Raw genomic sequence first — 56,774 nt, forward strand, 5'->3', positions numbered from 1 at the left:
CGCTTTTCCACAGGTCCGGCCATGGCGCGCCCCCCTGCTCACCGAGGCAATATGAAGAGAACGATCTGGGCGACGGTCGTCGCCGCGACGACGGCCGTGACCCTCGGCGCCGCGATACCGGCCCACGCCGTCACACCCGCGAGCACCGCGACAGCGGCCGCAACCGCGAGCGACCCGGTCGACCCGCCGCTCTACGACGAGACCGCGGGCGGCGGCAAGGTCCGCGTCAACGTCGTCACCGAGACGCTCGCGGACGTCGCCGACGCGGCGACCGCCGGCGAGAAGAAGCAGGAATTCGAGACCGTGCCGGTGGTCACCCTCAAGGTGGACCGGGCCGGCCTCGACCAACTCGCTGCCAAGCCGGGCGTGGTCAGCGTCACCGAGGACAAGGTGGAGCGGCCGACCCTGGACGAGAGCGTCCCGCTCATCGGCGGTGACGAAGCCGCCAGGGCGGGCAAGACCGGTGCGGGCCAGACGGTCGCCGTCCTGGACACCGGCGTCGAGACCGGCCACCCGTTCCTGAAGAACCGGGTCGTGGCCGAGGCATGCTTCTCGCCGAGCGATGCCGAGAGCGGCGTCGTCAGCCTGTGCCCGAACGGCGCCGACACGCAGGAGGGCACCGGTGCCGCCAACACCGCGGCCGGTCCCTGCGCGACCATGACCGCCTGCGACCACGGCACCCATGTGGCCGGTATCGCCGCGGGCAACGGCAGCGGCATCACCGGCGCTCCCAAGCAGGGTGTCGCGCCCGGTGCCAACATCGTCGCCGTCCAGGTCTTCAGCCAGTTCACCACCGAGGAGTTCTGCGGCGGCGCCGCCCCCTGCGTGGGCAGCTACCAGAGTGCCCAGCTCAAGGGCCTGGAGCACGTGCTGAAGCTCAAGCAGGCCGGTACGCCGATCGTCGCGGCCAACCTCAGCCTCGGCAACGGCCGTTACACCACCGCCTGCGACAGCGATCTGCGCAAGCCCGTCGTGGACAGCCTGCTGAGCGCCGGCGTGGCCACCGTGATCGCGGCCGGCAACAACGGCCACACCGACGCGGTGAGCATGCCCGGCTGCATCTCCTCCGCCGTCACGGTCGGCTCGACCACCGACGACGACGAGCTGTCCGCCTTCACCAACCGGGGTCCGCTGCTCGACCTGTTCGCCCCCGGCACGGGCATCGTCTCCTCCGTGCCCGGCGGCACCTACGCCTCCAAGAACGGCACCTCCATGGCCACGCCGCACGTGACCGGCGCGTTCGCGGTGCTCAAGCAGGCGTTCCCCACCAAGAGCATCGCCGACCTGACGGCCCTGCTGAAGGGCAGCGGCCGGGGCATCACCTACACCGGTGCCACCACGCCGCGGATCGACCTCGGCACCGCTCTCAGCGGCGGGGGCACCACCCCGAAGCCGGCCGGGATGACCGACTTCAACGGTGACGGCGCCGAGGACATCGCGATCTCCGACTCCCAGGCCACCGTCGGCACGGACGCGAAGGCCGGTCTGATCCGCGTGGTGTACGGCGGCGGCAAGGGCACCGCGGAGATCAGCCAGGACCTGGACTGGGTGCCCGGCGGTTCCGAGGCGGACGACTACTTCGGCGAGACCCTGGCCACCATCGACTGGAACAAGGACGGCTTCACCGACCTGGTCGCCGGAACCCCGAGCGAGAGCGTCGGCACCGCCACCGACGCGGGCTTCGTCGACATCCTGTACGGCGCGGCCGGCGGTCTGGGCACCGGCACGCTGAAGGCCACGCACTTCGAACAGGGCGCCGGTACGGGTTCGATCGCGGGCGCGGCGTCCGAGGCGGGCGACCGGATGGGCCACACGATCGCGGCCGCGGTGAACGACGCCGGCCGGCCGTACCTGGTCGTCGGCGTGCCCGGTGAAGCCCTCGGCGACGCCGCGAAGGCGGGTGGCGCGTTCTACGTGTACGGCACCAGCAGCCTGGCGCTGAACCAGTCGACGGCCGGTGTTCCGGGCGACCCCGAGACGGGCGACCTCTTCGGCTGGTCCGTGGCCGCCGACCAGAACTACATCGCCATCGGCAGCCCCAACGAGGCCCTCGGCAGCACGGCGAAGGCCGGCGGCGTGGTGATCTTCGACGCCAACCGTTTCGACTCCACCGGCCATCCCCTGCCGCTGTCCGGGCTCGACCAGAACAACACGGCCATCTCCGGCGACGCCGAGGCGGGCGACCAGTTCGGGTACGCGGTGGCCATGGCCCCGTTCCGGGCCAGCGGCGCCGCGGCCGCCACGGAGTCGATCCTCGCGATCGGTTCGCCCGGTGAGAGCGTGACGGTCGGCACCGAGGACCGCGCCAACGCGGGCCGTGTGGTGCAGATCCGCATCAAGCCCGACGGCACCTGGAGTTACCTGCGCGAGCTCAAGCAGGGCACGGCGGACGACGACGTGTCCGGCACCTCCGAGACCGGTGACCGCATGGGCGAGTACCTCACCGCCGTCAACACCGCTCCCGGTTCGGTGAGCACTGTGGCGTCCATGCGGCTCGCCGTGGGAACGCCCGGTGAGGACCTCGGCACCGGCGCCAACGCGGGCGCTGTCCACACGTTCTCGCTGGCCGGATCGGCCGGTCCCAACGACCGCTGGATCGAGGCCGGCGACGGCGACGGCATTCCCGGCAGCCCGGGCGCCAACCAGTACCTGGGCAAGAACATCCACTTCACGGCGACCAAGCTGTACGTGGGCATGCCCTTCGGGCCCGTGGCCACCGGCGCGCTCTACGCGCTGCCGATGTCGAACGTGACACAGGGCGGCACGGTCGCTCCCGTCACCACCTACAAGCCCGGCTCCGGCGGCCTCCCGGCCAACGGGGTGGCCTTCGGCTACTCGGCACGGTAGACGGCAGACGATGCCAACAGCCCCTGGAGGCACCGGCCTTCGGGGGCTGTTCACCTGGTCGGCAGAACTTGCTCCACTCCGGATACCAGACCTGCTTCACCGCGAGCACGAGGCGGGGGTGGTTCTCGCAGGCCCTTGGTGCACAGGCAGTCGTCCGGCCAACGGTTCAGCCGCCCGTCGGTGCGGCTCCCTCCCCGCTCCGCGCCGGGCGCGGCAGTCGCGGGGCGGGCCAGGCCGGGTTCCACCGCCACGACGTCCACGCGGTGGCGTCGGCGAACGGGCCGGAGCGTTCGGTGAGCATCGCGAGGGCCTGGTCCCGGGCGGCGTCCACGGCCTGGTGCTCGGCGTCGGTGATGATGCCGAGCCGCCGTACGTGGGCGTATTCGTCTTCGTCCTTCCAGTGCCAGTCGGTCAGGCCGGGGCTGACGACCAGGTCCACGGCGAGGTCGAAGGTGTCGAACCCGTCGTCGGTCCGGACGGTGGGGCGCTCGAAGTTCACGTACCAGTTCCGCAGCCCGGCGTTCGTGTAGAAGGCGTTGACGCTGAACCACGCACCCGGCTGTTTCCACAGCAGCAGCTCGGTCTCCTGCCACACCGCGTCCGCGAGCTCCCAAGCGCCGGTCGCCATCACATCGAACGCCTCGGTGCGCACCGACCGGTCACCGTGCGTACGGGCCTTCAGGTACAGGGCCGGCCAGCGAGTCTGCGCCCCGGGCGGGCAGGCCGCCACCAGGGCCTCGCTGGTGTCGGCGACGACGCGCAGCGCGTGCTCGCTCCACACCCGGCCACAGCGGTACACATCTCGCCGCACGACCGCCTGCCCCGCCTTGAAACTCCCGGGGTGGCTTACGCGGATCATGGTGCGGGTCCCTCACTGGGAAGCGGCCTGGACGGCGGGCGGCGGGGCTTTCCCTATATATACACGTGCGCCCCCGCCGGGTGGGCGGGGGCGCTGACGCGGTGAGGTGTGCTGTCGGCTCAGTACCAGCCGTTGGCCTGCCAGAAGTTCCAGGCCTTGACGGGGCTGCCGTAGCGGGAGTTCATGTAGTCCAGGCCCCACTTGATCTGGGTGGCCGGGTTGGTCTTCCAGTCGGAGCCGGCGGAGGCCATCTTCGAGGCCGGGAGGGCCTGGACGAGGCCGTAGGCGCCGGAGGAGCTGTTGGTGGCGTGGGGGTTCCAGCCGCTCTCGTGGGAGACGATCTTGCTGAAGGCGTTGAACTGCGCGGCGTCCGGGATCATCTTGTGCGCGATCGCCTGGGCGGAGGAGGCCTGTGCCGGGGCGGCGTGAGCCGGAGCGGCGGTGAGCGCCATGCCGGCGGTGGCGGCGGCCACGGCGGCGGTGGTGAGAGCCTTCTTCGGGGAAGCGATGCGGCGGATGACGGAGACGGTCACGAAGTACCTCTTGCGTTCGGGGACGGGGGATCGCCCGCATGGGGTGGACCACCGTGAGGGGCGATCCGCATACGTCGGCGCCGCGGCCCGCTGCGGGCTCGTGGCGCCTGGCGACGTCATCCAGATAAGCAGGCCCGGAAGGTGCCCGCAATGACCCCCTTTACTAGTGGTGACCGGATCCGTAAGGGATGCGAAGTATGTGGCGTGCGTCTCAATCCGCAGGTCAGAAGGGGTGCGGGAAGGGGTGAATCGGGCAAAAGGTACTACGGTCGAGGGTCGTAGGTGACCTGCGTCATGTGGGGTCCTTCACCGACTCGCACACGCCACGCGCCCGGGTTGGTGCGCTGGGTCACCGTTCGGGGCCGTCGAATGTGACCGCGGTCTCGAAGGCGGCGCGCCTGGTGGCCCGGCGCAGTGCCCGCAGCACCGCCGGGCCGAGCGCGACGGACGGCACGACCGTGTGCCCGTTTCACCGTCCGTCCGGTGTACGAGCCCGCCGTCGTCGACGCCTCCCGAGCAGCGGGGCTGGGCCCGCTGCTCGGCTGCCGCACGTCGGACGAGGCATTCGCCGCGTCTCGGCGCGGGGCAAGCGCGGTGAAACTCTCCGCTCAGCCGCCAGCCAGTTCGCCCAGCAGCGCGAACGTCCGGCGCTGGTCGGCCTCCCCGCCCAGTTCGTTCGCCATGAACACCACCTCCGTCGCCCCGGCCTCGCGATAGCGGCGTACCTCGGCGGCGACGGTCTCCTCGTCGCCGATGGCGGCGATGTCGGCGGCCCGGGTGGCGCCGGACAGTTCGATGACCCGCTGGTAGGACGGGAACCGTTCATAGAAGGAGAGCGTCTCGAGCGCCGTCTGCCGCACCTTTTCCACGTCGGAGGTGACCACGCCGGGCACGAAGGCCACGATCCGCGGCGCCGGCCGTCCCGCCGCCTCGGCCGCCGCGGTGACGGCGGGCACGATGTGCTCGGCCAGCGCGCGCGGCCCGGCCAGCAGCGGGAGGATGCCGTCCGCGAGGGCACCGGAGACACGCAGGGCCTGCGGTCCCATGGCGGCGACCAGGACGGGCACCGGCGGTTCGGCGCCCGGCACGGCGGCCGGCAGCGGGGTGGTGGCGGTCAGCAGCTCGCCGTGGAAGTCGGCGCTGCCCGTCTCCAGCAGCGGTCGCAGAGCGGTCAGGAACTCGCGGAGCCGGGCGATGGGGCGCTCGTACGGGATGCCGAAGCCGGTCTCGGTGAGGTGCTTGGTGCCGAGCGCGAGCCCGAGGTGGTAGCGGCCCCCGGTGGCCGCCTGGGCGGTCTGCGCCTGGCTCGCGACGATCAGCGGATGGCGGCCGAAGACCGGGATGGCCGAAGTGCCGACCTGGAGGCCGGGCACCTCGCGGCCGACGACCGCGGCCAGCGTCGGGGAATCGTAGGAGAACGTCTGCCCGAACCAGGCGGACGTCAGCCCGGCTTCATGGGCCTCCCGGGCGAGCCGCACGGTGGTGTCGATCGAGTGCAGATGAGAGAGCGCTACTCCGATGGTCATGTACAGGCAACCGGCCCAGGCGTGACCGCCATTCCGGCCGAGTGTGTCAATCTCATGACAGTTCGGGGCCGCGGACGACGGCCGAGGGGCCGTCGGTGCGCAGGGGCGGGACGGCCGGCACCTCGGCCGCGTTCGCCAGATCCTCCTCGGTCAGCCGGAACGCCTGCGGGTAGGCGGCGCGCCGTGTGCGCCGGTCCGGCTCGCTGGTCCGCCAGGTGTACAGGCAACGCGCGCACTGTACGACGTCCCAGACACCGGGGACGGGCGAGGAGTACAGGGTCCTGACGCTCTCGTGGGCGCAGCGGGGGCAGCAGTCGGTCATGGAAATGCCTTCCTTGGTACAAGTCTTGCTACAAGCCGGATGGGTGCCTCGGACGGGTGTCAGCCGCGGGCTTCGGACAGCAGGCGCTGGAGCCTCGCCGCCCAGTCCTTGGCCTCGGGAAGGTCCTTGGTGGGCGTGGAGAAGTTGCCGCGCGCGTCGGGGTGCACGGGTGTGGTGGCGTCGATGATCATCTTGCTGGTCAGGCCCGCCGGCTGGGCGGCGGGTGCCAGTTCCACCACGGAGAGGTTGGGCAGGACCACGACGTCGTCGGCCGGGTTGACCTTCGACGACATCGCCCACATGACCTGCGGCAGGTCGAAGGGGTCCACGTCCTCGTCGACGACGAGGACCGTGGTGATGTAGCCGAGGCCGTGCGGGGTGGTCATGGCCCGCATGGCCACGGCCTTCGCGAATCCGCCGTACCGCTTCCTGGTGGAGATCACGGCCAGCAGCCCGTGCGTGTACATGGCGTTGACGGCCTGGACCTCGGGGAACTCTGCGCGCAGCTGCTTCAGCAGCGGGACACAGGTGTTGGGGCCCACGAGGTAGTCACACTCGGTCCACGGCATGCCCAGGTAGAGGGACTCGAAGACCGGGTTCGTGCGGTAGGAGACGCGGTCGATGCGGACGACGGGCATGCGGCGGCCGCCCGAGTAGTGCCCGGTGAACTCGCCGAACGGGCCCTCGATCTGCCGCTTGCGGCTCTCGATGACGCCTTCGATGACGACCTCGGATCCCCAGGGCACGTCGAAGCCGGTGAGGGGGGCGGTGGCGATCGGGGCGGGCGCGCCACGCAGGGCGCCGGCCATCTCGTACTCGCTCTGGTCGTATCCCATGGGCATCCCGGCCACGATGGCCATCACCGGGTCGTTGCCGAGGGTGATGGCGATGGGGAGGTCCTCGCCCTTCTCCTCCGCCGCGCGCAGATGGAGCGCGATGTCGTGCACGGGGACGGGCTGTATCGCGAGCCGGTTCCTGCCGATGACCTGGAGGCGGTAGGTCCCGACGTTCTGCTTGCCGAAGTGACCGGGGTCCTCGGGGTCGCGGGAGACGACGGCCGCCTTGTCGAGGTAGAAGCCGCCGTCACCGTCGTTGAGACGGAACAGGGGAAGGACCGAGAACAGGTCGACGTCGTCACCTTCCTGTGTGTTCTCCCGCCACGGGGCGTCCTCGCGCCGCTCGGGAGCGACGGGGAAGGCGTCCCAGCGCCGGGCGAACTCCTCCACCTGCTCCTTGACCGGGGTGTGCTTGGGCAGTCCGAGAGCGAGGGCGTGGTTGGCCCAGGAGCCGTGGACGTTCAGGGCGATACGGGCGTCGGTGAAGCCCTTGACGTTGTCGAACCACAGGGCGGGTGCGCCTTCGCCGATGCGGCCGGCGGCGTTGGCCGCCGCTGCCAGGTCGGGTTCGGGAAGGACTTCCTCGGTGATACGCAGCAGCTGGCCTTCCTTCTCCAGCGTGCTGAGGAAACCGCGCAGGTCGTCGTATGCCATGGGTACTCCGTGGGAACCAAAAAAAAGGGGGGTGGGTTGGACGGGGTGGGGGGATGCCGGTGGGCAGCAGGAACGAGCCGCAGTCGGCCGGCGGGCGTCAGGAGGCGGGCCGCAGCAGGCGGGCGGCGCGCATGCCCTCCCACCTCTTGGCGGCGGGGGCGGGCAGGTCGAACTGGTCGAGGACCCGGGTCACGACGTGGTCGACGATGTCGTCCACCGACCGCGGGTGGTTGTAGAAGGCGGGCATGGGCGGCACCAGTTGCGCCCCCATCCGGCAGAGCGCGAGCATGTTCTCCAGATGGATCTCGCTCAGCGGTGTCTCGCGCGGGACCAGGACAAGCTTGCGGCGCTCCTTGAGGACCACGTCGGCCGCGCGAGCGACCAGGGTGTCGGCGTATCCGGCGCGGATGGCGGCCAGGGTCTTCATCGAGCAGGGCACGATCACCATGCCGTCGGTGCGGAACGACCCGGAGGAGATGGCGGCGCCCTGGTCCTGCGGCTGGTGTACGACGTCGGCCAGGTCACCGACCTCGTTCACGGACAGGCCCGTCTCCAGCTCGATCGTCGTGCGCGCCCACCGGCTGAGGACCAGATGACTCTCGACGTCCGGCAGCTGGGCCAGCACCTGGAGGAAGCGGACACCGAACACCGCTCCAGTGGCTCCGGTCATCCCCACGACCAGTCTCATACCGGCCTTCCTTCCCGCGCGCACCGCGCTGAGCTGTTCTAATGTCTTCACGCTAGGAGCCCGGTCGCGGGGTGCGGCGGTACACTCGGGACTCGTCATGGGGAAAAACGGACAGGTTGCGCGGCGCTCGGTCATCCGGGACCTCCCCCTGCGGCGCACGGCCGGTTCCCCGCCGGGACTGGAGCTGGTCGAGCTGGCGGGACTGGCCGAGCGCGCCCGCCGGCACGGCAACGATCCGTACGCGTCGCTGCGCCCGGCCTTCCACCAGATCGTCACCGTACGGCCGGGCAGCCGTCTGACGGTCTCGGTGGATTTCACCCGCTACGAACTGTCCGGCGGTGCGTGGCTGTGGATCCGCCCCGGGCAGGTACAGCGCTGGGGCGCGGATCTCCCACGGGCCCAGGGCCTGGTGATCGCCTTCCCTCCGGGCTTTCCCGACACCGAGACGGCCGCCGCCTCGGTCGCCGGCCTGGCGACGGCCCAGGCGCCCCTCCAGCCGGACGCCCCACACGCGGAGGGCCTGCGCCGGGCACTGGAGCACCTGCGATACGAGTACCGGGCCATGGCCGAGCTGCCTCTGGAATCCCATGTGCAGGTGCTGCGGCATCTGCTGGCGGTCCTGCTGGTGCGCCTGGCCAGGGCGTACGGGTCCGAGCCCGGCGGACCGACCGCGAACGAGACGTTCCGCCGTTTCCACGCGGCCGTGGAGCGTGACTTCATGGTCACCCGCCGGGTGGAGGACTACGCGGCGGCACTGGGCTACAGCCGCCGCACCCTCACCCGGGCCACGCAGACCGCCATCGGTATGGCGGCCAAGCGCTACATCGACGAACGCGTCGTACTGGAGGCCAAACGGGAACTCGCCCACGGCCCGCTGACCATCACCGCCCTCGCCACACGCCTCGGCTTCACCGATGCCAGCGACTTCACCACGTTCTTCCGGCAGCGCACGGGCACCACACCGACAGCCTTCCGGGCAGCGGCTCGCGGCACATGACCGTATGACCGCACGACCGTGTTCATGTCGTGGACGCGGACCTCAGGCGCATCGCACGCGGGCCTTCTCCGGGGGTATTGACACAGCGGTGGTCGCCGGGGGCCCGGTCGAGCTGGAGGCCGAGGCAGGCGCCGAGGGCGAGCTGGCCGTAGTGGTTGGGGTGCAGGGACTCCTGGCGCTGTCCCTGTCCGGCACCGGTGGTCACGAAGCGGACCCATTCGCTGGTACGACCCGAGGGCCGCTGGTCGGGTCCGGCCTGGACGGTGGTGGTGGAACAGACCTCCCGGCCGTCGAAGGCGCGCGACAGGTCGAGGAATTCGGCGCCGGACGCACGGGCGGCGGAGGCGAGCGTGGTACTGATCTCGGGGACGAGCTGGTCGTGGGCCCAGGTGAGGTCCTTGTCGAAGAAGGGACAGCCCCCCTCGGTCAGGCGGTCGTACTTCTCGCCGGGATAGCGCACCCTTGCGCCGTCGGGCAGCGGGGAGGGATACGACTGCAGGATCAGGCGGTAGCTGCCTGCCGGGTGGCCCGCCCGGTCCATGGCGGTGGTGACGTCGGCGAGTGCTTTGACTGCCGCGGTGCGCATCTTGGGCAGCCGCTCCTTGACCGCCGGGCCCTCGGTAGGAGCGCAGGGTGTCGCGCCGAAGGGGCTGAGGAAGGCCTTGGAGCAGGAGACGATGACGTCCTCGAAGCCGAGGTCGTTGCCGCCGATGGAGACGACGACCGCCCGTACCGGGTGGCCGGTGACGGCTTTCTGGAGCTGCTGGGCCTGAGACGGCTCGGACTTGAAGGGGCTCCCGCCGTGGCCCGGCAGCAGGATCGCGGTCGAGGTGGCCCCCGAGCAGGCCAGGTTGAGCCGACGGGCCCCGGCCGGGACGGGCGCGGAGTTGACCTCGGCGCTGTCGGAGCGGTTGCACGCGTTGTCGTAGGACGCGCCGTACACCCGGTGCTCGTCCGTCGCGCCGGTGGCGGGGTCGAAGGCGCGGTCGGTGCCGGAGTAGCCGCCGTCGCTGTCGTTGCTGTTGCCCGACCAGCGGCCGGCCTCGCCGGAGATGAAGCTGTCGCCCAACGACACCACCCACGGTGTCTCCGCGGCCTTGCCCTGTGCGTGCGCGCCACCGCCCTGCATGAGGCCGGCCCCGCACAGCGCGGCCACAGCGGCGGCCGCGACCGCGAGGCGCCGTCGGCCTCGTGCCCGAGAAGTTCTCATACCGTCGTGGATTGCCGCGGCGGACACGGGATATGTGCCGTCGGCCGTACAGCCCCTCCGACGAGTGCGGCAGCGGCGGCAGGTTGACGCCGACACACGCGGGGCCGCACCGGCAGCTTTGCTCCGCGCTGGTGCGTGGACACCCTACGAATGCCACGGCCGGCCGTCCCGAACCGCCCGACCACCGCCCCGCACCCGGGTGGCCGATCCGTGAGCCGACGGAATTCCCCGGTTGCCGATACGTGTGCCGGGCGGTGTCAGTCCCACCAGAGCACGACGAGGAGCTGCCGCCGGGATGCGTCACGGTAGAACTCGCGCATGGCGCTGAAGTGCCCCAGCAGGTACTCCTTCGTCCCGCCGACGATCCCGTCCGCGCCATTGCCGATCAGAGAGGCTGCCGCCGCTCCATCCCTCCCTCTGTCGATGCGCCGGCTGACCGGCGGCAGGAGGCGAGGAACTCCGCCGAGACGCGGGCGAGTTGCTGAGTGACGGCCACAACGGCAGTATCCCGACGATGTCCACCGGTTTTCCCATCCGGCTTCCGCACCGCTCTTCACGACTGGAGATACCGCAGCACCGCGAGGACGCGCCGGTTGTAGCCGGTGGTGTGGGTCAGGTCCGGCTCAGCCGCGGCATGAGGGTTGCCATCGGAGCACAGGGGCCCGGCCTGTGGTTCTCCGCAGGGCGCGCCCTGCGAGGTTGTCCCCCCGCCGGCCCGTAGCATCTGGGGTGTCCGCTCGGCTGTCACAGATCCGGCCGCTGCCTTGTCTTGTCGATGTGCGTGTTGCCGCACCGGGTCCGGCGAGGTGTCGCCGGTGTCCGTCGGAAAGCCGGATCAACGAACGGAGACAGTGATGAGGATCGTGGTCGTCGGCGGTACGGGGCTCATCGGATCGCAGGTGGTCGCGCTGCTGCGCGACCGTGGTCACGAGGCCGTGGCGGCCTCCCCTTCCACGGGTGTGGACACCCTCACCGGTGAGGGTCTGGCCCAGGCTCTCACCGGCGCGGACGTGGTCGTGGACGTGCCGAACTCCCCCTCCTTCGATCCGGAGCCGGCGCTGGACTTCTTCACCCGCTCGGAGCGGAATCTGACCGGGGCCGAGAAGGAGGCGGGTGTCCGTCACCACGTCGTGCTCTCGATCGTCGGCGTCGACCAGGTGCCCGACTACGGCTACTACCGGGCCAAGGTCGCCCAGGAGGAGGCCGTGCGGAACAGCGGCGTGCCCTACAGCATCGTGCGCGCCACCCAGTTCTTCGAGTTCGTCGCCCCGGTGATGGACATGACCACCGAGGGCGCGGAGGTGCGCCTGCCGTCCCTGCGACTGCGCCCGATGGCCTCCGCCGATGTCGCCGCCGCCCTCGCCGACGCGGCGCTGGGCGAGCCGTCGTACGGCATCCGCGACATCGCGGGTCCCGAGGTCGAGCGGCTCGACCGGCTCGGCGAGATCACCCTGGCGGCGAAGCCCGACGGCCGTTCCGTCGTCACCGACGAGACCGCGGGCCCGTTCGCGGGCATGCCCGACGGAGCGCTCATCGGTGACGACACGGCCCACCTCGCGTCCACCCGCTACGAGGACTGGCTGAAGCGGAGCTGACCGGTCCCCCGGTCCTCGGAGCGGCTACCGGCGTCCCGTGGGCCTGCGAGTCGACCGCTCGTAGGTCCCCAGCTTGTCAGGCACCGGCAACCCGTACAGCCCGTCTGTGCCGTCCGGCCCCACGGTGACGCTCTGCCGCTGCGGGGCGGCGGTGTCGTCCTGCCCATCCTGGGCCTCGCCGACTGCGCTCGGCCGGCGCGCACACCGCATGCCTCACCGCAGACACCCACGGTGCGGTCACACCGGTGCCGGCGACGAAGGCGAGGGTGCGCTACTGCCGGCGCCGGGCCGCCGACGGCTGGGTGCCCTCGGCCTGGCGACCGCTCTCGCCGCCGTCACGCCCCGTCCGCGCAGTCCGATCGGGACCGTGGTCGCGCTGTCGTCGAGCGACGCGTTCGGTGGTGCGGAGATGAGCGCGCCGGCGGAGGCCGTCGACCTCGCTGTGGGGCTGGTGCACGAGTTCCGGCACATGAAGCTGGACGCCGTACTCGACTGCGTGGACCTGTACACCGAGGCGGACGGGGAACCGGAACACGCGCGGTACTACGCGCCCTGACGGGACGACCCGCGGCCTCTGCCCGGCTATCTCCACGGCGTGTTCGCGTACTTCGGTGTCGTGGACCTCTGGCGCCGGCTTCGCCGCGACCGCGATCCCGCGGTGCGGCGGCGGGCCCGGTTCGAGTTCGCCCATTGGCGCGTCCAGACCGGGGACGCCTACACCCTGTTGTGTGCCTCTTCCCGGCTCACCGCGGCCGGACGGGAGTTCACGGCGATGATGGCGGAGAGCGCGGCCCACTGGACCGGGCAGGAGTCCGTGCCCGACGACTTGGCCCTGCTCGCCCGGGAAGCCGTGATCGCCCACCGCCTCGGCTGGCGGGCGCACTACCTGAGACCGTCGGCCGGCCAGATCGCGGAACTCGCCGAGGCATGGCTCTCCGGTGCGGCCGGTCCCCCGCGCCGGCACGTGGACACCGTGTTCCGCGAAGTGTGCCCGGCACCGGGCCTCACCGAGTACGGGGATCGTCTGCGCCGGGCCGCGTGCGACCCCGGGGGCATCTCTTGGAGCACCCTCCATCCGGTGGACCACGCCCGGCTGTCCGGCGAGACCGGCACCGCCTGCCGTCTGGCCGTGGACCGTCTGCCCCGGGAGTGGGAGCAGCCCTGGCCGTGGATACGCTCGGTCTCGCCCTGCTCAGACAGTCCCCGGAGGCAGCCACCGAGGACGGCGACCGGGTGGCCGCCGGGACGGGCGATCACCCACCGCCCGGAGGTCGTCAGGGCGCTCTACGCGCAGGTCACCGAGGCCACCGGCAAAGCGCCGGACCCCGTCCGGCTGGCTGCCCGGACCGGGGCTCCGGACCACGCCGGTGACAGTCCGCCGCTACCGCTCACGGGCACGGTGTGAGCCGCCCGGGCACCGTCCGGGCGGAGAGATGCGCGTGGTGGGCGGGTCCGCACGGCCGAGAGAGCGCGGTGGCGCGGCAGCGCGTCGGCTGTGGCGTCCCGTCGGCCCGGCATTCCGGTCGACGCGCGCTGCGGCGGACGGTGCCGAGCCCGTCCGGTCCGGGCCGTCGCCCGACATCCCGGTCGACGCGCGCTGCGGCGGACGGTGCCGAGCCCGCCCGCCCCGGACCGTCCGCCGGGTCACCAGTCCAGCGGCACGGTGGCGAGGTACCGGTCGAGCAGGCCGGAGATGATCCGGTGGTCCTGGAGCGAGGGGTGCCAGTCGCAGCCGAGGTGGTCCAGGCCGGGGTCGTCGTAGTACCAGTAACCCACCCGGTCGTCGCCCCGCGCGTTGCGGTCCCTGACGATGGCCTGGGCGGTGTCGGCGAAGGCGGTGCCGGACACCGCGGTGGCGCTGACCACCAGGAACGTCCTGCTGCCGTAGCGGGCCCGCAGCTTGTCGAGGAAGCCGTGGTAGGCACGGGCGTAGGCGGCGGTCAACTCGCTCTGCGTGGCCCACGGTTCGCCCGGGTGCAGCGGGGTCGAGAAGTCGTTGATGCCGAGGCCGATGACGACGACCTGCGGCTGCCAGCCGCGCGGCTTGTGCCAGACGTCGCCGACGACGTTCAGCAGGGCCCGGTCGTAGTAGGTGCGGTAATCGGTGCCGGGGTCGCCGCCGTTGTAGTTGCGGACCATGCCACGGCCGGAGAACGCGTTCTGCTGGTGGTCGGCGTCGAGCTTCCGGGCGGTGAGGGCGCCGAAGGCGAGGCCCGCGTTGCTGTTCCGGTCGACTCCTCCGTTGGCCGAGCAGTCACGCGTGCCCGAGACGTTGCCGTACCCGGCGGTGTAGGAGTCGCCGATGAACTCGATCTGCCTTCTGCGCGGCGCGGGGGCGGGGAGGATCCTTCCTCCCCGAGCGGCGACGAACCCGCCGAAGCGGCCGACGGCCCACGGGCACTCCGTCCGTTTGACGAGCCGCACGGTGTGCTCGGTGTCGGCGAGGTCCGTGATCCAGGACGTGGTGCGTCCGGGAGTCACCAGTGTGCTCACGGTCGTTCCGTCGATCTGGACGTCGTAGTCGTTGGCGGAGTCGTCGAGCGCGATCCCGACGCCGCTGCCGCGGAACCGGCCTTCGAAGACTATGCCGGGCCAGCTGTACTGCACCCAGCCGTCGGCCGCCTCCTTGACCCGGCCCACGGTCCGGAACCCGGCGAAGGCGGGGGACGGCAGGGAGCGGTGGGCGCCGGATGCCCGGGAGGGTGTGGCGGCCGCGGTGGTGAGGCCCGCGGTGACGCTCGCGGCGGCGGCCGTGAGCAGTGCCCGCCGAGAGAGAGGGGAAGCGGTGCGCATGAGCGGTCCTTCCGGTGTCGGGAGATCTGCGCGTGCGTGAATACGGGAGCGCTCCCATGATGGCGGTGCCGGTGCGGCATGGGGAGTGGTCGGTTGGGACGGGTGCTTCGGATGAAGGCCACGGTGACCTGCGGCCGCCGTGGCCCGCACCCGGGACGTGGATCCGAAGCGGCAGCCCGACGAGCAGTGCTTTCCGGCTTCCTCGGCATCCGTGACAAGCCCTGGCGGGTCATAGAGTCGGCGTGTGACTGACGAGGACTCCACCTTCGACATGCTGGCCGTGCTGGGCGACCCCGTGCGCCGCCGCCTCTACCGATACGTCGCCGCCGCCCCCGAGGACGTGGGCCGTGACGCGGCCGCCGAAGCGGCCGGGATCTCCCGCTCGCTGGCCGCCTTCCACCTGGACAAGCTGGTCGAGGCCGGGCTGCTCACCGTTTCCTTCCGGCGGCTGTCCGGGCGCACCGGCCCCGGGGCGGGGCGGCCGGCGAAGCTGTACCGGCGCGCCGAGGGCGAACATGTCGTCTCCGTGCCGCCGCGGTCGTACGAAGCCGTCGGCCGGCTGCTCGCCGAGGTGCTGGAGAACGCCGGGCTGGACCGGGAGTTGCAGGCCGCGGCGCGGGCGGCGGGCGCGGCGCGTCCGGACGGACATGCCGACGACGTGGAGGCGGCGCTACGGGCTCGTGGCTACGAGCCCTTCTGGGACGGGGAGACACTGCGGCTGCGCAACTGCCCTTACCACGCGCTGGCTTCGGAGTTCCCCGCCCTGATCTGCGGGATGAACCTGGCGCTCATCGAGGGCCTGGCGCCTGAGCAGTGGTCACCGACGTTGGATCCGTGCCCCGGCGGCTGCTGCGTGGCCCTTTCTAAAAAGAAAAATCATTGACTATAGAAGTCGGGCCGGGCCATGCTGTGCTTCATGACTGACTCTCACCTCGCGCAGGTCAACATCGGCCGCATCGTCGCCCCGCTGGACAGCCCCGAGTTGGCCGACTTCGTCGCCCTGCAACCGGAGATCAACGCGCTCGCCGACCAAAGCCCCGGGTTCGTCTGGCGGATGGTGGACGCCGGCGGCATGGACGCGACCGGCATCCGCCCCGACGGGAACGACACGTTGCTGCTGTTCAACTGTTCGGTCTGGGAGTCGGTCGAGGCGCTCCAGAACTTCACGTACCACAGCGATCACCTTCGCGTGCTGAGCCGCCGCCGGGAGTGGTTCCGCCGCATGACCGAGGCGCACCAGGCCCTGTGGTGGATCCCGGCCGGCCACCGCCCGACCGTCGACGAGGCGATGGAGCGGATCGCGATGGTGCGTGAAAACGGCCCCGGCCCGCAGGCGTTCACCTTCCGCGACCCGTACCCGGCCCCGAGCGGGATGGCGCGGCTCTAGGCAGCGCCTCTCCGCATCCCTGGATCGGATGGGGCGGTTGTGTGAGCCGGAGCAGTGGCGGTTCGACTGGGTGCGTTTCCGTCGGGGTGGGACGGCGGGTGTTACCTCTCGGCCGTGTCGGGTTCCCCGGCAAGGGACTTCTGGTAGGCGTCCGCGTAGGTGGGAGAGTCCTTGACCAAGTCGTCGCAGAACGCGGCGACATCGGTTCCGGTGAGTTCCAGGACTCCCTTGCCCCCGGCGACGCCCTCCTCGAAGAAGTCGAGGATGCCAGGGAGCAGGGGCCCGTCGGGAAGGTCGATCGGGCCGACCTTGAACAGGTACCTCTGCATCTCCTTGTAGACGATCCGGTAGTCCTGCGGGAGGGCCTTGACCCGGGCCAGGTGCGCCCGCCACTGTTTCTTGCCCTCGATGATGTCCTGGATGCTCATGTCAGCCTCCCAGCCGGCTCAATTTCCTGGCGACGTTCCTGTTCAACTGCTTACGCCAGCGGTCGCGATAGGTGCGGGCCCCGGATCCGCCGGCCAACGCCGCGCAAAAGCCGCCGATGTCGTCGCCGAGCACCTCGTGGGCGCTCTGTCCGTCCGCCGCCGCTTCTTCGAGCAGCGCCAGGGCGGCGTCGACGATCGGTGTCAGGTTGCGGCCGGTGAAGTCCCCGTAGGGGAAGAGGTGGCCCTTGATCTGTACCCACGCCGCCCGGTGGTCGTCCGGCAGGGCCGCGGCCCGGACTTCGAATGCCTTCCAGTCCCTGGTGAGATCACTGCCCGTGACGTTCTCCCAGAAGTTTATCTTCCGCCGCTCTCCCTGAGCTTGTCGATGCGGGACGAGACGTACTGCCATTTCGCCCAGAACCTCGCGAGTTCCTCGCGTCCGGCGTCGTTGAGTGCGTAGAACTTGCGCGGCGGGCCCACCGCGGAAGGCCGTTTCGTCACCTGGACGAGGCCGTTCCTCTCGAGTCGCAGCAGGACGGTGTACACCGTGCCCTCGACGACATCGGTGAAACCGAGCTCGTTCAGCTTGCGGGTGATGGCGTATCCGTAGGTTTCCTCGCTGCCGATGATTTCGAGCACGCATCCTTCGAGCGTGCCCTTCAGCATCTCCGTCAGGCCCTCCATCGCGGGCGCTCCTCAGTCCTGCCGGTACCTTGTGCTACCGAGTACCGCTATACAGTATCACTCAGTAGAGGAGCCGGCAGGACTTCCGGGGACACCAGGTGGTCAGTCGTCCGACGGGACCTTCAGTCGGTCCCAGCTGGTCCGGCCGGGGATGCCGTCCGCGTCCTTGCCGCGGTAGCCGAGTTTCCGCTGCCAGGCCGCGTAGGACTCGCGGTCGGCCTCGGTCCACTCGGGGCTCGGGCCCTTCTCGTAGCGACCGCAGCCCTCGGCGACGAGGCGGCGGCCCATGGCGGTGATCAGGGGGGACTTCTGCCCCGTGCGGAAGAACCCGGCGCCGGGGAAGGGCGCGTACTTGGGCTTGGGTCCGGGCTTGGGATCGCCCGGCTCGTTGCCGCCCTTGCCCGCGAGCCGGTCGGCTATGCGGCGCCGCATGCCGTCCATGGTGAAGCCCCGCGGGTCCTGCTTGCCGGGCTGCCACTCCTTGTGGCCGATGACGGAGCGCTCCGACCACCCGTGGTACCGGCAGATCGCGGCGGACACCTTCTCGATGGCCTCCTTCTGCACCTCGGGCCAGGGGTCCTTGCCGTCGCCCAGGTTGACGCACTCGAAACCGTAGAAGTGCCGGTTGCCGTCGACGTCGGCCTGGTTGTCCGGCGGAAGCGCGGTCTCGTCGACCACCGCCCGCAGCACGTCGCCGTCCCCGAGACCGGCGTGGTTGGCGCGGCCGTTGCCGACGAGGTGGACGTGGCCCTCCTTGTCGATGACCCCGTGGCAGAGGGGCCCGGGCAGGCCCGCGTAGCCGTCGTAGCAGATGTTCACGGAGTTCCGGGTGCCCGAGGTGACGGTGTGGTGGATCATCACGCCGTTCACCGGGCCCCAGGGCCCCTTGGTGTTGCGGTTGTGGTGGCGCCAGTCGCGTACCTCGTGCACCGTCAGGCCCTCCGCGCGCAGGACCTCCAGCAGCTTGGCCGCGCTCATCGGCTGTGCCATCACTCGTCTCCTTCCGCGGCGGCCCCCGCCGCCGCCGTGGTCTGGGAGCGGCCCCGGGACGGGCCGGCCTCCGCGGTCCGTTCCTCGTGTGCGGCGCGGGCCTCGGCGTCCAGGGCCGCCTGGTCGGCCGGTGGAATGTCCGTGGCGAGCGCGCCGAAGGCCTGGCGCAGGTCGGCGGTGCTGCCCTCGCCGGTGACCAGTGCCAGCGGGGCGAGGTGCCGGTCGATGCCCGCCGGGGCCTTCAGCAGCGGGCGGCGAGCGGCGTCCGTGTCCCACTCGACGCTTCCGGTGGCGGTGCGGGCGGGAATCAGCCAGTGGTCGCCGGTGCGGTAGGTGCCGTTCTTGGCGAAGTAGACCTCGACGCCGTCCTCCAGCGGCAGCCACCGGCCCTCGGCGAGCGGCACGGCGCCCCCCTTCAGGGAGTTGGTGCGGCCCTTGCGCCGGGGTCCTTCGCGGTGGTCCCAGCGGCGCAGGAAGGGGTGCAGGTGCGGCAGGCGTCCCACGCGCGGGTCCGGCTCGGCGGAGAGCCGGACGCGGCGGCCGGGCAGGTCCAGTTCCTCGACCCGCAGCAGCGGCAGCGCCTCCAGCCGGGAGGCGTACGCGGTGTCGGTGAACTCGACGTGGTCGCCGACCTCCAGACCGAGTTTGGAGTCGAGGCCCAGGGTGGCCAACCGGACCCATGTGCCGTCGAGTTCGTCCACCGGGAAGACGGCCGAGCCGTTCTCCCGGGACCACTTGAAGGTGGCGTCGGCCGCCTCGCCGCCCGCGTGGATCTCCACCCGGTACAGCTGGTTCTCCGGACCCCGGTAGCGGGCGTCGGGGCGGACCAGGCAGGGGTCGTCGTCGGCGTGCTCGGGCCGTTCGCCGCGGGCGGCGAGCCGGGCGGAGGGCGCCGCCTGGGTCCTGGCCCACTTCTCGAAGGCCTCGCGGACGGCTCCCGGGGACGGTTGGGCGTCCTCGATGTCCAGCGCGGCCAGGGGCAGCGGCAGCACCTGCCAGACGACCTTGGTGCGCACGGCGGTGTCCGGCAGCGCGGCGCCGAGGGCGACCTCGCGCAGCGCCGGGTCCTCGGCCGCCGAGACCGCCCGCTCCCACACCTGGAGGTAGACGAGGAAGGGCGACCGGGCGGGCGAGGGCAGCCGGTCGCCGGGCCGTTCCGGGTCGCGGAAGCCGTCGGGCTGGTTCCAGTAGTCCCAGTGGGCGTCCGTCCCGGCGGGCGGCTGCTCTTCGGTGTCCTCGTCCGGTACGGGGACGCCGGGCGCGGGGCGGTCCGCGTCGCACAGGATGCCGTCCACGTAGTAGCGGCCGCCGTGGATGTACAGGGTGTCGATGTCGTGCTTGCCGCCCACGTACTCGATGCGGAAGCCGCAGGCGCCGGCGGGTCCGCCGTGCCGGCCGATGAGGTCGGCGGCGAGGGTGCGGGCCTGGTGGAGCTGGATGGCGGTCTGTTCGTTGAGGTCGGCGTCCAGCTGTACCCGGCCCTGCTGGGCGAGGACCGCGGAGTAGTGCCGCTCCGGGCGGAAGGTGGCGCGGGAGAGGTCGGCGTGCATGAAGGGGGTCCCCCTGGTTCGGAAGTCTGCGGGTGGGTCGTACGGCGGCACCGCTCACGTCACGAAGAAGATCCCGGCGTCGGCGATCGCTGGTGTGTACTCGGCGAGCCGCGCCCTGAGCGCGTCCTCCCGCTGGGGGCGGTACAGGTCGTGGAACGCGCCGAGTTCGCCGCCGTCGTCGGCGCCGCGCCGGATCTGTTCGGGGCCCTGGTCGGCCAATTGGCCGTACCAGGGTGTGCCGTAGCGAGTGGACACGAACAACGGCCGTACGGTTTCCGCCTGTTCGGCGCCGATGAGGTCGGGCTGGCAGCGATGGCGGCGCGGGGTGCGCGAGCCGGGCGGGACGTAGCAGTGGCGCAGACAGCCGATGCCGCGCCGGGCCACGTGCAGCCGGCCGGTGAACACGGAGTTCTCCGCGAACTCGACGGCGTGTGTGTGCACTTCCCCGATGACGGTGGTGCGGCGCAGGTGCAGCACGGCGTGGGCGTGGCGGCAGTCGGGGGCGGACAGGGCCGCGCGGTCGTCGCCGGTGGCGTCCAGGACGCTGTCGTACAGCTGGATGTCGAGGGGGTCCTGGCTCACCTCGTCGCCGATGACCTCGATGGTGCCGAGGATGCTGTGCTCGATCCGGAGGCAGGCGGTGGTGTGTTCGAGGACGACGCTGGGTTCGTCGGGTGAGTGCGGCGCGCACTCGGGCTCCAGCGACCAGCCGGGCACGAGCGTGGAGTGCCGGATGACGACGGCGCCTACGGGGCCGGTGACGTTGATGCCGCGCCCGGTGACGAGGAGTCCGTCCAGGACGATGCGCGGCCGTTCGTGCGGGGCGCAGTCGGATTCCACGGCGCGGATGTTGAGGGCGTCGGGGCGGTTGCTGTACCAGTCGAGGAGCCGGATCACCGGCCGGGTGCCCTCGGCGGCGCGCAGTTCGAGGCGGTCGCCGGGGTCGAGGTCGAAGTCCAGCTGTTCCTGGTAGGCGCCGCTGTGGGTGATCTCGATGATGCCGGTCCGGCCGGGGCCGCGGTGGTCCTGCCAGGCCCGGTAGGCGTCCATGATCCGCCGGTACGGCCCGCCGGGGCCGACCCGGTAGAGGTCGGCGTCGGGGCGGGCCGTACGGTCGGGGCGCTCGTACTGGCCGCCGCCCAGGTCGGCGGCGAAGGCGTGGTGGTAGTCGACCCAGACGCCCTGGCGGGGCGCGCGGCGGGCGCCGAACGCGATCCGGCCGAGCTCCGGGTCGACGGCGATCTGCCCGCGCCCGGGCCGGTAGCGCCAGTCGGACAGGTCGGCGACGACGATGTCCGCCGGCGGTACGGGGCGGTCCTCGCCGTCACGCCGGATGCACAGGCTCTTTCCGGGGCCGTAGTAGTCGGCGAGCCGGTCGTGCAGCAGCCGGCGGGTGATGAACGCGGGCACGTGGTCCACGGCGGCGATGTGCGCGGGCGAGGGTTCGGGCACCGGGCGGGTGAGCAGCGGGGTGTCGTTGCCGAGGATGGAGAAGGTGTAGAGGTTGCGGGCGCGGTCGACGCAGTAGGCCGGTGACGCGGTGAGCGCGTACGGCTTGAGCCGCCAGACGAAGAGACCGACCCCGGCCGGCGTCCAACCCCCTTGTCTCCTCGTGGAGTCGGCGCGGCGTACGTCGACGGTGCGGGACGTCGTGTCGAAGGGGCCGCCCGCGGTGGCGAGTGCCGAGCCGTCCCTGAGGTCGAGCAGCCGGCCGCGTTCGGTGCGCCGGCCGGTGCCGTGGAGCCTGACCGGCTGGGTGTGGGCCACGTGCCGGGACAGTTCCACGGCGCGGGCGGGCCAGTCGGCGACCCGGTCGGAGAGTTCCTCGAGCAGGTGCAGGGTGCCCTTGCGGCGCCGTTGGGCGACGGTGGCGGCCACGTCCCGGCGGGGGGCGACGGCCTCGGCGAGCGCCGCCCGGCCGCCGTCGTGCAGCCCGGTGGTGAGGACGTGCTCGTAGCCGGGCAGGGTGCGGTAGCCGACGAGGTCGCCGAGGTAGGGCAGCACCCAGGGCGCGGCGGTCTCCACGAACAGGTCCTCGTAGCCCTGGCGCACGCCGTCGCGGACCCGGTCCAGTTGTTCGGCGATGACGGCGAGCAGGGCCCGCAGCGGTTCGCCCTCCTCCGCGTCGCGCAACCGGTGCCGGCGGGGCAGCAGTTCGGCGAGTTCGTCGGGGTGCCGGTCGGCCGGCGTGCGCGGTGCGGCGTCGGGGGACATCACTTGACCTCCGTCAGGATCAGGGTGTCCGCGGCCCGCGCCGACAGCATGGCGAGCTGGGCCGGGCGGATGCCGCGGAAGACGACCACCGTCCGGCCCCTGGCCAGGCGCCGGGTGTCGGTGATGTCCGGGTTGAGGCGCAGCAGTCGGCCGAGCGGGATGCCGTGGCGGGCGCAGACCGACGACAGGGTCTCGCCTTCGGTGTCGCGGACCGTGTAGGTCTGCTCGTCGTAGGCCGCCGGGTGGGCGGGGACCGTGGGCCGCGGGATGCCGGGGCCGGTGAGCAGGGCGGTGAGCCGCTCCGGGGTGGCGGAGGCGGGCACACCCGTGAAGACGTCCACGTCCATGTGGTCGATGCCGGGCACGGAGTGGGCGGTGGCGAGCACCTCGGAGAGGCGGGCGGGCCGGCCGAGTTCCCGTCCCTCGTAGCCGAGGCGGCGCAGCAGCGCCTGGCGCAGCCGGGGTTCGACGGTGTCCCAGACGTGGTCCGGGGCGAGTTTCACCTTGGCGGCGATCAGCAGCAGGACGAGTTCGCGCGCGTCGACGCGTACCGGCAGGCCGGGGTCGCCGTACTCGGTCAGGGCGCGGCGCAGCGGCCGGAGGTTGTCGTCGGCGAGCGGCACGTCGTCGGTGCCGGCGACCGTCACATGGAGCACGCGCCGCCGTCCGTCGAACAGTTCGCGGGCGGCGGCCCGGCCGATGCCGGCCCGGGAGCGGGCGAAGTCCTCGTAGTCGGCCGGGGAGACCAGCCGGTCCAGGGCGGAGACGGCGAGCGGGATCGTACGTCGGGTCAGGCCCGGCCCGTCCGCGTCCGAACCGCCGGTCGCCGGGAGCGGATTGGTGACCGCGGTGACGCCGAGCGGGCGGGTGAGCGGCTGGGTGATCCGTTCGGCGGGGACGTCGGCGGCCTTGCCGGTGCCGAAGCGGTAGCGGGCGCGCACGTTCTCGTGCCCGCCGGGCAGCCGGGCGCCGTGGACGCCGTCGCCGAAGGTGATGGTGGTGCGGCCGTCGGCGGCGGTGCCGGTGATGTAGACGCGTTCGGTGGGGCCGCGTCCGGCGAGGCTGTCGACCTCGTGCCAGAGCAGGCCGTCCACGCGGATCTCCAGGACCGGGGTGGCGCCGAGCGGGTTGTCGGCGGCGAGCCAGGTCAGCGGGGACTGCCAGAGGGCGAAGGTCTGGTTGACGCGGTCGGAGTCGCCGCTGCCGATGGCCTCCTCGCGGCTCTCGCCGTGGGTGGCCTCGACGACATTGCCGAGGACGCGCACGCTCGCCCGGTCGTAGCGGTGGACCAGGTTCGTGGTCAGGGTGAGGCGGGTGTGGACGTGGTCCCCGGGGAGGTGGGGGTCGATGGCGGGGTCGGCGGCGGCGATGGTGACCACCTCGCTCGCGGTGACCCCGCGCGCGCCGGGTACGTCGGTGCGTTCGCCACTCACGACGAGGGTGCGGCCGGGCCGTAACCCGTCGTAGAGCTCGGCGAGTTCGATCTCGTTGCCGTGTACGTCCTCGTCGAGCGGTTCGCCGGCCGGGCGCAGCGGCTCGCCCGCCGCGTGCACGGTGGTGTCGCGGATGTGGGAGAGCAGGACGTCGTACTCGTCCAGCCAGGGGTCGGCCAGGGTGAGTTCGGTGCCGCGACCGGTGATGCCGTAGTCGGAGTACGCCGCCGTCCGGACGGCGGCCACCTGGGTGGTGACGAAGGCGAGTGCGGCGTCGCCGGGGACGCCCGTGCCCTTGGCCGGGCGCTCGATCGCCACCCAGCTGCCGACGGTGACGGTGTCGTGGACGCTGTCCAGTCGCAGGATGCGGCGGTTGAGGGGGTCGGGCTCGCTCGCGATGACGATCTCGACGTTCGGTGCGGTGCTGCCGACCGTGTAGCTGGCGCTCACCTGGTACGCGCCGTGGGTGAACTGCCTGCTGCCGCCGGGTTCCAGGGAGAACTGTTCGGTGGTGCCGTCGGTCAGGGCGATGTGTACGGTGCCGTCGTCCTCGGGCCGGGAGACGAACAGGCTGCCCTCGGGCAGGCCGGCGTGCAGGCGGGCGGTGACACCGGGTTCGCCGTCGGCGGCCGGGCGGATCGGCTGCCGGTCGCGGGCGGCCCGTGTGGACAGGTCGACCCGGCCGGGTCCCAGCGTGAAGGTGACCGGCTGGGTGACGGGCAGGTTCTCGGCGCGCTGGTCGGAGCTGCCGCCCTCGACGTACTGGAACTCGGCGCGTACCGGCGTCTTGCCCGTGGGGTCGTACACCACGCGCATGCTCGCCAGCGCGCCACCGGTCAGCGGCCAGTCGGCGGTGCGGATGACGCGGCCGCGGGCGTCCTGGACGGGTTTGAGGGGGGCGTTCGCGCCGAAGGGTGCGGCGGTGACGCGCATCGCGAGGAGGGCGCGCAGCAGTGGGCCGGTGGCCGGGGTGGTGGCGGTGCGCCAGGCCGGGTAGAGGCCGGCCAGGTCCGGGTGGAGGGCGGTCAGCAGGTGGGCGGTGTCGGTGCCGGGGCGATGGGTGCGGGTTTCCGGCCGGGGCGCGGGGGCCGTGGTGCGCAGGGCGGGGAGGAGCGTGTTCAGAGCATGGAGGGCGGCTTCGCGGGGGTCGGGCCGGACGTCGTGCTGTGCGGTGGCGAGGACGCTCGCCCGCTCCCCCGTGTCGTCGCCCCGGGTGGCTGGCCGGGCGGGTGCCAGCGCCAGCGCCCGCCCGGCCAGTTCCGCGAGGACCGCCGCCAGCTGGGCGAACCACGCCGCGACGTCCTCGTACGGCTCCGCCAGGACCTCGGCCTCGCGCAGGCGGGCCACCGGCTCGCCGAGGCGGGTGGCGAGCCGCTCCGGGGTGCCGATGGTGTCCAGGTCGGTGCGCAGGGGGGCGAGGACCTGGTCGTCGAAGTCCTCGATCAGACGGCTGACCGGGCGCGGGTTGGGCACCTCGGGGGTCGGCGGCTCGTCACCGGGTTCACCGGGGGTGGCCGGTTCGGCGGTCCAGCGGCGCACCTCGGCCACCAGTTCCCGCAGCGTGGGCGGGGCGGACTGGGGCAGAGTGAGCGCGGTGATCTCTTCCCCGGGGTCGGTGCGGACGCCGGCGATCGTGATCAACTTCCGTACTCCGCCCGCCTGTTCGCCGAAGACGAAGAGGAGCTTGTCGCCGGTCCGCAGGGAGGCGGCCGTGCCCTCCACGAACAGTTCGGAGCGGCGGGCGAGGTCGTCGGGGGTGAGGAGGGAGGGCCGGCGGCGCCGTACCGTCAGTTCGTTCCAGTCCCAGCGGGCGGTGAGGTCCCGGCAGGTCTCGAAGGTCAGCGACCGCTCGTCGGCGGAGGCGGGCACGCTGTGGCTGCGGGCCCCGCGCGGGATGGGCACCGGCAGGGTCTCGGCGCGCGGGTCGCGTTCGAGGGTGTACGCGAGATGGGTGGTGGCGGCCACTCCGGGGCGCGGCCGGTGCCCGACGAGCCGGCCCAGCAGGACCAGGGAGCGGTGTTCGCGGGCGGTGCGGAGGTAGGCCTCGTCGGCGATCCGCTCGGAGTGGAAGGTGAGCAGGTCGCCGAGGACGGCGGCGGCGTCGAGGAGTCCCACGGCCGGGTCGTCGGGGGTGCGTACGGTGAGCCGGCCGAGGGCCGGGTACGCGGGTGAGGCGAGCCGGTCGAGGAGGGCGGCGAGGAAGGTGCCGTACTCGCCGACGCGGTAGTCGAGGGCGGTGCGGCCGGGCGGGTTGTGGAGGGGGGCGGGCGCGTGGCGCTCGTCGTGGCCGCCGCACGCACCGCCGCAGGAGCAGGGGCGGTTCATCGGGCTCCTCCCAGGGTGATCTCCAGCCGGCCCTGTTCGGGCCGGTCGGGGTCGTTGTCGCAGGTGGCGATCTCCAGCGGGCCGAGCCGCAGCACGCCGTCCTCCCGCTCGCCCCGGTCCGGTTCGAACAGCCGTCGCAGCCGGGTCACTTCTACGCTTTCCACGCCGGGGACGGCCGCGGCGACGGCGACCAGACGGCTGAGCCGTACGGGCTCGCCGAAGGTCAGGGCGTCGGGGTGGAAGAAGCCGAGCCGGCCGCCGGGCAGCCGGCCGCGGCCGAGGACGCGGTACAGGTCGGCGAGGATCCGCCCGTGCTGGTGACCGGGCAGGGCGCACACCCGCAGCGCGATGTCGACCGGCACCAGCCGGGCGGGGCCGACCACCAGGTCGTGACCGATGCGCCGGTATGTCTCCAGGGCCTGGGCCACCGTGTCGAGCAGGCGCGGCGACGGGGTGCCGCCGTACGCGTCGACGGCGATGTGGGCCTCCTGCGCGCTGCCGGTCCAGCGGAGGTCGGCGGCGGCCCGCTGGACGCCGGGCACGGTGGAGGCGAGCGCCGCGTAGTCGGCGGCGGTGACGGCGCGCAGCCGGGTGCGGCGCAGCTCAAGAGGTGCCAACTGGCGTACCTGTTCCAGGGGTTCGGGCTCGGTACCGCCGGTGGCCGGCAGCGGGTTGCGGACAGTGGCGGCGGGTACCGGCTCGCCGGGCTCGCCCGCCGCCACGACGAGATGGTTGATGGCCTCCGCGCCCACGTTGCCCGCGCTGCCGCCGCCGAGGCGGTAGCGCACGGTCAGGCGGGTTCCCGGGTCCGGCCGGGCGCCGTGCCGTCCGTCGCCGAAGCGCAGGGCGAGCCGTCCGTCGTCCTCCGGTTCGCCGACGAAGTGCCGGTCGCGGGGCGCGCTGTCGAGCAGGTCGCGGCGCGGCTCCCACACCGCCTCGCCGTCGGTGAGGCGTACGGCGGGCAGGGCGCGGCGCGGGTCCTGGGCGAGCGCGGCGCCGGCCGGGCCGTGCAGCACCGGCTCGTCGGGGTGGAGTCCGATGGCGTACGACGGGCCCCAGCTGTGCGCGATCTCCCAGGCGATGTGGGCGTCGAGGACGGTACCGGCACGGGCCCGCGCGGTGAGGACGGCGACGCGCCGCCGCTTGGCGTCGAGCAACTCGTCACCGCGGTGCAGCAGTTCGCGCAGGGCGCGGACGGGGTGGCGGCGCAGTTCCAGCCGTTCCAGCAGCTTCAGGCCGAAGAGCACGGCGAGTTCGGTGATCTCGTCCTCGGCTAGTCCGTCGGCGTCGCGGGCGCTGCGCCACAGCTCGGTCAGCCGGTGCCGGGCCCGGTCCGGGACGGCGGCGATCCGCTCGGCCTGCGCGGCGGCGACCGCCGCCGGGTCGGGGAACGGTACGGCCTGGGTGACGGGAGCGTGGCCGAGGACGGGGCGGAGCCTCGGTCGGATGCCGGGGTAGACGCTCTGGGCGAGCAGCGTCCGCAGGGCCGCGGCCTGCCCGTACGCCGTACCGGGCACCACGTGCTCGTGGCGTTGTCCGGTTCCTTCCAGACCGATGCCGGCGCGCCGGACGGCCCGCTCCCCCACGACGTCGAACAGTTCGCGGACGTCGTCGGGGCGCAGCGCCCGGCCGCTTTCAGTGCGGTCCGTCAGCGAGGCGATGAGCCGTGCCGGTGCGTTGCCCCGGGTATGGTCCGCGCAGCCGGGGCCGGGCGGGCCGCAGGACGCCACGACGGCCGGGTCCGGCGGCACGGTGACCGTCTCGACGGTGCCGGTGCGGCCGTGGTCCACGAGGACGGCGTTGCCGCGGGCGAGGGTGACGTCCGCGACGGGCAGGCAGTCTCGTCCGCCCCGGGTGGTCAGGCACAACGGGACGCGCAGGGCGTCCTCGGTGGCCCAGGTGACCTCCAGCACCGGCTGGTCCTCGACCCGGTCCAGGCCGGGGGTGACGGAGGTGAGGCGGACGGCCTGCCGGTGGGCGGGGTCGGCGTCGCCCGGGGTGCCGGTGCGCGGGCCCTTGACCTCCTCCAGGATCAGCACGTCACCCGGTTTCAGGGCGAGCCTGCGCTCCCGGCACGTCGCGGGGTCCGCCCACTCGTCGCGCAGGGTGGCGGCGGTGGCTCCCGCGGGCAGCACGGACACCTCGCCGCCCCAGGTCCACAACCGGATCGCGTTGTGCGCGACCCGCAGTTCCAGCGGTTCTGTGGCGAGGACGGGTTCGAAGACCTCCACGGAGCCGCGCTCGTCCAGGTCGCCGAGGTCGTTGTCGTCGATGACCGTACCGGGTCCGGGGCGGTCGTGCGGGTCGAGGGTGCGTACGTCGACCGCGGCGAAGCGGTAGGTGCCGGGCGCCAGGGTGCGGTCGGCGGCGGTCTCGACGGTCACGTAGGTGCGGGCGTTGCAGCCGTCGTGCATCGCGTAGTCGATGAGCCGGACGTGCCGGCGTACGGAGACGCGGCGGCGGGCGGTGTCGAGGTAGGCCTCGGTGGCGACGGCGTCCTGCTGGTAGCTGATCTGGTCGCCGGTGTAGGCGAGCAGTTCCACCAGGGTGGTGCCCAGGTCGGCGGGGTTGCGCTCGGCCCAGTCGGGGGTGGTCAGCGTGAGCCGGTCGAGCAGGAGCCTGCGCAGGGAGTCGTAGTCGCGGGCCGTGTAGTCGGTCACGGGCGCGGCCGGGAGGGCGGCGTCGTCCTCGCCCGCGTCCGCGCAGTCGAAGGGGCTCGGGCAGTCGGGCCAGAAACCGAAGTCCGCGCCGGCGTACCGCTGGTCGAAGCCGTGGTACGGCTCGGTGCCCGGCCTGCCGTAGGGGTCGGCCTCCACCAGCGACAGCCGGTAGCGGGAGGTGTCACCGGCCCGGTCGAGGGTGACGTAGAGCCGGTCGTCCAGCTCGGGGTCCTCCTCGCGTTCGACGCTGACGTCCACGGCGGTGAGGCCGGTGACGCGCCGGCCGCCGTCGATGCGGACGTTCTCCGGGCCGAGGCCGCCGGGCGCCTTGCCGAGGAAGGTGACGGTGAGCAGCAGCCCGTCGTCGCCGACCTCGACGGTGTCGATCCCGTTGAGGTGGGCGGCACGCACCTTGGCCCGCCGGGTGGCGCCCGTGCTCATGCCGCCCTCCCCTCGAAGAGGTCCTCCTGGAGGGTGCCCGTGGCGCGGACCAGGTAGGACAGTCGGACGCGTACGGTGTCGTCGCCGGCGGCGATGTCGAGGGAGACCACCTCGATCAGGTCGCCCAGCCAGCGCTGGAGGGCGGCCTGGACGGAGAGTTCGAGGGTGCTGACCAGTTCGGGGCCGGCCGGTGCGAAGACCAGGTCGAGCAGTCCGCAGCCGAAGTCGGGGCGCATGACGCGCTCGCCGGGGCTGGTGAACAGCAGCTGTTCGATGAGGTCGTGGACGTGCTCGGCGGGGCGCGCGTGCGCGGTGCGGCCGCGGCGGTCGGCGTGGAAGGGGAACGCGATGTCGCTGCGCGGGCGGGTGTGCGGGCTCGGCGGTCTCATCGGACGGTGACCTTTCGCTGCGCGGCCTGGACGACGGGTGGTCCCTGCGGGACGAGGGCCGCGCTGAGGCACTGGGCGGCACAGGTGTCGAGCAGCACGGGCGCGCCGTCGACGGTGACGCCGGTGCCGGCGGCGGTCCAGCGGACGGACACGCACGGCGAGGGCACGCCGTCCACGGTGTGCGGGCAGCCGGTGACGACGTAGGCGTGGGCGGTCGTGGCCACGGTGACGCCGTCGACGCGGACGCCGCCGGAGGGTGTGGTGGCGGGTGCGGCCCGGCCGCCGTGCGGGCAGCCGATCACGGTGCCCGCGTGGAGCAGACTCCCGGACAACTCTCTTCCCCCGTTTGTCTATCGCTGGGACTGGGCGGTCAACTGCCCTTGGTTGATGGTGACTTCGCGGCCGCGCAAGGTGATCTCGGCGCCCGCGCCGGTGGCGATGACCACGGCTTCCTTGGTGATGCGGATGTAGGCGCCGCCCTGGGCCTGCAGGAGGATTCCCTGTTCGGTGCCGGCCGTGTCGTTGAGGACGATCTTGTGGTCGCCCGGGGTCTGTACGACGACGGGTTTGCTCGCCGCGTTCGCCCGCAGCTCGCGCCGGGCGTCGGGCGGCAGTTCACTCGCGTCGCCGTACCAGCAGCCGGTCCACACCGGGAAGCTGGGGTCCCCCTGTTCGAACTCCACCCAGACTCCGGCGCCGGGCGGCGGCACCACGAACTGTCCGGACCCGGGCCCGGTGAAGGGCAGGCAGGGCAGCGCCCAGGTGGACGGCTCGTCGCCGAGGACGTCCGGGACCTCGGCCGTGATCCGGCCGATCCGCAACGGGTCGTCGTTGCTGACCACCCGGCCGCGGAACTTGCCGAGGTAGCGATTGCTGGGTGCCGCCATGGTCGGGGTGCTCTCCTCGTCGGTGGGTCGGGGGGGTCACGGCCGGACGGTGTCGCCGCGTGCTTCCAGGCCCTCCCGGGAGAGGGTGAAGTTCTGCTGGAAGGAGCCCGGGCGGAGGTTGTGGGTGACGGATTTGACGAAGTAGTCGCCGTCGTACGCCCGTCCGGCGCCGCGGACGCCGACGAGCCGGCGTGGCTGGAGGAGGTAGCCGTGCCGGCTGACGTCGAGCGAACCGGAGCCGGAGACGACGTCGGCGGAGACGGCGGCACGGGCGAGGAGTTCGGCCTCGGCCTGCTCGCGCTGCTGTTTGGCGGTGCCGGAGAGGGTCTTGCGTTTGAGCGCGGGAGTGGGGCGGCGGCCGAGCGGCGGGCGCAGGGGGCTGACCGGCGGCTGGGGCAGCAGGGTGGCCTGGCGGGTGCCGGGGTCCTGCCAGCGCGCCTGGGGCTCCTCGCGGGCGGTGCCGTCGTAGGCGAACGTCAGCTGGTCCACGGTGGACAGGGCGTCCATGTTGACGTTGAGGGCGTGCTGGCGCAGTCCGATCCGTACCTCGGGGCCCCAGCGGGCCGAGGAATAGCCGGGGTCGGGGCCGGGCTCCAGGTAGAAGGTGTAGCCGTTGGCGCGGGCCAGTTCGGTGACGTACTGCAGGTCGGTGCCGGTTTGGTAGTGGACGCGGAGGTCCTGGTGCGGGGGCTGGGCGATCTTCTCCTGGTAGACGTCGGGGCGGATGCCGTAGTCGGAGTACCGGCGCAGGATCGCCAGTACCCGCTGGGACGGCGGCAGGTTGGGGTAGCGCGCGGTGCGTTCCTCCAGGTCCATCAGGAGCGTCAGGTCCTCCCCGGTGACGGTCAGGGTGGAGTGGCCGGGGAGGTTGCTGGCGCCGACCTCCTGGCGGACGATCAGCCCGTCGAAGAGCACTTCCGGGGTGCCGCGGACGCTGACGGTGAGGATGACGCGGGTCTTCGGGTCGAAGAAGCCCTCGGGCAGCAGCCGTCTGCTGAGGAGACCGTTCTTCGTGAGGTCGAAGGCGAACTGGAACCCGCTTCGCTCCCCCGCCGTGGTCGTGATCTGCGCGGACAGCAGCGCCTCGGCGACCTCCAGGGGGACCGGGCGGGCGAGCTTGGGTCCCATGAGGAGCTGGATGTGGACGGGGCCGTGCCCCACGGGCTGTTCAGACACGCCGCTCCCCCCGTGGGAACCCGCCGGCGAGCGGAATGCCGATGACCCGCCCCGGCTCGTCCGTCAACTCCCTCGGGTCCAGTACGGGGTTGGCGTCGGCGATCCGCCACCACTGGCCGGGGTCGCCGAGGAAGCGCTGCCCGAGGAGGTCGGGCCGCTCGCCGGCGCCGACGATGTGCGGCTCGGTCTCCTCGTCCAGCGGCGGCAGCAACCGCCGCTTGGTGTAACGGACTTCGGTGCCGTCGGCGCGCCGGTGGACACCGATCTCGGCGTCGTGGTACCGGCTGGTGCGCGGGTAGGGGTGGGCGCCCGGGATCGAGTGCAGCGCGCTCTCGTACGGCTCGGTCTCGGCCATGTCGTCCCTCATCCCCTTCCGGTCACGAGGCCGGCGCCGCCGAGGCCCGGCGCGCCTGGGCCACCGCCGCGCGCGGCGGCCGCGAGCCGCTCCTTCTGCGCCAGGTGGGCCATGTACAGATCCGCGCCCCTGTGTCCGGCCGGCAGGTCGCTGACGGTCAGGATCTTCATCCCGATGCTCAGCGAGGCCCGGATCGGGTTGAGGCGCACGTCGAACGCCGACTCGTTGACGGAGAGTTCGGTGAGCCGCACCGGCATCACCCGCTTGCTCCCCCAGGTGAACAGTGTCAACGGCATCTCGATCGGGCTGATCTCGATACTGCCCTTCTGCGTCAGCCTGGTCGCGGCGCGTAATTGCGCGGTGGTCGGCTGCACCAGCATCTCCAGCACGGCGAGCTGCGGATGGATCCCGTCCGGCGCGGCGATCTCCAGCTGATCGGTGGCGTCGATCTCGGCGGTGAACTTCCACGTCTCCTGCGCGGGCCCCTTCAACCGCAACGCCTCGTTCCGGTCCCCACTGCCGGTCCCCCCACCACCGGCGTCCCCGCTGTCCCCGGCGGACTGGGGCGCGATGCTGCGTTCCAGGGTGTCGGGGTTGAACTGGAGGACGATGACGCGTTGCGGCGTGCCGCGATCGGGGTCGACCACGACGAGGCCGGAGCGGATGGGTTTGGGGATGTCGGGGTAGCGGGTCATCCTTCGCCCTCCTCGCCCGCCACATACTCGAGCGCCATCGACCACCAGTTTTCGGGCCGTTCGAATGAGATGGGGTTCAGACTCCTCAAGTGATGCGAAAGCTTCTCGAACTCACCCGCCGCGTCTCCTGATCCCATCGCGCGGCTTTGATGGAGATCGATCAGATAGAGAAACTCAACGAATTCCTCGAGGTCCCGATTGACTACTTCGGCGCGAGGTGTCCCTCGCAACTGTGCCAACGTGACGAACCCTTCGCGCGCATCCACCGAAAACCGGAATCCTGGATCTCCGGGCGGCCCTCCGATGATGACCTCACGATGGCTGCCGCCATCCGGAAGGGGGATGTCGATCACCTCCAGGAAAGCCGGGCCTCCTTCGACCAGCGCGGAAAAGAAAGGTGGACTGTACCGAGGAATCCCCGTCTCCCCCAGAACGCGCGCATCCACCGAGCGAAGACCGAGGCGGTCGATCTCCACCTCGGACGGCCTCACTAGATTCCCCTCACCGTATAGTTCCGCCATTTGCTGATGCGTGATCATCTTCCCGCTTCCCCTGAAACCGACTTCCAGTTCACATCGATAACGATCACCGTACCGGCCGGCACGGTAACGTTATTGATCTTGAGTTCATTCGTGAGGTCTGTCCCCATCTCCCTGTTCGTCTGCTTGTCGAGCAGGTAGAAGTTCTTGTAATCATCCAGGCCACCGAGCTGCAGATCGACCACGTGATCCACGTCCATGTTGTCGATCCGTTTGTCGATGCGCCGCTTCAATTCCATGCTGTCGGTACTGGCACGGGCGCGGAGACGCACCATTTTCTTGAAATGAAAAGTCATCGCACCGAGCCGCCTGGCATCCTGCTGCGCCTGCAGGTGATCCACGAGCTTCTCCTTGCGGCCGAAGATGCTGTGATAGGAAGGAGACGCCTCCCTTCTGAACGTGGTCGCGTTCTCGCTGGCGCGCTTGATGGCCAGGGCCTTTCTGGTGAAACCTACCAGGTCGTAGTGGTGCTTCAGCTGGATCGTCGCTTCCTTCTTCCGGGCTGCCGGGTCCGGCTGCTCACCAGGCTGGCCGGACCGGAGCCGTTCCTTCTGACTCTGCCAGTACTGATCGTTCAGCAGTTCGCGATACGCGTTCCTGTACTCCTCGGTCTGGGGCGCCGGGGTCTCCGCTCTGTCCTCGTACTCTCCGTCCTCGACGTCGATATCCTGACCCAGGCCGTTTTGCACATCCCTTTCAGCCGCACGGATCCGCTGCAGCTCCGCGTTCGCAAGGTTCTTTCGCTCTTGCTTGTCCAAACGCCTGAGGAGATTTCTCATTCTGTTGATGAAATCTCTCTCGCTTTCACTTCCCTTGAACAGGAGCCAGTCTTCGAAGCTCTCGATCCCGAGGGCCGCCTCCAGACGACGCTGCCGTGCCGGATCTCCCTCCACGAGCAGACGGAGCTTCGCTCGAGTGGCCTCGGTGACGCGGGCAGACGGATTCAGTACGGCCGTGATCGAAACAGGTGCTGCAGTGCTTGTATCGAGGCTGGTCAGGCGATACCAAACGCGCAGCGCCGAGATAGCGGTTCGGAACACGAACTGCTTCACGCCTCGCTCCGTCATCCGCTCGATGCGGGGACGCAACCGTGCGACGATCTTCCGCAGCCGCTCGTCCTTCGAGTCCTTCGAGTCCTCTTCCTTCTTGCGCTGATCCTTCTTGTCCTGCTTCTTCTTGGCCGAGTCCTTCTGCTTCGGGCCTCGGCCCTCGTACTTCTCCCGTTTACGCTTCGGCCCCTTCGACTCGTGTCCAGGCCTCCGCTTCTTCCCGTCCTTGTCCCTCTCCTTCGGCGCCCGATCGCCGCCGCCCTCGTCCTGGCCCCTGGAGTCGCGCCTGGCGGCTTCCTCATCCGCGTCAGGCTTGCGCCTGCCCGGGGCGTCCCGGTCCGAGCGGTTCGGCTTGCCGGGGTCTCGGTCCGTCGGCTTGTCCGAGGTCTTGCCGTCCCTGCTCCGGGGCGCCGACGTGTCCGGCGTGTCCTGATCCGCGGTCTTGGGCCTGCTCGGGTCCCGGTGTCCGGGTTCGGGCTCGGTCCTCGGCTTCGGACGCGGTTGCGGCCCGGGTTTCGGCTTTGCGGACGGAGTGGGTTTGGTGTCCGGCTTTTCGGTGGGGTCCTTCGGGCGGCCGTTCCTGTCCTTGGCCGTGGGCTTCTCGGGCTGGTCGTCCTTGGGCCGAGGGGTCTTGGCGGCACCAGGGGTCCTGGCGTCCGAGTCTGGCTTTCGGGCGGGGGGCTGATAGTCCTTCGGCTTCTTCGGGCCCCGGCCCTCCGTCTCCTCCGCTCCCGCGCGCCCCCGCTCCCCCGGCTTGCCCGACTTGTCGTTGGTGAGTTTCGCCGCGACACCCCGCAGGCGGCGGCCCACCTTGGCGACGTACTTGCCGATCCCGCTGAGGAGGGCCTGATAGAGGACCTCCAGGAGGGCGACCACACCCGCGGCGACGGCCTTGGCGAAGAGGATGCCGGCGCCGCCCGTGCGGACGGCCTTGAGCCAGGTGAGGACCGCGTCGAGGGAGCTGAGGATGGCGCTGAGGGCGCCCCAGGCGGTGCGGATCGCGTCGATGACCGCCATCACCCAGCCGGCGCCGGGAATGAGCTTCGCGACGACCTTGGTGATCACCAACTCACCGATGATCAAGGGGAGTTGAGGAACGACCGCGTCCCAGGCCTCCTTGACGATCCGGTCGAGGGAGAAGCCGCCCCTGACGAGCTTGTCGATGATCGCCTTCGGGACGCCGATGATCTCCTGGATCTTCTCCTGGAACCATGCCTTGACGGCCGTGGACACCTCGCGGAAGAGATGGTTCTTCGCGCCGTCCACCGCGGAGTTCTTCGCGCCGCCGAGCCAGCCGCCCGGGTCGGAGAGGAAGTCGACCGCGATCATCATCCAGGCGCCGAGCGCGTTCAGGAGCTTCGAGGCGAACTCCAGGACCGCCTTCACCGCCTCGACGACCGCCTTCACCGCCGTCTGGAGCGCCTTCCTCAGGTTGTCCAGGAGGCTGCCGAGCAGCTTGCCGATGGCGTCGAGGAGGTCGGAGACGGCCTGCTTCAGCGCCTGGGCGAGCCGGTTGACCAGCGCGATCGCCGCCGCGATCAGGTCGGTGACGAACTTGCGGATCCTCGCGGCGAGTTCGATCACCGCCCGCACCATCGCCACCGCGAACTCGATCAGGTCCTTGATGAGGTTCTTGATCGCGTCGACGATGTTCTTGCGGGCCTCGTTGATCCAGCGCTCGACCGTGTCCTTGAAGTTCTTGATGAAGCCGACGACCGCGTCCCGGGCCGCCCGGATGACCCGGACGATCGCGTTCTTGATCTCGATGACCTTCTGCTTGATCCAGTCGAAGGCCTTGCTGACCCAGTTGCCGGACTCCTGGACGGCGCCGTCGCGCTTCTGGTCCGCTTCGCGTTCGGCCTTGTCGCTCTCGTCCTGGATCTTCTTGTCGCTGTCCTTCTTCTCGTGGTCGACGTCGTCGTCGGTCTTCTTCTCCTTGTCCGCGACGTCCTTGCGGACCTTGTCGTGCCGCTCGCTCTTCTTGTCGCCCAGGGACTCGAGCTGCTCGTCCTGCTCCTTGCGCCAGTCCTCCCGCTGGGCGGTGACGTCGCCCATGGCCTTCTCGCGCTCGGCGGCCTGCGCCTTGGTGTTCGCCGCGATCTCGGCGTCGACCTTCTGCCGGTGCCGGTCCTGGGCGTCACGGACGTCGCGGTCCTTGGCCTGCCGGCCCTCGGACATGCTCTTCGCGCCATCGGTGAACGCCGCCTGGAACTGCGGGCCCCGCTCGTGCTCCGCCACCTCGGAGGCCGCCTCCGGGGGTACGGCACCGGTCGCCGCGCCACCGGCGGCCGCCGCGCCCTGACCACCCCGTGCGCCGGGGACCTCGGCGGTCATCGTCTCCTTGGGCGCGTCCGGGTAGACCTGGTCCTCGCCCATCCGCCGGCCGGCGTCGTCCCGGGCGGTGCCGATCGTCTGTTGCCCCTTGGCGTCGACGTGGCCGTCCTGCTCGCCGGCGGACTGCTCGGCCGCGCCCGTCATGCCGACACCCGGAGCGTCGCCCGCGCGGGCCTGCTCGAGGGCCTCGTCCTTCGTCGGCAGCCCCGCGAACTTCGCAGCCAGCGCCTGCGGATCCACCACCGGCTTGTCGGCGCCGAAGAGGCTCGCGACCCCGTTCACGATCTTGCCGCCGATGAAGCCGAGGGCCATCTTGAAGGTGTCCCAGCCGCCGGGCTCCTCGGCCTTCTCCGCCTCGATCTGACCCTCGGGCTTCCGGGCGCCGGTGACCTCCGCGTCCTTCTGCTCCGGCGCCTGGGCTTCCTGGGGCTTGTCCTCGGAGTACTCCGCCGGGGCGTCCGTCCTCGGCTTGCCCCGCAGGGTCCGCGGGGCGCCTGCCGGGCGCTGCATCGAGGGCGGCGCGGCGGCCAGGGCCTGGTGCTCGTCGCCGACCGAGCGGTCCACCGCGCCGCCGACCCCGCCCATGGCCTGAAGTGCCTTGTGCGGCTTGAGTTTCGAGGCCGTCGCCAGGCCCGCCTCGGGGGACGCACCGGAGAGGTCGGGTACCGGCGCGCTGTCCTTCTTGCCCTTGGGCCGGGCCGGGGCGGCGCTCGCACCACCACCGCCACCCCCACCGCCACCGCCACCGCCCCGGGAGGCTCCCCCTCCCGCCGCCTCGGGCTCCGGCGCGGACTCCGGCCCGGCGGGCGATTCCGTGGCCGTCCTCGCGGGCGCCGGCGCGGCCTTCGCGGTGGGCGCGGGCCGCGGTGCCCCCGTCGCCGTGCGGGACCTCGGTGTCGTACGGGGCTCGGGGGCCGGTGTCTCGCCCGCCCCGGACGACGTGCCCGGCTCCCTGGGCCCGGCGGCGCCGGCGGGCGCGGTCGGCACGGATTCCGGGGACCCGGCGCCCTGCGCGCCCGCTGTCCGCGGTCCGGCGGCCCCGGTCGAACCGGCGCCCGCCCCCGCCTCCTCGGCCTCGGCGTCCTTCTGCGCCGACTGGCCGCCGGTCGCCTTCGGGGACTCCTTCTCCTGGCCGCCGGCCCCCTTGTCGCCCGCGGCGGCGGTGCCCTTCTCCTCCTTCGCGGCCGTCTCCCCCGCCGCTCCGCCGCCCTCGGAGGCCCCGTCGGCCCGGCCCGGTGCCTGCTGCACCGTGGTCTGCGCGGCGACCGGGCCCGCCTTGGGGTCGTCTCCGCTCTTGGGGTCACGGGTCCCGGGGGCGGGCGGGGTCGCGGTGGCCTGTTCCAGTGCGGGTCCGGACGGTCCCGCGCCGTCCGGACCGCCCTCGGTCTCCGGCGCGGACGGTCCGGGCTCGTCCTCCGGGCCAGTCGCGGCCGTCTCCTCCTCCGGGCCGTCCTGTGTCTCCTCCGCGTCCTCCGCGTCGCGCTCGGCCTGTACCTGGTCCGCCTTGGTGGGCGGCGGGGCGGGGAAGGACGGGACCGATGACGACGCGGACGCGCCGGGGTCGAGGGTGTCCGCCGTCGGTACGGCGGACACGTCGAGGTCCTGCGCCGGCAGGAAGTCCTCTGGCCGGAGTTTGACGTCCCAGGCGCTCGGCTCCCCGCCCCCGACGTCGACCTCGGACTCGCTGCCGGAGCCGAAGGGGTCTTCGTCGGTGTTCTCCTCAAGGCCGTCGACGTCCTGGGCGCGTCTGCCCTCAAGGGTGCTGAACGGCCCCGGGAGCCGGGGGTCCGTGCCCGGAGCCGGCGAGCCGGCGGGCTTCTTCTGCCCGCCCTTGTCCTGTTGCCGCAGCTGCTGTCCGGCGACGGCGGCCTCGGCCGCACCCGGGCGGTTCCGCGCCGCGGACTCCTCCTTGCTCGCGGCGGGAGTCCGCGTCTCCTCGGTCTGCTCCCGGCCCTCCTCGCCGGCCTTCCCGCTCCCTCCCCTGCCGTCCTCCCCGGCCTTCCCGCTCGCTTCCCGCTCCGCCGTCGGCGTCGTCTCCGTGTCGCTTCGCCGTCCGCCGCCCGGTGCCGCTCCGGAGACGGCGGCCGGCGCGGCCTGCTCCTGTCCGTCAGTGGACGCCGCCGTGCCCGCCGCCGGTGCCGGGCCCTGCGCCGGTCCGCGTGACCCGGGCGTCTGCTTCCGCCTCCCGTGCGGCGCGTCCCCGCCCTGGGGCGTGCTCCCGTGCTCGGGCGTACCGCCGTTCTGGGGGGTACTGCCGGCCGCGCCCTGGTCGTCGGCCCGTTCCTTCTCCGGTCCCGGTGCGATGCCCGGCCGTTCCGCCTCGGCACGCCGCTGTTCCTGTGCCCGAAGGGCCTTCTCCCGCTCGGTGCGCACCTGTTCGGCGACGTCCGGTTCGATCCCGGGCGCGTCGTGCGCGTTGACCTCCAGGTCCTGGGCGTGGTCGTCGTACGCCCCCGTCTCCTCGACGAGGTCGAGCACCCGGTCGTGCTCCGGGGCCAGCAGACGGTTCTCCAGGCGGACCAGAACGCCGTCGAGCAACTCCTCCGGAAGGAGCGCGAGTTGCTTGCGGGTGCGCCCGGACAGGTCCTCCGGGTCGCCCCGCAGGGACCGTACGACCGAGTTGGCGAGCCGGTCGAGCAGGGTCGCCGGGTCCATGGCCTCGGCCCGGCCGCGGTCGGCGTGCACGGTGGCGTAGCGGAGCCAGCCGGGTGTGGACTGGTTCTCGGTGACCCGGGGCCCGGTTTGCCCGGTCGAGGGGCGTACGAGGTCCTGGGCGGCGGACTCGGCCTCGCGTTCGATGGACTGCTGGGGCAGGCTGACGGCACCCGGTTCACGGCCCGCCCGCAAGGTGCCGAGGCCGTGCGGGTTCTGGACGGAGTGCAGCAGTTCGTGGGCGAGGAGGCGGCGGCCTTCGTCGGTGCCGGGCCGGAAGGCGCCGGCGCGGAAGAGGATGTCCTGGCCGACGGCGACGGCGTCGGCGCCGAGCAGCTCGGTGAGGCGGCCGGCGTCGCGGTCGGTGTGCAGGCGGACGCGGCCGAGGTCGTGGCCGAGCTGTTCCTCCAGCTCCCTGCGCAGGCCGGGGTCGAGGGGCTGTCCGGCGCCGCTGACGATGTTCTTCGGTTCGGGCGTGCGGGACTTGGCGGCGCGTTCCCTGCGTTTGCGCCGACGCTGCTCGGGCGTCTCCCGGGCGGCCGTGTCCTGGGCCCTGGCGGTCATGGGGTCACCTCCCCGTGGCCGCTGAGCCCTTCATGGACCGCGCGGGCCAGCTCCTGGCCGAGGCGGCGGGCCGACAGTCCGGCGGGCAGCGGGGGCAGGCCGGTGAGCGCCGTCACGGTCACTGCGCCGTTCGCCGCCAACGGCACGCCGTGCTGCCGTACGAGGCGGGCGAGTTCGCGTTCGAAGGCGGCCGAGACGTGGGCCGGGTCGGCGTGGAAGCCGTCGAGGACCAGTGCGCCGATCTCCACGCGGATCGCCGAGGGCCGCCTGTTCACACCCATCCGCGCACCTCCGCGGGGGTCAGTGAGCGCTCCAGCTTGAGGTATTCGGTGCGGGCGGCGGCGAGCATGTGCCGCATCCGCAACCGGTCGCCCTCCTCTGCGGCGAGGAACGCCCCGGACAGGGCGATGTTGCGGATGGAGCCGCCCGCGACGGTGAGCCGGGCCAGCAGCTCCGGGTCGATGTCCTTCAGCGGGGCCTGCGGCGGCAGCACGCGGCGCCAGATCTCGGCGCGTTCGTGCTCGGCGGGGAAGGGGAAGTCGACCACGAAGCGGATGCGGCGCAGGAAGGCCGTGTCGAGGGCCTGCTTCATGTTGGTGGTGAGGATGGCGAGGCCCCGATATGCCTCCATCCGCATCAGCAGATAGCTGACCTCCAGGTTGGCGTACCGGTCGTGGCTGTCCTTGACCTCGCTGCGCTTGCCGAACAGGGCGTCGGCCTCGTCGAACAGCAGCAGGGCGCCGCCGCGTTCGGCGGCGTCGAAGACGCGGCGCAGGTTCTTCTCGGTCTCGCCGATGTACTTGCTCACCACCTGGGAGAGGTCCACGACGAACAGGTCCAGGCCGAGTTCGTTGGCGATGACCTCGGCGGCGAGTGTCTTGCCCGTGCCGGAGCCGCCCGCGAACAGGGCGGTGACGCCGAGCCCCCGGCGCAGGGTGGCGGCGAATCCCCATTCCTGCAGGACGGTCGGCCGTCGGCGTACATGCGCGACGATCTCGCGGAGCACAGCGGTCTGGCGGTCGTGCAGCACGAGGTCGTGCCAGCCGGCCCGGGGTTCTGTCCGGCGGCCGAGTTCGTCCATGCCGACGCGGGCTTCCTCCAGTCCGGCGCGCCAGGCGAGTTCGGCGGCGTCCGCCTCTTCCTCGTACGGCAGTCGGTGGCCCACGGCGGCCGCGGTGGAGCGGATCACGTGCGGTGGCAGCTGGAACTGGGCGACCAGGGAGCGCAGTTCGCCGTCGGCCAGGTCGGCCACACCTGTGAAAGCGTCGGCCCAGAGGGCGAGTTGTTCGTCGTCGCCCAGGCGCGGCACGGCCACGCGGGTGCCGGGCGGACGCCCTGCGGGCAGCGGGTCCTGGCTGGAGACGACGACGGGTACGGCGGCCCCGGCGAGGAACGCCTCGGTGGCCGCGCGCTGTTCGCGGTCCAGGTCGCCGGCCTCCACCAGCAGGGCGGCGGGCAGCAGGATGGCCTCGCGCTGCCACAACCGGGCCAGCCGGTCGCGCTCGGCGGGGTCGGCCGGCAGGTCCTCGGCGCTCATCGCGTACAGCCCCAGCCCGCAGCGGGCGGCCGCGGTGGCCGCGAGCTCGGCGCGGCTGCGCGGATCGCCGCCGGTCACCTCGACCACGGGTGGCGCGTCGGGGCCTCGGCCGTCCTCCCGCCAGCCCTCGGCGAGCCGGCTCGCGGCGAGGTCGTACGACGGCGGGAGCGTGGCCGGTGGGGTGGTGCGGCGGAGTCTGCCGTGCAGCCGGGCGTCGAGGTAGGGCGAGTCGAGCAGGAAGTGCAGGACGCGTTCGTCCAGCCGGATCCGGGAGACGGTCAGCCGGGTCTCGTCCTCCAGTTCCACGATCCGCCAGCGGCGCAGCGGTGCCACGGGGGTGAGGGCGCTCCAGTGCGGTTCGCCGAGCGCGGCCAGGGCGAGGGAGAAGGTGGGGTACGCGCGCCGGGGGTCGCCCGCGGCCGCGGCGCACCGCGCGCCGGTGGTGGGGTCGAGTTCGTCGGCGGCGGTGAGCAGGACCAGGTCGCGTTCGAAGGGGGTGAGTCCGAAGAGGGCGACGAGGGCGTCGAGCGGGGTGGCGAGGGCGGAAGTCGGGGCCGGGGCGGGCTCGGGGGTGAGGGTGGTGCCAGGGCCGGCCTGTTCCTCGGTGGAGGGGCCCTGGCCGGTGCGGGCGGCGTGAGCGTCGACGCGGGCCAGGACACGCCTGATCCCGGCGGTCAGCGCGGTGCCGCCGCCCGTCGTCGGCTCCTTGTCGTCTCCCATGTGTTCACCTGCCCCCGTCGGGTTCGTCCGTGCCGGATCAGTCGTGGTCGGTGTGCTCGGTTCCGTCCGCGTCGCGGTTCCTCCCGCGCGCGGGCGGCCGTGCCGCCTTGGCCGCTCCGGACGTGCCCTTGCGGGCGCGCGCGGGCGTCTTGGCAACGGCCTTCGCGGGAGCCTTGGCGGGGGTCTTCGCCGGGCTTCTCGTCCCGGGCTCGGCCGCCTTCGCCGGCGCGGCGGCGCCCTGCGTTGCGGTCCGGCCCCCGTTCGCCGGCCGGGTGCCCGCCGCTTCTGCCCGGTCCTCCCCGGGACTGCCACCCGCTCCCGTCCCGGGCGGCACCGGCGCCCCCGGGGCGCCGTACGGCAGCACGCGTACCTCCGGCCGCTCGACCGGCTTGGCCGGCACCGGGGTCTCCTGGCCGTCGATGAAGATCAGGGATGCCTGGTAGACGACGGAGAGGGCGTAGGGGGTCTGGTAGAGCATCCCCCACAGCTTGGAGGTCTCGTCGACGTCCATCACGTTCGGTGTGAACCGCACGCGCTGCGCCGTCTCCGCGAGGTCGCTGCCCGCCAAGTAGGGCTTTTCCCCCGCGAGTTCGATGATGTCCTTGGGGAGGACCGGGATCTCGTGCAGGGTGCGCACGACCGAGCCGAGCAGCCGTTGCCCGACGAGTTCGGTCTCGTCGCCGTACGCGCTGATCACGTAGTTGAGGTCGAGTGCCGCCCGCGCCCGGCGCGTGAGCGTGCCGTCGGGGGCCCGGGTGGGCAGGTCGTCGTTGCGTCGCGAGGAGTTGGGGGTGACCTGGTAGAGGAAGACGGAGATGGTGGGTTCGGCCGGCGGCTCGGTGGGCGGCTTGCGCGGCTCCACCTTGACGGCCATGTCGATCTCCGGCTGGAGGTGGGACTCGATCAGCAGGGCGAGGGCCTGGCTGACATGGGCGATGGCGAGTGCGTTGCTCATGACGTCGGTTCCCCGTCCCTGTCGTCGTACGGCTCCCTCGCGTCCCGGGGTTCACCGGCGGCACCGCTCACCGGCACTCCTTCGTCCACCGATGTCCCCTGGCCCGCTGCCTGCCGCTCGCTGCCCCGGCCGGTGCTCACTCGCGCTCCCGGGCCAGGTAGTCGGCCAGGCTGAGGGTCGTGCCGGGTCGTTCGGCGGGGCGGGTGCCCGGCCGGGGACCGGTGCGGGCGGGTGGCTGGGCGGCCGTCACCTCGAGCCGGCCGATCTGTACCCGCACGACCTGCTCGGGCGCCCGGCCGGCGCGGCGCCCGGCGGACTGCCGTACCGCCGTGCGGGCCGCCGTCGTGTCCGCCGCGCCGGGGCGCGCCGCCGTGGGCACGACGGCGGTGGGGGCGGCGCCCGTCCCCAGGGGGGCGGGGGCGGATGCCGCGGTCCGGTCCGCGTCCGTCTCCGGGTCCGGTCGTCCGGTGCCGCGCGCGGTGGTGCGGGGCGCCGGGCGGGGTCCGGCCGTCAGGGGGCCGGCGGGGCGCAGCAGCCGCGCCTCGGGCCAGGCGGCCGCGGTCGCCTTGCCCGGCTCGTTTTCGGTGAGGGCCGGTTCGGTGCGGACGACGGTCCGTTGGTGTTCCGTGTGGTGGTGGATCTCGGTGGCGGGCCGGGGGCCGTCGCGCTCGGGCGCGGCCGAGGGGGTGGTGGCCGGCCAGGTGCTGTCCGCGGGGTCCGGCTCCGGGGTGCGGGGCCGGACGGCCTCGACGCGTTCGAACGGGCCGGGCAGCCGCGGCCGTACCCGGACCGTGTCCGGTGCGGTGGCGGTGTGCCGGGCGATCAGCCGGTCGAGGAAGTCGGGCGCCCCGGTGGGGTCGGTCACGGAGGAGTCAGACATCCGCACACAGCTCCAGGTAGTAACGGCGGCGCAGCGGGCTCAGGGCCAGGATCTCCGGCTCGCTCCAGCCGTAGGCGGTGGCCAGCAGATGGACGTCGAGGAGCGTGTCCCTCGCCCAGGAGTCGAGTTCGGTCCACAGGTAGGAGGCGATGTCGAGTTCGGCCCGGGTGGTGGTGGCGCACTCGGGGCAGCCGACGTTGAGCGTGATGTCGGCGCCGGGGTCGGCGGCCTCGACGGCCTCGGCGATGCGCCGCTGCACCGGTGGCGGGAGGGAGCCGGCGGTGCGGGGCGCCCCGTCGTGGGCCGCCGAGACCAGGCAGCGTGCGAGCAGCGCGGTGCGCGGGTCGGCGGCGCGGGCGGCGGCCGCGAGATCGGCCGCGGCGGGCAGCCGGAAGGCGATGTCCCAGCCGTCCTCCGTCAGCCGCACGACCTGCCGCGCGGGCCGGTCCAGGGACCGGGCGAACTCCCCGGCGTCCAGTTCGAATTCCATGTCCGCGCCGCAGGCTCGGCAGTCCAGCCGCACCTGCATCCGTTCACCGAACAGGGCGCGGCGCAGGGCGAGCAGGTCGCCCTCGCGCTCGCCGAGCGGTACGGCGGGCAGCGCCGTGGCGTCGAGGTCCGGGCGTGCCGTGCCGTGCAGCAGCAGGGCGCGCCCGGCGGGCGCCTCGGTGAGCCCCGCCTCCCAGGTGGCCAGCAGCGCGGCCGCTCCGGTGTCCGCCATCCGATCCCCCCGCATCCTCTCGTCTCACCGCGCCTTGCGTCAGGCCGGGTTGAGGAAGGAGGGTTCCTCGGGTTCGGGCACCTCGTAGTCCCGTTCCCAGCCCTCGCATTCGAGTTTCAGCGACTGGATGGCCACCGCGTTGGCGTTGGCGTCGAGTTCGCCGAGGACCTGGTACTCGCTGGGCCAGGTCCGGTACAGCTTGTGCGAGACGGCGACCTGTCCGGCCTCGTTGAGGACCTGGATGACGATGTCCTTGCGGAAGTCGGCCAGGGAGACCTCCGAGCCGAGGCCCGCGCCGACCTGCCAGACCTTGTTGGCCCAGCGGTCGAACTCGGGGTCGTGGGTGACACCCCGCTCCAGGGTGATGCCGTCGAACTCGGAGCGTCCCGGCGATTTGCGCGGGGAGCTGGGGTCGCCGCCGTGACGGTGCTTGACGACCTCGGTGGTGCGCTTGAGCGGGCTGATCTTGCTGATGCCGGCGACCGTACGACCGTCCCACAGGACCAGGAACTTGAAGTTCTTGTAGGGGTCGAAACGATGGGCGTTGACGGTGAACTCTGCCATCGGATTCCTTCGGCTCTCCGGAATTCCCGCGGGACTACAGCTCGAACTGGCCGGACGTCTGCTGGATCTTCACGATCACGAACTCGGCGGGGCGGACCGGTGCGATGCCGACCAGGACGTTCACGACGCCGTTCGCGACGTCCTCGTCGGTGGTGGTGTCGCTGTCGCACTTGACGAAGTAGGCCTCGCGCGGGGTGCCGCCCTTGAACGCGCCCTGCCGGAAGAGGGTGTGCAGGTACGAGGAGGCGGCGAGCCGGATCTGCTGCCACAGGTTCTCGTCGTTGGGCTCGAACACCACCCATTGCAGGCCGCGTTGGAGGCTCTCCTCGACGTGCAGGGCGAGCCGTCGTACGGGCACGTACTTCCACTCGCCGTCCAGCGCGTCGGTGCCCTCCAGAGTGCGGGCGCCCCAGACGGTCGGGCCGGTCAGCGGGAACGTGCGCAGGCAGTTGACGCCGAGCGGGTTGAGCAGCCCGGTCTCCCGGTCGGTGAGGTCGACGGTGAGGGAGTGCACGCCCGCCAGCCGTGCCTCGGTGCCGGCCGGGGCCTTCCACACGCCGCGCTCGGCGTCGGTGCGCGCGATGACGCCAGCGATCGCGCCGGAGGGCGGGAAGGCGCGCAGCCGTCCGGTGAGCGGGTCGGTGAGCTGGAGGTGCGGGAAGTACAGGGCGGCGTGGCTGCCGCGGACCGCGTCGAAGGCGGCGGCCCCGGCGCGTGCCGTGTCGGCGCCGCCCCAGGTGGAGGGGGCGTCGACCAGCAGGAAGATCCGCCGCTCGGCGCACAGTCGCTGGGCGGCCGAGACGACGGTGAGGATGTCCTCGGTCTTCTCGTACGCGGCGAGTTCGGGCAGCACGAGGAGGTTGACGTCGGCCACCTGGCGGAGCGCCTGGATGCCGGTCTTGGCGGCCTCGGAGCCGATCAGGTCGCCCGGGCCGGGCGCCTTGCCGTCCTCACCGCCGGTCAGTGGGAAGACGGGCGGGTTGACGGATGCCTCCAGGCCGAGGTCGTTGGCGCATTCGCCGACGAAGCGGACGACGTCCTCGGGGTCGGTGGAGCCGGCGACGACCTGGAGGCGGCGGCCGAGGACGGTGACCTCGGTGCCGGCGAAGGCGTGCTTGCCGGGAGCGTCGGGCAGGGCGCGCAGCTTGCGTTCGAGCAGCAGCGCCAGCTCGGCGACGGAGCACGGCGCCTCGCCGTCGCAGTCGGGATCGTAGAGGGTGAACTCGCGCTGCACCTCGCCGATCTTGACGGTCAGGTCGACGGCGAGGTCGGGCAGGCGGTGGCCGAACGGCTTGGAGACGGTGCCGGAGGGGTCGGGGCGGCCCTCGCCGACCGCGTGGACGCGGATCAGCCGGGAGCCGGCGTTGACGACGGTGGGGGCGTGGCGGCCGCTGGCCGGGTCCATGGACAGGCCGGTGAAGCTCTCGCGGGCCTGGCCCCGGGCGTCGTGTACGCGCAGGTTGAAGGTGTCGTCGGGGTGGGGGGTGTCGTGGTCGACGGCCAGGCGCAGGCCGTTTCCCCATGCGCCGGGCTCCTTGGCGTGCACCTCCAGGACGTCGCTGTCGCTGTGTCCCTCGGTGGACTTCAGGGTGACGCGGGCGGCCTTTCCGCTGCGGGCCTTGGCGACACGGACGACGACGGCGACGGTGCCGCCGTTGCCGAAGAACTGGTGGACCGCGTAGCCGACCGCACTGCGCGCGCTGAGGCCGCCGAAGCGGCGCTCGTATTCCGCGAAGCTGGTGACGCGCACCGGCTCGTTGAGCGGACCGCGCCGGGTGTGGCCGACGAACGCGGTCACCGACGTGGTCAGGGTCGAGATGGTGCGGGTGCTGCTGGGAAGCTCTTCGACGTAGACGCCGGGATAGGTCGGTTTGGCGGCGCTCACCGAGCTCATCGGCTTTCCCCCTCCTGCCCCTGTCTCGGGCACCGGGCAATGGCACCAAGAGGCAGGCGGCAAAGAGACAGGTTCCGTTCCGGCGCGGCGGACGACCTCACGTAACCGGCCGGTCAACGCTGGGCGTGCACACGCATTCGATTTCCCCCGCCAGTTCCCCGTCGGCGGCCGGCCGGCCGGGGAAAGCAACGCTTGTGACTCCTGATGCTCGTAGACGAATCAACCTTGGGGCACGCACAGTTCGGGCATCAAGGCGCGTTCCGGCCACCCCAAAGGAAAGTTTCGTGAACGTAAACACCCGGTATTCTCGCACTACGCCCGCATGTCATCGACAACAGGCTCGAAGGATCTTCACAGACAATGCCGCGGGGATATGAAGATCATATTCCGGCGTGCTTCCAACCGTGTGCGGAAAGATCCTTGATTCCGCCACGCGCGCATTCTGTGGTGGCGGGTTCCGATGTTTCCAGCGGCGCGGACGAAAGGTCCGCCGAGCCGGGGCACGGGCGCCGGGGGCCGGGGCCGCGGTGCGGGAGGTCGGCGAGGCGGCCGGTGCCGGCCGCCCGCGTGCCCGCTACGCCTCCCCACGGATCACCGGCGACCCGGATCCCGGCGCCCGGCGGCTGCGTGACAGAGGAGATCAACGCCCGCCAGGCTGATAGAGGCGGGTCGCGGTCTCCCTCTCGTAGGACATTCCCGGAGGCATTCTGATGAGTTCGAGCTGCATTCCCCAGGGAGAAAGGAAATACACCCAGCTGTCGCCTCTGGTCGACCCGGCCTCCAGGGGCTGCGGCTCGCCCAGTATCCGCACACCGGGCTGAGCCCGCAGATAGGCCACCGCCTCGTCCATGTCCTCGACGTGGAAGGCCAGATGGTGGCCGCCCCAGTCGCTGTTGCGCGGCATCTCCCTTCGCTGGTCGGGGGCGGAGTACTGGAAGAGCTCCAGGTTGGTCACCGGGCCGAGCCTGAGCATGGCCAGGTCCATCGCCGCCTTCCGGTCGACGCCGAGGTATCTCTCCATCCAGTCGCTGTCCGGGAATTCCACCGGCCCCAGACGGTAGGCGAGTTCCGCGCCGAGCACGTCGACGAAGAACGCGACGGCCTGGTCCAGGTCTGGAACGGTGTAGGCGACGTGGTGGACGCCTGACGATCCGGGAATTCCTCGGGTCTTGCCGTACACGGTTTCCTCCGTTGTGCGGTCCGGCCGGCGGGTGGCCGTCGAAGAGGGGGCGGGTGGGTGTGGTCAGGCCAGCGCGGAGAACTCCGCGGGGTGCCGGTAGCGGTCGCCCCACAGGCGGGTCGCGGAGGGAGCCGGTACGTCGATGTGCTCGTCCGCGGTCGCGGCCGTGGCGAAGCGGAGGCTGACGTCGAGGATGTGCAGGGAGAACTCCGCGCCGAGCGGCGGCCGGTCTCCCGTCAGCACCGCCCGGGCGAGGTCGGCGATGCCCGCGCCGACCGTCAGGTCGTGCGCCTCGTCGTCGTATCCGTGCTCCAGCGGGGGCAGGACGAAGGGGAGCCGCTCGGGCTCGGCCAGGTACCCGGTGTCCCTGCCGGTCGTCCGCACCCGGCGGCGCAGCGTGACCGGGCTCGACGCCTGCCACACGTCGTCGACGGACAGTACGCCCTCGTCGCCCACGACGAGCAGGGACTTGTCGGCGGGTGCCGCCCAGCCGATCGTGAGGCGGCACACGGTCCCGTCGGCGAAGCGCAGCGCGCCGAACGAGGTCTCGGGCGCCACGTCGGCGACGACGCCCTCCCACTGGTCCGCGAAGGGAGTGACGGTGTGGCCGGACATGCGCACCACGGGGCCGAACATGGCGGTCAGCCAGGTGAGGAGGTAACCGGCGTGTTCCAGCACGCAGCCGTTGGCGACCTCCTCACGGTACGGCCAGGGGACCCCGCGCTTGCTGCGCCAGTCGCGGTAGGCCATGAACGCGAGCGGTCCCATGTCGAGGGAGGCGTAGGCGAGCCGCGGTGTGCCCACCACTCCGTCGTGGACGGCCCGGACGAGGGTCTGCGCCGACCGGCTGAACACCGTGGCCGGCGCGCTGCACAGCAGAAGCCCGCGCTGCGCGGCGAGCGACGCGAGTTCCCTCGCTTCCGCCATGTTCGTGGTCATGGGCTTCTCGCAGTACACGTGCTTCCCGGCCGACAGGGCGGCCCGGTTCACCGTGTAGTGCCGGGCGGTCGGGGTGAGGTTCACGACGATCCGCACCTCGGGATCGGCGAGCACCTCCTCCATGCTGCCGAATAACCGCCCGCCGTACTCCGCGACGAAAGTTTTCGCTCGCTCCTCTTCGGGGTCATAAGCGCCTATGAGGCTGATTTCCGGATAGTTGGGCAGCGTGGGGCCGTAGAAGTCGGCGGCATAACCGCAACCGAGGAAGGCCACGCCTACCCGCTTGCCCCCGCCCATGGAAGTGGGCATTGCTCCTCCGTGTTCCTTGAAATGACTGCGGAGAGTCCCTGTAGAGGACATGCGAGAGACAGCCAACACGTACTCCGTTCGCCAACTCAAGGATCGAAAGAGTTTCGGCTGATTCCGCGCTTCCGGCCAAAAACGCAGCAGTTCGCGGCCGTTTACGGGGTGTTTACAGAAATTCGCTTGCACGAGCCACGGGATCATGCATTCATTGACGCCGCCCGGCCTTGTTTTCCGGGATCCCTCCCCCGGCCGCTCCGCGCGCCGGATGAATCAGACAGGAAAGGCAGTGACAGTGCCCCTCACCGGAACGGGAACGCCCCTACGCACCTCGACCGCCGTGGTCGTGGTGGTCGCGCTGGCGCTGGCGCTGTTCTCCCTGAGTACCGTGGAGACGCTGCCGGTCGGTCTGCTTCCGCTGATCGCCGACGATCTGGGCGTGTCCAGAGCCTCGGCGGGCCGCCTGGTGACCGGATACGGGATCGTGGTGGCCGTCGCCTCGGTGCCGTTGACCCGCCTGGTCCGCCGCGTGCCGCGCCGTACGCTGCTCTGCGCGCTGCTGGCCTTGTTCGTCATGGCGAACCTCGTCTCCGCCGCGGCCCCGGGCTACTGGGTGCTGCTCGCCGCCCGCGTCACGGTGGCGCTCACCCACTCGGTGTTCTGGTCGGTCATCGCGTCGACCGCCACCGCCCTCTTCGCTCCGGAGGTGCGGGGCCGGGTGGTCGCCGGGCTCTTCTCCGGCCTGTCCCTGGCCTCCGTGGTGGGCGTCCCGGCCGGAACGTGGCTGGGCCAGCAGACCGGTTGGCGGATCCCGTTCGTGGTGATGAGCGGGTTCGGATTCCTCGCCCTGGTCGCGGTCGCCGTCCTCTTGCCGTCCGGGGCAGGCGAGGAGGGCAGCGGCGCGGCCGGCGCCGAACCCAGCCGCCGCCGGTTCCTGGTCCTGATGGCGGCGACGGCCCTGGTCATCTGTGGTGTCTTCACCGGGTACACGTACATCACCGTGTTCCTCACCGACGTGACCGGCCTCCCCCAGTCAGCCGTGGCGCCCCTGCTCCTGGGCTCGGGCATCGCCGGGATCGCGGGCACCGCCCTGGCGGGTGCGCGTGTGGACCGCCGCCCTCGCGGCACCATGGCGCTGGCCGTGGCCCTGCTGACGGCGACCATGTTCGGGCTGTGCCTGCTGGGCGACCGGTCCGTCGCCGCCGTCTGCCTGGTCGCGCTGCTCGGATTCGCCATGTCCGCCATGACGACCGCGCTGCAGAGCAGGATCCTTCACGTGGCCCCCGGAAGCACCGAGATCGCCTCGGCCGTCGGCTCGTCGGTGTTCAACGTCGGCATCGCCTGCGGCTCCCTCGTCGGCGGCCTGCTGCTGCCCACCGGTCTCGGGGTGCGGGGCGCGGTGCTCGTCGGCGGTGTGCTCGCGGTCGGCGGCCTGGCCGTCCTGCTGTCCGAGTCATGGGTGGTGAGCCAGGGGGAACGACGGGCCGCCGTCCGCGGCGGAGTGCCGGACCTGCCGGCGTAGCCGCCGGCGAGCCCCTCGTCAGCGGTTCGGTGCCGCCGGGCGGTCACCCTGCCCGGCGGCACCGGGGCACGATCGGGCAGGCGGGTGACAGCCGGAGTGGCGTCACGATGTCAGCGTGACGTGCCGGGTCGTGTCGGTCGTGTCCACACACTCCTGGTACGGGTTCGGGTCGCCCTGCTGTTCCTGGCAGCGCCACACGGTGCCGTCCGAGGACACCACGGTGACCGCTCCGCCCTCCCGCAGCCCGGCCTTGGTGTAGGCCCCCGCCACCCGCAGGGCGGCTCCGCAGTCCCCGGCGCTGCCGGCCGACACCGCCAGACCCGTGGTCCCGTCCGTTCCGCAGACGACGCGCGGCGCCTCTGGACCCCCGGCCCTGGCGAAGGCCACCGTCGGGGCCGAAAGCCCCAGCACGCCCAGGCTCACCAGTGTCACTGTCCCCGCTGTTCCCATTCGGCTCATACGAGTTCCCATGATTTCGGTAGTGATCCGCACGACGCTGCGACCGGTCCAGCAGTGGGCCGTGGAACCCACGGTCAAGGACCGGGCACGGACTACGATGATCCCGCCCGTCGAACATCGCCACTCGAACACCCATATGGCCTACAGCTGGTGTCAGGCCGCCGAAGACGATCCCGCGGTGCTTGACGGCGGAGGCGTTCCGCAGCGGCTCGGCCGTACGCCCCGGACGGGGGTCGCACGGCCGAGGGGGAGGCCGGCGCGGCTCAGGAGGCCACCGACACATACTCCTGGCGCTCCAGCGGCACCCCGGGGAAGGCCTCCTCGATGAAGCCGCTGCCGAGCTTGTCCTGGACGGGTGAGCCGCGGCGGGCGCCGCTGGTGCCGTCCTGGAAGGCCTCGTTGACCACGTCCCAGGCGTAGATCTTGCCCTTGTAGTGCTGCATGACCTGGGTGATGTGGTTGTTCATGGCCGTGCGCAGATCGGAGGCGCCCAGGCCGGAGACGTGCGGGCGTAGGCGGATTCGCCGAGGTGGTTCGCCGCGACGGCGGTGCCGAAGTAGCGGCCCTTGGCGGCCTCGGCGGAGCCGAGCGTGTCGTCCGCGGCGGTGGCGGTGTGCGACAGGGCCGTGACCATCGCCGCGGCGAGCAGCGCGGTGGTGACCGCCCCACCCGCCCGCCGGGGCGGTGATGTAGACATGAGCATGCCATCTCCGCCCAACCGAAAGTTTCGTTGCCCTGATCGAATGTGACGGGCACATTACGAACCGAATCAGCGGTGGTCAACGGTCCGGGACGACTCTTCGGCGAGTTGGTTGAAGATCGACCCGTGTGGACCGGAAGGGGAGTTGCACTTCGGCGGGAGTGGTTGACGCCGCCCTCCCGGGCCCCTAGCGTGACGCGGCACGTTCCCGAAAGACGTCCGAATGTTTCGATACGGGAGCCGACGACATGATCCGAAAAAGGCCGAGACTACGGCCACTGCTGACAGCCGTGCTGGCGGTCCTGGCGCCGCTGCTGGCCATGCTGACCCTGTCCGCGCCGACCGCCCACGCGGCCTCCCTGACGGAGGTCACGGGCTTCGGCGCCAACCCGAGCAACCTGCGCATGTACGTCTACCGCCCGGACAGCGCGCCGGCCCGCCCCGCGGTCCTGGTGGCCGTGCACTACTGCACCGGTTCCGGTCCGGCCTTCTACTCCGGCACCGAGTTCGCCTCGCTGGCCGACCGGTACGGCTTCGTCGTGATCTACCCCTCGGTGACCCGCAGCGGCGGCTGCTTCGACGTCTCCTCGCCGCAGGCGCTCAAGCGCGGCGGCGGCAGCGACCCGGTCGGCATCGTGTCGATGGTCACCTACGCCGAACAGCACTACGGCGCCGACCCGAACCGCGTCTACGTCACCGGCGCCTCGTCGGGCGCGATGATGACCAACGTCCTGCTCGGCGACTACCCCGACGTCTTCAAGGCCGGAGCCGCCTTCTCCGGCGTGCCCTTCGGCTGCTTCGCCACGACCGACGGCTCCGGCTGGAACAGCGCCTGCGCCAACGGAACCGTCACCAAGACCGCCCAGCAGTGGGGCGACCTGGTCCGGGGCGCCTACCCGGGGTACAGCGGACCCCGGCCCCGGATGCAGCTGTGGCACGGCACCGAGGACACCACGCTGCGCTATCCGAACTTCGGCGAAGAGATCAAGCAGTGGACCAATGTCCTCGGCGTGAGCCAGACGCCCGCGTCCACCGACCACCCGCAGTCCAACTGGACCCGCACCCGCTACGGCGGCACCGGCACCCAGGCCCCCGTCGAGGCCATCAGCATCCAGGGCGTCGGGCACACCCTGCCGGCCGCGGGCATGGCCGCACGCGCCATCTCCTTCTTCGGACTGGACTCCGGGACCACCCAGCCGCCGACCGAGCCGCCCACCCCGCCGGCCGGCGCCTGCAAGGTGACGTACTCGACCAGCACGTGGAACTCCGGGCTGACGGCCGCGATCACCGTGACCAACACCGGCACCGAGCCGGTCGACGGTTGGGCTCTGACGTTCGCCCTGCCGGCCGGACAGGCCATCACCTCCGGCTGGAACGCCCAGTTCTCGCCTTCCAGCGGCACCGTGACCGCGCGGAACGCCGCCTACAACGCCTCCCTGGCCCCGGGCGCCTCGACCACCCTCGGCTTCCAGGCCACGCACACCGGCGACACCTCCGCCCCGGCGTTCTTCAGCCTCAACGGAGCGTCCTGCAAAACGAGTTGACCGACCGACACGGCCGGAGCGGCGGGTGACGCGCCTGTTCGTCGCCCGCCGCATACCCGGACCGTCCTCCTGTCAGGGGAGCGGTCCGGGCTCCATCAGGTGTGTACCGAGCGTGCGTCCGTGTTCCCCGCCTCAGCCGTCCGCGCCGCGCAGCACCGTGTCGAACCCGGCCGGCACCGGCTCCGACACGGCGTGGCAGACCTCGGTCCCGGCGGTGTCGTACGGCAGGGGGACGGTCATGAGGGTGTCCAGCGCCGCGCGGGCGGCCTGGAGATCGGCCACCGCCCGGTCGATGCGCTCGCGCTCCCGCTGAAGCCCGGAAAGCGTGCCGGAGCAGGCCGGTACCAGCATCTGACCGTCGTCCACCATGCACGGCAACAGGGCGGCGATCGTTCGCGTGGAAAGGCCGGCCCCCAGCAGCGTACGGATGTTGTGCACCGTACGGACGTCGTCCTCCTGGTATTCGCGGTATCCGCTGGGACGGCGTACGGGGTGCAGCAGTCCCTGTTCCTCGTAGTAGCGCAGAAGGCGCACGCTGACGTCGGTCCGGCGGGACAGCTCTCCGATGCGCATGTGTCGCTCACCACACAGTTTCGGTTTGACTCTCACATCAATGTCAGACCCCAACCTAGTCGGCATGACGACACAGCACTCAACTGGACCGCAGCACAAGCCCGTTACCTTGCTGGGACTCGGCCCCATGGGCAAGGCTCTGGCCGATACCCTGCTGGAGAAGGGCCACCCGCTCACCGTCTGGAACCGCAGCCCCGAGAAGGCGGACGGCCTCGTGGCCAGGGGCGCCCGGCGCGCGCGGACGGTGGCCGAGGCGGTCACCGCGAGCCCGCTCACCCTCGTGTGTCTCACCGACTACGACACGATGCACAAGGTCCTGGAGCCGGCCGCCGAGGCGCTCGCCGGCCGCGCCGTGGTCAACCTCAACTCCGGTACGCCCGCCGAGGCGCGAGCGGCCGTCCAGTGGTCGGAGGACCGAGGCGTGGACTATCTCGACGGTGCCATCATGGTGCCGCCGCCGATGGTGGGGCAGCCGGGCGCGGTGTTCCTCTACAGCGGTTCGCAGGCTGTCTACGAGCAGCACTCGGAGGCGCTGACGAGCCTCGGCGACCCGCGCTACCTGGGAGACGACCCCGGTCTGGCGGTGCTCTACAACACCGCCCTGCTCGACATGATGTACTCCACCCTGAACGGCTGGCTGCACGCCACCGCCCTGGTCGGCTCGGCGAACGTACCGGCCCGGGAATTCGCGGAGCTGGCGCTCGGCTGGTTCATGCCGGTCGTGGTCGACTACGCGGCCCTGGCCCGCCTGGCACCCGACCTGGACGCCGGCCACTATCCGGGGACCCTGTCCACGCTGGTGATGAACCTCAACGCGCTGGACCACATCACCCGCACCAGCGAGGAGCAGGGCGTCCACTCCGGCCACCCGCGGCTGATGAAGGAGATCGCCGAGCGCGCCATCGCGGAGGGCCACGGCGGGGAAAGCTATCTGGCCGTCCACGAGCTGTTCAAGAAGGCGACGCTGTCGAAGGAGGAGACCTCGACCCCACTCCCCTGATGCTCGTGCCGCCGTCGCGGTGGGCGGGGCCTGACCTGCGCGGAGGCGCCGTCAGCAGGGTGCTCTCCTCGTGGTCACCGCCGTGTCCACCGGGCCGGTCACCCGTCACACCATCAGGCCACCTGCGCGCGACCGGCCTCCGCGGGCACCGCAATCACTCGTAGAGTCGGCCCAGTTGGCGGGAAGGAGAGGCACGATGTTCCACGACATGACCGAACTGGCGCGTATCGCCCGTGTGTTGGAGGAGGCGCACGCTCTGCTGGAGGGCGAGCACAAACGTCTGGAGCGGCAGTACGGACCGACACCGTACGACGCCGTCGCGGGCAGCCCCGCGCAGACGCTGCGCGGCATCTCGGATCTTTCCGGGGCCATGGCCACGGCGCTCAAGCAGTTCGCCCTGGCCGTCGGTTACTCCGTCCTCGGCCTGGACGAGCGGGCCGACCGCATGCTCAGGGTGGCCCGGATGAAGCCCGTGTCCTTCCCGTCCGGCGCGGACCGCATGGCGCGTCCGCTCGGCGAGGACACCGTACGGGCCATGGAGCTGGTCCGGGACCTCGGCTTCTTTCCCGTGGAGACCGCGATCGCGACCGACGTGGCCCTCGCGGCCCCGCAGGCGACGTATCCGCCGGCCGACTGGAACGCGTACGAACGCGAGCGGCGCGACCGGTCCGAACGGCAGTGACCGTCCGCCCCGGCCGGCGGCCACGCCCACTCCTGAGCCCTGGTGTGGAAGGCGGGAGGGAGACCGCTTGAGCCGGGTGGCCGGACCGAGTGGGCGTCACCGGGTTCCGGTGGGATCAGCGGGGCTCCAACGGGTCGGCCCGGCCGAGCAGTTCCGCGAGCGGGACGCCGGTCCGCGCGGCGATGACACGGCGGGCGCGCACCTGGGCGCGGGTACGGGGGCGGAACTTCGGGTCCCGTCCGCAACCGCACGGCTCGAAGCCCTCGTAACGCAGTCCGGCGCCCAGGACCACCGCGACGACCGACCATGCCTTCCGATCGCTGCGGCGGGGTGCCGCGAAGTCATGGCCGGCGCACAGCAGCGGCGCGGCGCAGCGCGGGCACGTGTGTCCGGCGTCGCGGGGATGCCGTTTGAAACCGATCCGGCACGACACGCACGCGTAGTGCAGCTTGTAGTGGACGAAGGCGTAGGTGCACATGGACACACCGTAGCGGCGACTTCGTCCGGAGGCGCGGGACTCAGTGGCGCGTCCGCCTCGGTCAGGCGGCCGTCTTGCGTTGCCGCCTGATGGGTTCTCCCACCCGGTGCAGGTGGGTCAGGGCCTCGCGGTACGAGTGGATCAGACCGGTCTCGTGGTACGGCACACCGATCTCCGCGCAGTACGCGCGCACGATGACCTGGGCGCGGCGCAGATGCGGGGTGGGCATGCCCGGGAACAGGTGGTGCTCGATCTGGTAGTTGAGCCCGCCGAGCAGCACATCGGTGAGCCGGCCACCGCGGACGTTGCGGGAGGTGAGGACCTGGCGGCGCAGGAAGTCGGGCCGCTCGTCGCCGCTGAATGTGGGCATGCCCTTGTGGTTCGGGGCGAAGGTGCAGCCGAGGTAGACACCGAAGAGGCACTGGTGCACGGCGAGGAACGCGACCGCCTTGCCGGGCGGGAGGACCAGGAACAGCGCCGAGAGGTAGGCGGTGATGTGCAGCAGGAGCAG

Annotated in this window: 46 protein-coding genes and 3 pseudogenes (1 of these 49 only partly in view); 10 read left to right on the forward strand and 39 right to left on the reverse strand. The window is 71.9% G+C overall.

Translation table 11 applies throughout. The features are described from left to right. Positions 1–51 precede the first annotated feature (51 nt). Complete coding sequence (locus tag HB370_RS02120; RefSeq protein ID WP_051816337.1) at positions 52–2,847, forward strand: S8 family serine peptidase; 2,796 nt, start codon at positions 52–54, stop codon at positions 2,845–2,847. Positions 2,848–3,013: 166 nt separating this feature from the next. Here HB370_RS02120 and HB370_RS02125 read toward each other — a convergent pair whose 3' ends face one another. The 7 genes and pseudogenes from HB370_RS02125 to HB370_RS02155 form a co-directional block, all read right to left on the reverse strand. Continuing rightward, a complete protein-coding gene (locus HB370_RS02125) occupies positions 3,014–3,706 on the reverse strand; it encodes a DUF402 domain-containing protein (RefSeq protein ID WP_051816335.1) in 693 nt (230 codons plus the stop codon). A gap of 119 nt (positions 3,707–3,825) precedes the next feature. Next, positions 3,826–4,239, reverse strand: coding sequence for a lytic transglycosylase domain-containing protein (locus HB370_RS02130; RefSeq protein WP_030795707.1), 414 nt, complete (start codon positions 4,237–4,239; stop codon positions 3,826–3,828). Positions 4,240–4,588: 349 nt separating this feature from the next. Next, positions 4,589–4,699 (reverse strand): annotated as a pseudogene (locus HB370_RS02135) (ECF transporter S component); the annotation flags it as partial. A 148-nt stretch (positions 4,700–4,847) separates the two neighbouring features. Continuing rightward, the gene (locus HB370_RS02140) at positions 4,848–5,765 is read right to left on the reverse strand and encodes a TIGR03564 family F420-dependent LLM class oxidoreductase (protein WP_030776751.1); all 918 of its coding nucleotides are present in this window, start codon (positions 5,763–5,765) and stop codon (positions 4,848–4,850) included. Between the two features lie 52 nt (positions 5,766–5,817). Beyond that, complete coding sequence (locus HB370_RS02145) at positions 5,818–6,087, reverse strand: non-oxidative hydroxyarylic acid decarboxylases subunit D (protein ID WP_037700273.1); 270 nt, start codon at positions 6,085–6,087, stop codon at positions 5,818–5,820. A 59-nt stretch (positions 6,088–6,146) separates the two neighbouring features. After that, complete coding sequence (locus HB370_RS02150) at positions 6,147–7,577, reverse strand: non-oxidative hydroxyarylic acid decarboxylases subunit C (RefSeq protein ID WP_030776745.1); 1,431 nt, start codon at positions 7,575–7,577, stop codon at positions 6,147–6,149. A 97-nt stretch (positions 7,578–7,674) separates the two neighbouring features. Further along, positions 7,675–8,265, reverse strand: coding sequence for a non-oxidative hydroxyarylic acid decarboxylases subunit B (locus tag HB370_RS02155; RefSeq protein ID WP_030776742.1), 591 nt, complete (start codon positions 8,263–8,265; stop codon positions 7,675–7,677). Between the two features lie 97 nt (positions 8,266–8,362). Here HB370_RS02155 and HB370_RS02160 point away from each other — a divergent pair, with 97 nt between their 5' ends. Further along, positions 8,363–9,262, forward strand: a complete 900-nt coding sequence (locus HB370_RS02160; RefSeq protein WP_030776741.1) for a helix-turn-helix transcriptional regulator — start codon at positions 8,363–8,365, stop codon at positions 9,260–9,262. Positions 9,263–9,284: 22 nt separating this feature from the next. Here the strand turns inward: HB370_RS02160 and HB370_RS02165 are convergent, their stop codons facing one another. Further along, positions 9,285–10,472, reverse strand: a complete 1,188-nt coding sequence (locus HB370_RS02165; RefSeq protein WP_244405358.1) for an SGNH/GDSL hydrolase family protein — start codon at positions 10,470–10,472, stop codon at positions 9,285–9,287. 854 nt (positions 10,473–11,326) lie between these two features. On the opposite strand from HB370_RS02165, the gene HB370_RS02170 reads away from it, so the two are divergent. Continuing rightward, a complete protein-coding gene (locus HB370_RS02170) occupies positions 11,327–12,067 on the forward strand; it encodes an NAD(P)H-binding protein (protein ID WP_030776737.1) in 741 nt (246 codons plus the stop codon). Positions 12,068–12,275: 208 nt separating this feature from the next. Then, positions 12,276–13,472 (forward strand): annotated as a pseudogene (locus HB370_RS02180) (HEXXH motif-containing putative peptide modification protein). Positions 13,473–13,711: 239 nt separating this feature from the next. Here the strand turns inward: HB370_RS02180 and HB370_RS02185 are convergent. Then, complete coding sequence (locus tag HB370_RS02185; RefSeq protein WP_030776729.1) at positions 13,712–14,860, reverse strand: SGNH/GDSL hydrolase family protein; 1,149 nt, start codon at positions 14,858–14,860, stop codon at positions 13,712–13,714. Positions 14,861–15,104: 244 nt separating this feature from the next. On the opposite strand from HB370_RS02185, the gene HB370_RS02190 reads away from it, so the two are divergent. Together HB370_RS02190 and HB370_RS02195 are read left to right on the forward strand one after the other, a co-directional pair. Beyond that, positions 15,105–15,743, forward strand: a complete 639-nt coding sequence (locus tag HB370_RS02190; protein ID WP_030776726.1) for a helix-turn-helix domain-containing protein — start codon at positions 15,105–15,107, stop codon at positions 15,741–15,743. Between the two features lie 33 nt (positions 15,744–15,776). Then, positions 15,777–16,247, forward strand: a complete 471-nt coding sequence (locus HB370_RS02195; protein ID WP_030776724.1) for a DUF3291 domain-containing protein — start codon at positions 15,777–15,779, stop codon at positions 16,245–16,247. 101 nt (positions 16,248–16,348) lie between these two features. Here the strand turns inward: HB370_RS02195 and HB370_RS02200 are convergent, their stop codons facing one another. From HB370_RS02200 to HB370_RS02320, 25 genes are all read right to left on the reverse strand, one after another. Beyond that, a complete protein-coding gene (locus HB370_RS02200; protein WP_030776721.1) occupies positions 16,349–16,675 on the reverse strand; it encodes a DUF1048 domain-containing protein in 327 nt (108 codons plus the stop codon). A gap of 1 nt (position 16,676) precedes the next feature. After that, positions 16,677–17,033 (reverse strand): DUF1048 domain-containing protein, encoded by a 357-nt coding sequence (locus tag HB370_RS02205; protein ID WP_030776718.1) that lies wholly within the window; start codon positions 17,031–17,033, stop codon positions 16,677–16,679. Beyond that, positions 17,030–17,359, reverse strand: a complete 330-nt coding sequence (locus HB370_RS02210; protein WP_030776716.1) for a PadR family transcriptional regulator — start codon at positions 17,357–17,359, stop codon at positions 17,030–17,032. The genes HB370_RS02205 and HB370_RS02210 overlap by 4 nt, the downstream gene beginning before the upstream one ends. Before the next feature lie 102 nt (positions 17,360–17,461). Continuing rightward, the gene (locus tag HB370_RS02215) at positions 17,462–18,349 is read right to left on the reverse strand and encodes a peptidoglycan-binding protein (RefSeq protein ID WP_030776714.1); all 888 of its coding nucleotides are present in this window, start codon (positions 18,347–18,349) and stop codon (positions 17,462–17,464) included. Then, positions 18,349–19,899 (reverse strand): DUF6519 domain-containing protein, encoded by a 1,551-nt coding sequence (locus HB370_RS02220; RefSeq protein WP_030776711.1) that lies wholly within the window; start codon positions 19,897–19,899, stop codon positions 18,349–18,351. The genes HB370_RS02215 and HB370_RS02220 overlap by 1 nt, the downstream gene beginning before the upstream one ends. Before the next feature lie 54 nt (positions 19,900–19,953). Continuing rightward, complete coding sequence (locus tag HB370_RS02225; protein WP_030776708.1) at positions 19,954–22,113, reverse strand: hypothetical protein; 2,160 nt, start codon at positions 22,111–22,113, stop codon at positions 19,954–19,956. Continuing rightward, a complete protein-coding gene (locus tag HB370_RS02230) occupies positions 22,113–25,871 on the reverse strand; it encodes a putative baseplate assembly protein (RefSeq protein ID WP_030776706.1) in 3,759 nt (1,252 codons plus the stop codon). The genes HB370_RS02225 and HB370_RS02230 overlap by 1 nt, the downstream gene beginning before the upstream one ends. Beyond that, entirely contained in the window at positions 25,868–28,972 is a 3,105-nt protein-coding gene (locus HB370_RS02235) for a putative baseplate assembly protein (RefSeq protein ID WP_030776703.1), read from the reverse strand. The genes HB370_RS02230 and HB370_RS02235 overlap by 4 nt, the downstream gene beginning before the upstream one ends. After that, positions 28,969–29,361, reverse strand: a complete 393-nt coding sequence (locus tag HB370_RS02240) for a GPW/gp25 family protein (RefSeq protein WP_030776700.1) — start codon at positions 29,359–29,361, stop codon at positions 28,969–28,971. The genes HB370_RS02235 and HB370_RS02240 overlap by 4 nt, the downstream gene beginning before the upstream one ends. Further along, the gene (locus HB370_RS02245; protein ID WP_030776698.1) at positions 29,358–29,693 is read right to left on the reverse strand and encodes a hypothetical protein; all 336 of its coding nucleotides are present in this window, start codon (positions 29,691–29,693) and stop codon (positions 29,358–29,360) included. Before HB370_RS02245 ends, HB370_RS02240 begins: the two co-directional genes overlap by 4 nt. An 18-nt stretch (positions 29,694–29,711) precedes the next feature. Next, on the reverse strand, positions 29,712–30,248 hold the full coding sequence (locus HB370_RS02250) for a phage baseplate assembly protein V (RefSeq protein WP_030776696.1): 537 nt from the start codon (positions 30,246–30,248) through the stop codon (positions 29,712–29,714). A gap of 36 nt (positions 30,249–30,284) precedes the next feature. After that, entirely contained in the window at positions 30,285–31,424 is a 1,140-nt protein-coding gene (locus tag HB370_RS02255) for a hypothetical protein (protein ID WP_030776693.1), read from the reverse strand. Further along, positions 31,417–31,779 carry a hypothetical protein gene (locus tag HB370_RS02260; RefSeq protein WP_030776689.1) on the reverse strand — a complete coding sequence of 121 codons (363 nt, stop codon included), beginning with the start codon at positions 31,777–31,779 and terminating at the stop codon, positions 31,417–31,419. The genes HB370_RS02255 and HB370_RS02260 overlap by 8 nt, the downstream gene beginning before the upstream one ends. An 8-nt stretch (positions 31,780–31,787) precedes the next feature. After that, positions 31,788–32,474 (reverse strand): hypothetical protein, encoded by a 687-nt coding sequence (locus HB370_RS02265; protein WP_030776688.1) that lies wholly within the window; start codon positions 32,472–32,474, stop codon positions 31,788–31,790. After that, positions 32,471–33,013, reverse strand: a complete 543-nt coding sequence (locus HB370_RS02270) for an SUKH-4 family immunity protein (protein ID WP_030776686.1) — start codon at positions 33,011–33,013, stop codon at positions 32,471–32,473. Before HB370_RS02270 ends, HB370_RS02265 begins: the two co-directional genes overlap by 4 nt. Next, entirely contained in the window at positions 33,010–39,612 is a 6,603-nt protein-coding gene (locus HB370_RS02275) for a DUF4157 domain-containing protein (protein ID WP_051815281.1), read from the reverse strand. Before HB370_RS02275 ends, HB370_RS02270 begins: the two co-directional genes overlap by 4 nt. After that, entirely contained in the window at positions 39,609–39,893 is a 285-nt protein-coding gene (locus tag HB370_RS02280; RefSeq protein ID WP_030776683.1) for a hypothetical protein, read from the reverse strand. Before HB370_RS02280 ends, HB370_RS02275 begins: the two co-directional genes overlap by 4 nt. After that, on the reverse strand, positions 39,884–41,869 hold the full coding sequence (locus HB370_RS02285; RefSeq protein ID WP_030776681.1) for an ATP-binding protein: 1,986 nt from the start codon (positions 41,867–41,869) through the stop codon (positions 39,884–39,886). The genes HB370_RS02280 and HB370_RS02285 overlap by 10 nt, the downstream gene beginning before the upstream one ends. Before the next feature lie 37 nt (positions 41,870–41,906). Then, positions 41,907–42,824 (reverse strand): DUF4255 domain-containing protein, encoded by a 918-nt coding sequence (locus HB370_RS02290; RefSeq protein WP_030776680.1) that lies wholly within the window; start codon positions 42,822–42,824, stop codon positions 41,907–41,909. Between the two features lie 136 nt (positions 42,825–42,960). Beyond that, entirely contained in the window at positions 42,961–43,704 is a 744-nt protein-coding gene (locus HB370_RS02295; protein WP_030776678.1) for a hypothetical protein, read from the reverse strand. Beyond that, entirely contained in the window at positions 43,697–44,425 is a 729-nt protein-coding gene (locus HB370_RS02300) for a hypothetical protein (protein WP_030776676.1), read from the reverse strand. The genes HB370_RS02295 and HB370_RS02300 overlap by 8 nt, the downstream gene beginning before the upstream one ends. A gap of 39 nt (positions 44,426–44,464) precedes the next feature. Next, a complete protein-coding gene (locus tag HB370_RS02305; protein WP_030776674.1) occupies positions 44,465–44,989 on the reverse strand; it encodes a phage tail protein in 525 nt (174 codons plus the stop codon). Positions 44,990–45,023: 34 nt separating this feature from the next. Then, the gene (locus HB370_RS02310) at positions 45,024–46,883 is read right to left on the reverse strand and encodes a phage tail sheath subtilisin-like domain-containing protein (RefSeq protein ID WP_030776671.1); all 1,860 of its coding nucleotides are present in this window, start codon (positions 46,881–46,883) and stop codon (positions 45,024–45,026) included. Between the two features lie 640 nt (positions 46,884–47,523). Continuing rightward, positions 47,524–48,063, reverse strand: coding sequence for a VOC family protein (locus HB370_RS02315; RefSeq protein WP_030776668.1), 540 nt, complete (start codon positions 48,061–48,063; stop codon positions 47,524–47,526). A 63-nt stretch (positions 48,064–48,126) separates the two neighbouring features. Then, positions 48,127–49,311: a Gfo/Idh/MocA family oxidoreductase gene (locus tag HB370_RS02320; protein WP_037700269.1), complete on the reverse strand. Its 1,185-nt coding sequence runs from the start codon at positions 49,309–49,311 to the stop codon at positions 48,127–48,129. Positions 49,312–49,594: 283 nt separating this feature from the next. Here HB370_RS02320 and HB370_RS02325 point away from each other — a divergent pair, with 283 nt between their 5' ends. Then, positions 49,595–50,827 carry an MFS transporter gene (locus tag HB370_RS02325; RefSeq protein WP_157855536.1) on the forward strand — a complete coding sequence of 411 codons (1,233 nt, stop codon included), beginning with the start codon at positions 49,595–49,597 and terminating at the stop codon, positions 50,825–50,827. Between the two features lie 102 nt (positions 50,828–50,929). On the opposite strand, the gene HB370_RS02330 is transcribed toward HB370_RS02325, so the two are convergent. After that, positions 50,930–51,250 (reverse strand): hypothetical protein, encoded by a 321-nt coding sequence (locus HB370_RS02330; protein WP_167345721.1) that lies wholly within the window; start codon positions 51,248–51,250, stop codon positions 50,930–50,932. A gap of 347 nt (positions 51,251–51,597) precedes the next feature. Further along, positions 51,598–51,989 (reverse strand): annotated as a pseudogene (locus HB370_RS02335) (endo-1,4-beta-xylanase); the annotation flags it as partial. Positions 51,990–52,234: 245 nt separating this feature from the next. On the opposite strand from HB370_RS02335, the gene HB370_RS02340 reads away from it, so the two are divergent. Beyond that, positions 52,235–53,530 carry a PHB depolymerase family esterase gene (locus tag HB370_RS02340; protein ID WP_030776654.1) on the forward strand — a complete coding sequence of 432 codons (1,296 nt, stop codon included), beginning with the start codon at positions 52,235–52,237 and terminating at the stop codon, positions 53,528–53,530. Positions 53,531–53,662: 132 nt separating this feature from the next. On the opposite strand, the gene HB370_RS02345 is transcribed toward HB370_RS02340, so the two are convergent. Beyond that, entirely contained in the window at positions 53,663–54,103 is a 441-nt protein-coding gene (locus HB370_RS02345) for a MerR family transcriptional regulator (protein ID WP_051815278.1), read from the reverse strand. Positions 54,104–54,167: 64 nt separating this feature from the next. Here HB370_RS02345 and HB370_RS02350 point away from each other — a divergent pair, with 64 nt between their 5' ends. Together HB370_RS02350 and HB370_RS02355 are read left to right on the forward strand one after the other, a co-directional pair. After that, the gene (locus tag HB370_RS02350) at positions 54,168–55,103 is read left to right on the forward strand and encodes an NAD(P)-binding domain-containing protein (RefSeq protein ID WP_051815277.1); all 936 of its coding nucleotides are present in this window, start codon (positions 54,168–54,170) and stop codon (positions 55,101–55,103) included. 196 nt (positions 55,104–55,299) lie between these two features. After that, positions 55,300–55,785: a hypothetical protein gene (locus HB370_RS02355; RefSeq protein ID WP_030776645.1), complete on the forward strand. Its 486-nt coding sequence runs from the start codon at positions 55,300–55,302 to the stop codon at positions 55,783–55,785. 115 nt (positions 55,786–55,900) lie between these two features. Here HB370_RS02355 and HB370_RS02360 read toward each other — a convergent pair whose 3' ends face one another. Both HB370_RS02360 and HB370_RS02365 read right to left on the reverse strand, forming a co-directional pair. Beyond that, positions 55,901–56,263: a hypothetical protein gene (locus tag HB370_RS02360; RefSeq protein WP_208974367.1), complete on the reverse strand. Its 363-nt coding sequence runs from the start codon at positions 56,261–56,263 to the stop codon at positions 55,901–55,903. Positions 56,264–56,324: 61 nt separating this feature from the next. Continuing rightward, on the reverse strand, positions 56,325–56,774 hold the end of the coding sequence (locus HB370_RS02365) for an acyl-CoA desaturase (RefSeq protein ID WP_030776640.1). 624 nt of this gene lie beyond the right edge of the window; 450 of the gene's 1,074 nt are visible here — the last part of the coding sequence; the start codon falls outside the window, past its right edge; the stop codon is at positions 56,325–56,327.

Source organism: Streptomyces sp. DSM 40868 (assembly GCF_011820545.1).
Taxonomy (GTDB): domain Bacteria; phylum Actinomycetota; class Actinomycetes; order Streptomycetales; family Streptomycetaceae; genus Streptomyces; species Streptomyces eurythermus.

What these genes read in the sequence shown, in the direction of transcription:
- HB370_RS02120 (WP_051816337.1), top strand. Translation starts at nt 52, where the DNA reads ATGAAGAGAACGATCTGGGCGACGGTCGTCGCCGCGACGACGGCCGTG.
- HB370_RS02125 (WP_051816335.1), bottom strand. Translation starts at nt 3,706, where the DNA reads ATGATCCGCGTAAGCCACCCCGGGAGTTTCAAGGCGGGGCAGGCGGTC.
- HB370_RS02140 (WP_030776751.1), bottom strand. Translation starts at nt 5,765, where the DNA reads ATGACCATCGGAGTAGCGCTCTCTCATCTGCACTCGATCGACACCACC.
- HB370_RS02145 (WP_037700273.1), bottom strand. Translation starts at nt 6,087, where the DNA reads ATGACCGACTGCTGCCCCCGCTGCGCCCACGAGAGCGTCAGGACCCTG.
- HB370_RS02150 (WP_030776745.1), bottom strand. Translation starts at nt 7,577, where the DNA reads ATGGCATACGACGACCTGCGCGGTTTCCTCAGCACGCTGGAGAAGGAA.
- HB370_RS02155 (WP_030776742.1), bottom strand. Translation starts at nt 8,265, where the DNA reads ATGAGACTGGTCGTGGGGATGACCGGAGCCACTGGAGCGGTGTTCGGT.
- HB370_RS02160 (WP_030776741.1), top strand. Translation starts at nt 8,363, where the DNA reads ATGGGGAAAAACGGACAGGTTGCGCGGCGCTCGGTCATCCGGGACCTC.
- HB370_RS02165 (WP_244405358.1), bottom strand. Translation starts at nt 10,472, where the DNA reads ATGAGAACTTCTCGGGCACGAGGCCGACGGCGCCTCGCGGTCGCGGCC.
- HB370_RS02170 (WP_030776737.1), top strand. Translation starts at nt 11,327, where the DNA reads ATGAGGATCGTGGTCGTCGGCGGTACGGGGCTCATCGGATCGCAGGTG.
- HB370_RS02185 (WP_030776729.1), bottom strand. Translation starts at nt 14,860, where the DNA reads ATGCGCACCGCTTCCCCTCTCTCTCGGCGGGCACTGCTCACGGCCGCC.
- HB370_RS02195 (WP_030776724.1), top strand. Translation starts at nt 15,777, where the DNA reads ATGACTGACTCTCACCTCGCGCAGGTCAACATCGGCCGCATCGTCGCC.
- HB370_RS02200 (WP_030776721.1), bottom strand. Translation starts at nt 16,675, where the DNA reads ATGAGCATCCAGGACATCATCGAGGGCAAGAAACAGTGGCGGGCGCAC.
- HB370_RS02210 (WP_030776716.1), bottom strand. Translation starts at nt 17,359, where the DNA reads ATGGAGGGCCTGACGGAGATGCTGAAGGGCACGCTCGAAGGATGCGTG.
- HB370_RS02215 (WP_030776714.1), bottom strand. Translation starts at nt 18,349, where the DNA reads ATGGCACAGCCGATGAGCGCGGCCAAGCTGCTGGAGGTCCTGCGCGCG.
- HB370_RS02220 (WP_030776711.1), bottom strand. Translation starts at nt 19,899, where the DNA reads ATGCACGCCGACCTCTCCCGCGCCACCTTCCGCCCGGAGCGGCACTAC.
- HB370_RS02225 (WP_030776708.1), bottom strand. Translation starts at nt 22,113, where the DNA reads ATGTCCCCCGACGCCGCACCGCGCACGCCGGCCGACCGGCACCCCGAC.
- HB370_RS02230 (WP_030776706.1), bottom strand. Translation starts at nt 25,871, where the DNA reads ATGAACCGCCCCTGCTCCTGCGGCGGTGCGTGCGGCGGCCACGACGAG.
- HB370_RS02235 (WP_030776703.1), bottom strand. Translation starts at nt 28,972, where the DNA reads ATGAGCACGGGCGCCACCCGGCGGGCCAAGGTGCGTGCCGCCCACCTC.
- HB370_RS02240 (WP_030776700.1), bottom strand. Translation starts at nt 29,361, where the DNA reads ATGAGACCGCCGAGCCCGCACACCCGCCCGCGCAGCGACATCGCGTTC.
- HB370_RS02250 (WP_030776696.1), bottom strand. Translation starts at nt 30,248, where the DNA reads ATGGCGGCACCCAGCAATCGCTACCTCGGCAAGTTCCGCGGCCGGGTG.
- HB370_RS02260 (WP_030776689.1), bottom strand. Translation starts at nt 31,779, where the DNA reads ATGGCCGAGACCGAGCCGTACGAGAGCGCGCTGCACTCGATCCCGGGC.
- HB370_RS02265 (WP_030776688.1), bottom strand. Translation starts at nt 32,474, where the DNA reads ATGACCCGCTACCCCGACATCCCCAAACCCATCCGCTCCGGCCTCGTC.
- HB370_RS02270 (WP_030776686.1), bottom strand. Translation starts at nt 33,013, where the DNA reads ATGATCACGCATCAGCAAATGGCGGAACTATACGGTGAGGGGAATCTA.
- HB370_RS02275 (WP_051815281.1), bottom strand. Translation starts at nt 39,612, where the DNA reads ATGACCGCCAGGGCCCAGGACACGGCCGCCCGGGAGACGCCCGAGCAG.
- HB370_RS02280 (WP_030776683.1), bottom strand. Translation starts at nt 39,893, where the DNA reads ATGGGTGTGAACAGGCGGCCCTCGGCGATCCGCGTGGAGATCGGCGCA.
- HB370_RS02285 (WP_030776681.1), bottom strand. Translation starts at nt 41,869, where the DNA reads ATGGGAGACGACAAGGAGCCGACGACGGGCGGCGGCACCGCGCTGACC.
- HB370_RS02290 (WP_030776680.1), bottom strand. Translation starts at nt 42,824, where the DNA reads ATGAGCAACGCACTCGCCATCGCCCATGTCAGCCAGGCCCTCGCCCTG.
- HB370_RS02295 (WP_030776678.1), bottom strand. Translation starts at nt 43,704, where the DNA reads ATGTCTGACTCCTCCGTGACCGACCCCACCGGGGCGCCCGACTTCCTC.
- HB370_RS02300 (WP_030776676.1), bottom strand. Translation starts at nt 44,425, where the DNA reads ATGGCGGACACCGGAGCGGCCGCGCTGCTGGCCACCTGGGAGGCGGGG.
- HB370_RS02305 (WP_030776674.1), bottom strand. Translation starts at nt 44,989, where the DNA reads ATGGCAGAGTTCACCGTCAACGCCCATCGTTTCGACCCCTACAAGAAC.
- HB370_RS02310 (WP_030776671.1), bottom strand. Translation starts at nt 46,883, where the DNA reads ATGAGCTCGGTGAGCGCCGCCAAACCGACCTATCCCGGCGTCTACGTC.
- HB370_RS02320 (WP_037700269.1), bottom strand. Translation starts at nt 49,311, where the DNA reads ATGCCCACTTCCATGGGCGGGGGCAAGCGGGTAGGCGTGGCCTTCCTC.
- HB370_RS02340 (WP_030776654.1), top strand. Translation starts at nt 52,235, where the DNA reads ATGATCCGAAAAAGGCCGAGACTACGGCCACTGCTGACAGCCGTGCTG.
- HB370_RS02345 (WP_051815278.1), bottom strand. Translation starts at nt 54,103, where the DNA reads ATGCGCATCGGAGAGCTGTCCCGCCGGACCGACGTCAGCGTGCGCCTT.
- HB370_RS02350 (WP_051815277.1), top strand. Translation starts at nt 54,168, where the DNA reads ATGACGACACAGCACTCAACTGGACCGCAGCACAAGCCCGTTACCTTG.
- HB370_RS02355 (WP_030776645.1), top strand. Translation starts at nt 55,300, where the DNA reads ATGTTCCACGACATGACCGAACTGGCGCGTATCGCCCGTGTGTTGGAG.
- HB370_RS02360 (WP_208974367.1), bottom strand. Translation starts at nt 56,263, where the DNA reads ATGTGCACCTACGCCTTCGTCCACTACAAGCTGCACTACGCGTGCGTG.